Origin of the sequence: Aestuariivirga litoralis (assembly GCF_015714715.1) — a bacterium.
Taxonomy (GTDB): Bacteria; Pseudomonadota; Alphaproteobacteria; order Rhizobiales; family Aestuariivirgaceae; genus Aestuariivirga; species Aestuariivirga litoralis_A.
In genome coordinates this window covers 334878-391895 of record NZ_WAHS01000001.1, presented here as the reverse complement: position 1 = coordinate 391895, position 57018 = coordinate 334878, and the positions used below count along the sequence as shown (strand labels likewise).

Below are 57018 nucleotides of genomic sequence, written 5' to 3'. Positions count from 1 at the left end.
CGGAAAGGTGGGCATCATTCATGCGGGTTCAATAGTTTGCCTGAACGCACAAAACAAGCAAACAGGATTGGTTGACGAAGGGGGCCTCCCAGCTTATAGGACCGCCACTCTGCAAGTGGGGGCATAGCTCAGCGGTAGAGCACACCGTTCACATCGGTGTGGCCACAGGTTCGATCCCTGTTGCCCCCACCATTTCCTTCCGCGAATTGCCAGGCCCATGAACCAACTTTCCGCCTGCATCTATGAAGCCAGCCTGCGCTCCACCAACGCATTTCCTGCCCCCGACAAAATCATCAAGCTGCCCCCACCGCCGGTGCAGGGGCCGATGGTCTCCTGCCTGATGGTGACGCGTGGGGATGTGTCGCGCGTGGCAGCTTCCATCGCCTGCTTCCGCAGCCAAATTTATGCCGACAAGGAACTGGTGATCGTCTGCGATGCGGTCACCAAGCCGCTCACATCACTTTGCGCCAGAAGCGGCACAAATGTCCGCCTCGTCCAAGTGAAGGGGAAGCGCGTGCTGGGCGCGCTGCGCAATATCAGCATCGATCAGGCGCGCGGCGATTATGTCTGCCAGTGGGATGATGATGATCTTTACAGCCCAACCCGCCTGCAGCAGGGCATGAATGCGCTGTTGCAGACAGGTACCGACGCAATGTTCCTGCGCCAGGTCCTGTTGTGGAGCCCGGGCCAAAAACGCCTCTGCCTGTCGCATGATCGCAGCTGGGAAGCCAGCATGATCGTGCGCAAAAGTGCCCTCACCCGTTATCCGGAAATCGCCCGTGGCGAGGACACGCCGGTGGCCGAGGGATTGCTGCGCCGATCCAGAGTCGCCATCCTCGATGACCCTACTGCCTTTTGCTATTGTATCCACGCCAGCAACACTTGGGACGACGCGCATTTTACGGCGATCCTCAATGCCGCCACCCTCACTTTCGACTATGAGGCCGCCCTCAGTGAATTCTCCGTCATCCTGCCCTTTGCATCCCATCCCGCTTATCAGCCTGTAGAGTCCGCGCCACCCGCCGGCACCGACCAGACCCAGAAACTGAGCCGCATCTTGCAAGGCCGGGCCCGACGGCGGATGCTGCATCATCGCCTACGAAGGATCTTGCCGTGGAACTGAAGCCTGAAATGATCTGCGTGACCGAGACCATGCTGGAAAAAACCCAGACGCCGGACGGCCTGATTCTCTTCCAGCCAGAGAGCGAAAAAATCCACCACCTCAACGCCACGGCTTCCATGGTGTTCAACCTCTCGGATGGCACGCGCAGCCTGGGCGCAATCGCCTCCGCGATGCAGGAAGCCTATGCTTTGCCGCAGGCCCCGATGGCCGAAACGCTAGCTTGCGCCGAGAACCTCGTCAGCCTAGGCCTGCTTCAGTGCAAGCTGTAGAAACCCAAATAAATCCGTTTGCAATTTATCGCCCGCCGCCTAATCTCAGCGCATCGAAATTCTCAATAAGGCTAATGACATGTTGAATTCTTCCATTGCACCAAACACTTTTGTGGCACCCAGCGTGGTGACCTTCATGTTGGACGGCATGGTCAACGCCGCCCAGGGTGTTAATTGCCTGAATGTGGCCAGTGTCACCCAAGGCGTGAATTGCCTGAATGTGGCCAGTGTCACCCAGGGCGTGAATTGCCTCAATGTGGCCAGTGTCACTGTCGTGCCACACACCGTCCTCACGAATGGCATGGACGTTACGGTCAATATCGTTGACCCGGCCATCAGACTCAACGCGAACTGAGACCCGTCTGGCAAGCAGCGCGAATGGAGACGGTTTCCGCTGCGCTGATTGTCAAGAATGAAAAGACATTCCTTCCGGGGTGCCTGGCATCGCTTGAGGGCCATGTTGACGAAATCGTCATTGTGGATACTGGCTCTAGCGACGGAACGCGAGAGATCGCCATGAATGCTGGCGCCAGAGTGATTGATTTCGCCTGGCGCCAGGATTTTGCCGCTGCCCGCAACACCGGGCTGGATGCCATCAGAACCTCCTGGATTCTTTATATCGATGCTGATGAGCGGCTGATTTTGCCCGATGGCTTGCGCTTGGCAACCCTGCTCGAAAATCCTGTGGCAGTCGGCGCGCGCGTCAAATTCAAATCCACTCTTCGAGGCACGGCAGCCCGCGAATACCGGGTATTTAGGAACCGCGCTGATATTCGCTTCGTCGGCGCCATACACGAAACCATGGTACCCGATCTGATGCGCCTGCGCGCCTTAGAAAACGCCGAGATCATCGACATCGAAGCCGGAATTGATCATTTGGGTTATGAGGGTGACATCACCCATAAACACCGCCGCAACCTCCCCATGCTGCGCCGCATGGTGCAGGAATGGCCAGACCGGCTTTACTACTGGCTGGACTTGGCCAGGGCCTTGGTTGCATTGGGCGAGATTGAAGAGGCCCGCGCCGTTTCCATCGAAGGCCTGGCCCGCGCCGAGGGGAAAAGAGATGCCGCCACCGAATCCATCGCGGCTTTAATCGCTCTCAACTATTCTGCACTGCTGTTGGCGCAGAATGAAGATGCAGGCGCCATCATAGCCCAGGGCTTGGCCTTCCAACCCGGCGCCCCGCCGCTGCTGTTCCTACGGGCACGCCACCAGATCAATGCAGGTGATTTCACGTCTGCCATAGTGACCTTGGACCAATTGATGGCCACTGACCCCGCCACCTATCTCGATTCGATTGTATCATTTGATGAGCGCCTGCTCGGTGCCTACGCGCTGGAGCTCAAATCCGTGGCGCTGCTTCGCCTAGGCGATAGGCCAGAAGCAGCCGCCTGCCTGCGCCGCGCCAGTGAACTGGAACCAGCGGAAATATCCTATCGTGTGAAGGCGATAGCATTGGGTGGCCCGTTTTAACCCGGTAGCCGGTGGAACAAACCCAAAAATAAAAGCTTCAGTTGTAGTGATTGATCGGTACTCGCTGGAATTTGTGCTATTCTGGCGCTAGTTGCTGATCCAAGTTAGATTCCTTTCATCTATGGCACGCTTGGGTGGCAAACCGCCCGCCGGAGACGTTTGATGAACGAGCACGTTCCAAGCACTAAATTTTCACCAGCCGTGTCTGACAACATCGACAGCGTGCTGTCCGCAATCCGCACATATCTGGGAATGGATGTCGCCTTCCTCTCTGAATTCCGTGGCGAACTGAGAGTCTTCCGCAGCGTCAGCGCCGCAGCTGGGGATGGCGCCGTCAAGGTCGGCAGCACCACGCCCCTGGCTGAAGGTTATTGCAAGCACGTCGTGGAAGGAACACTTCCGCAACTCATTCCCAACACCGCCGATGTACCTGCCGCCATGGCCCTGCCGGAAACCCTCAAAGTTCCAATCGGTTCGCATTTGAGTGTGCCTATCCGTCTCTCAAACGGTGCCGTCTTCGGCACCTTCTGCAGCTTCTCCTACGAAGCCAAACCCGGTCTGAGCCAACGCGATCTTGATCTGCTGCAAACCTTTGCAGAGGTGGTTGGCCGGCAGATCGACGAAGAAATCGGCGCCAATGACGAGACGGAGACCCGCCGCGCTCGCATCCGCGCTGATCTTCGCAAGGCCCTGGTTTCAGGAGATCCACGCATTGTCTATCAGCCCATTTGCAATCTGGCCGACGGCAAGGTGAATAGTGTCGAAGCGCTGGCACGCTTCAGCAGCAAAACATTGCAGGCGCCTGGTGTTTGGTACGCTGAGGCGACAGAAGTGGGTGCAGTCGAAACCCTTGAACTGCTCGCGGTAAAGCGCGCCATCAAGGGTGCGAAAGATCTACCAGGCAATTTGGCCATCGGCATCAACGCCTCTGCTGCAACCATTCTCAGTGCAGGCTTCGCTGACGCGCTGGACGATTTCAATAAATCGCGCATCATCCTCGAACTGACCGAGCGCGGTGGCATCGATGATTATCCGGGCCTGATGGCCGCTCTCGCACCATTGCGCGCCAAGGGCATGCGCATCGCGATTGACGATATTGGTTTGGGCTATTCCAGCCTGCAGCATTTGCTGGATGCACGGCCCGACATCATCAAATTCGACAACTCCATTACCCAGGACATCGAGAATGACCGCGCCCGCCAGGCGCTCGTCGCCGCGATGGTCACCTTCGCCCAGCACGCCAATGCCGCCATCGTGGCGGAAGGCATCGAAACCGCAGCCCAGCTTCAGGTGTTGCGCAAGCTGGGTGTGCAGCTGGGCCAAGGCTATTATTTCAGCGCGGCAGTTCCGGCGGAAGAGATCAGCAAGCTCACGTCCTTCTCATTCGCCACCTGATCCGTCGGCATAGACAATCCCCTGCCCCGGGCTGATGCCGAAAAGGCGCGGATGTTCACCGCCGGTAAAGCGCAGGCGCGTGATGAACGGCCAGGCCAGCCCGTCATTCTCCGGTGCCTTGGACCAGCTTGCCCCGCCATCGCGGCTGACAAAAGCGCCCATATTCTTGATCGCCGGGAGATAGCCCCCCGCGTATGATGCAATCGAAGTTCCCACCACAATCATCTTCGGGTTCTTCGGATTGATCGCCACGCTGCGCATGAAGTTACGTTCCAGATGCCCCTCGGCCAGGCCCTTTACTTGTGACCAGTTCACGCCACCATCGACGCTCTTCCACAGCCCGGCGATGTTGGAATCATTCGCCCAGTCTGGGATCATCACCGTCATGTAAATTTGCTCTGGCGCACCGGGCACAAAGGCAAAATCAGTCACACCTTGCGCGCTGGCACCAAACGCCGCCCACCAGCTGGCGCGGGGCTCACCCAGACTCATTGCATTTTTCCATGCTGCCCAACTGGCGCCAGCATCATGCGAATAACACACACCCTTGGCCCCACCAGCCAGCATCGCGCGGCCCTGCAGCGCCAGAACCTGCAAACCGCCATCGCAAGGCGTGGCCACGGCCTGCCAATCCTTCCCACCATCCTCCAGCTTGAACAGCCGGTTGCCCGCTGCGGCCCAAAGCCGCCGCTTGCCTACCGCCGGTTCATCCACTTTCAAATCGGTGATTGCAGCGCCTTTGGAGAGCGCCGTGAAATTACCGGTGATCTCTGTCCAGGTTTTGAATCCGTCATGGCTCACGGTGATCTTGGGGAAACCCGCCTGCTCATTTCCAAAGTCAAAACTATGCGCCGCATGCACCGCCCAAAAAGTCTGCGGATCTTTGGGATCAACCGCCAGCGCACTCGTGTTGCCGCCATAGCCGTTCCAGTTTCCATTGAGCGGTGAAGCCGCGAGCGGCACGCCGGGCACCGCTTGCGACTTTGGCCCATTGCAATCAGCCCATGCCAATTGATCATTGCCCGCCAGCGCCGCATGGGTGCTCCAGCAGCCCATGTCGAAATAGCCAGCATAAAGCAGATTGGGATCAGCCGGGCTCGGCACCAGAACGCCGGGCACCGCATTGTCGAGCTTGCGCGACACAAACCCGCTTGCCACCTTGTTGGTGAAACTCTGGTTCACTGTCTTGCCGCCATCGGTGGTCCTGTAGATGAACTGGTCATCCACCCACCAGGCATTCTGGTCGTCGGCAAAAAACACCGTCTGCAAATTGCCATTGAGCGAGGGTTGCGGATTATGCGCCAGCCCAGTCCAGCCCATGTCCCAGCGCGCATAATCCTGCGGTGAAGTCACATGCGTGGCGGTGCCATCAGCTTTCAAGGCCCAGAAGCCCGCTTCATCTTTGGTGGCAATCGGCGTGTTAAACCATGGCCGCACGCGGCGTAGATCGATGAGGCGGATAGACCCATCGCGCAGCGGCCAGATCTGGCCTGAATGTTCGGCGGAAATGCGCTTGAAATCCTGCCCCGGCCCCGCGGCACCATCACTCAGCCACACCTCGCCATCACCTTTTGATGCCGGTGATTCATTCTGCGCCGGCGCCACTGAAAGCCAAATGCGCTTCGGGTCTGCCAGATCAAAAGCCGCATCCGCTGTGAAGGCCGAAGCCTGCGACGCCTCCACGTCCAGCGCCGCAAAATGATCGCCCCCATCGGATGAGATATAGGCTTTCGCCGGAGCTGCATCGGGCCAACCAGCACCGCAAGCGCCAGGGCTCGCAAAGCGCCACGGAGATGAGAGTGCGATCACCATTTTCGGATTGCCCGGCTGCAGACGCAGCGCCATCACATTGGCATTGCGCGGCAGGCCTGCGGCTTGCGCCTTGTGCCAGCTCAGGCCACCATCAGCAGAGCGCGCCAGCAACGGGCCGGGCTGGCAGAAGCCGTTGAGCCCCGCAACATAGGCAACGTTATGATCGCCCACCGCAACCGCAGTCGCATACCCCGCCAACATCTTTTGAAAATTGCATTTGTCAGTTGCTGCCTTGCCGCAATCGGCACTGCGATAAAGCCCATCATCCGCCGCCAGCAGCACCACGCCTTCATGCGCGGGATCAAACGCCACACTGTCCACATGCGTGGTGCCCAAGCCATGATCAAGCCCCAGCGCTTGCCAATGCGCGCCTCCATCGATCGAACGGTAAGCCCCACTCAAATCCGACCCGACAATCACTGTGCCGGAAGCGCTCTGCGCCGGTGATTGGAAAGCCCCGCCGCCGCCCGGCCCAGTGGATTGCCATTTCAGTTCCGCCTGCGCCGCCCCGGCCCAGAACAGCGCCAGCGCGACCAGCAAAAACCGCATCATGAATTGCGCGCCAGAAACCGCGCCATGGCCTTCAGTGTTTCGGCACTCACATGATGTTCCATGCCCTCCGCATCTTCTTCTGCGGCACGCGCTGAGACCCCCAGCGCCAGCAGGAAATTCCGCACGATGGCATGCTTGCGCTTCACATCCTCGGCAATCTTCCAGCCTTCTGCAGTGAGGAAAATGGCGCGGTAAGGCTCCTGCTCCACCAACCCCTGCTCTGCCAGGCGCTTCATGGTTTTGGCAACTGTGGCATTGGCCACGCCCAGCCGCAGCGCAATGTCGGTGCCGCGCGCCTCGCCTTTCTCGTCGATCAATTCGGCAATCAGCTCGCAATAATCATGCGCCAGCTCGCTGGAATGATCAGCCCGCGTGCGGCTGAAGGCGGCAGACCGGAGAATATTGGAGGCAACTTTGCGCTTCATGCCCCTAGTTTAACACTGATTCTCGCAGCCGCGCCTCAAAAGCAAAAAGCCCGGAGCAAGTCCGGGCTTTCGCGCAAGATCGTGACGATTTTAGAAGTTGAACTTGTAGCCTACGGCCACGTTCCACTTGTCAGCCAGCAGGCCCTTGCCGTCGCCGGCGTCTTTCCAGGCATAGCCGACATTGGCGTAAATCGCGTTGGACTTGTCGATGTTGAAAGTCACGCCAGTCGAAATCTTCGGCGTGATCCAGGTGGTGTTGAAAGCGTTGCGATAGCGGGCGTTGATCACGTTCCAGGTGACGCTATCATTGATCTTCAGGTCGGCAGCGATGCTGACGGCGTAATAGAGATCAGACTCGCCAGCCACCAGATGGTTGATCTTCGGCGCATTGCCGAAGCCATAGCCCAGCAGCACGCCGGGTGTCAGGGTGAGCGCGCCGGACTTGAACTTGTAACCCAGATTGGTTTCGATCTGTTCGGCCGTCGTGCTGTCAGCGCGCCAGGTGTGCTGGAATGCGCCGCCCCAGACGACATTGTTGTCGAAAGTATGCGAAAGCCCGAACTTGACATAATCATCGGCCCAGGTGCCGTCCTTGGTCTTCCATTCCGGGCTGAATTCCGCTGAGAGCGTGTTGCCAGCATAGGCGGGAGCAGCAACAAAAGCGGCGATGATGAACGCCGCAGCGCCCAGCTTGAATTTCGACATCATATTAAACCCCATTAGTTCGTTTTTTTGACAGTTGCATCGACAGGCTTTTCGCCCGCTACCCAAACAACTAGTCCCCCAATGCAAAGCCCATATGACAGGTCTGCGACAACTGAGAATTTTTTGCGTTGCACCACAGGAATATTGCAACCCGCTCAGTACATTACAGGATGTTAATTTTGGCGGAACATTGCACCAAGTTAAGCCCTTGCGAGAAAGTTTAGCCTGTGCTAAATCTCAAACATGGATTCAGCCACCCACGAGGCAGCCTTGCCATCCCGCACGGGTTTCACCCACGCGCTGGATGAATCCTACCGCACGGTCAAAACCGATCACGCCACCGGCTGGCGCCGCCTGCTCGCATTCCTCGGCCCCGGCTTTCTCGTTGCTGTCGGCTACATGGATCCCGGCAATTGGGCCACCTCGATCGCCGGTGGCGCATCCGAGGGCTACACCCTGCTGAGTGTCGTGCTGGCGTCGAGCCTCATGGCGATGCTGCTGCAGGCGCTGACTGCACGCCTCGCCATCGCCACCGGTTTTGATCTCGCCCGCGCCTGCCGCGAATATTATCCGAGGCCCGTCGCCATGGTGCTCTGGGTGCTGGCCGAAGTGGCCATCATCGCCACCGACATCGCCGAAGTCGTCGGCACTGCGATTGGCCTGCAATTGCTGTTCGGCATCCCCATCACAATAGGCGTGCTGGTCACCGCGATTGACGTGCTGCTCATCCTCGCCTTGCAGCGCTTCGGCTTCCGCAAACTGGAAGCTTTCGTGATCGCTTTGCTGCTGGTCATCTTTATCAGCTTCATCATCCAGATGCTGCTGGCCCAGCCGGTCTGGAGCGAAGTGGCCGCTGGCCTCGTCCCTTCAACCCGCATCGCTGCCGAGCCGGCATTGCTCTACCTCGCACTGGGCATCATCGGCGCCACCGTCATGCCGCATAATCTCTATCTGCATTCCGGCATCGTGCAGACCCGCGCCTATGGCAGCAGCGAATCCGAAAAGCGCAGCGCCCTCAAATTCGCTGTGCTGGATTCAACGATTGCGCTGTCCTTTGCCTTCCTCGTCAACGCCGCCATTCTCATTCTCGCCGCCGCCACGTTCTTCAAGGCCGGCGCTGTCCACATCAAGGAGATCGGCGAAGCGCAAGCGATGCTCACCACCTTGCTCGGTGGCATGCTCGCACCGCAACTTTTCGCCATCGCACTCCTGTGCTGCGGCCTGAATTCCTCGGTCACCGGCACGCTCGCCGGCCAGATTGTGATGGAAGGCTTCCTCAATATCCGCCTGCCACCCTGGGCCCGCCGCATGATCACAAGGCTCATCGCCATCGTGCCGGCCATCCTGGTTACGCTTTATTATGGCGAAACCGGCACTGGCGCGCTGCTGATTTTCAGCCAGGTCGTGCTGGCCTTCCAGCTGCCCTTCGCCATCGTGCCGCTGCTGCATTTTACCGGCTCCAAGGCCAAAATGAAAACCCTGTCCACGCCACTGATCATGGCGGTCGCCGCCTGGGCCATCGCTGCTTTGATCATCGGCCTGAACATCAAGCTGATCGTGGACGTGATCAGCTCCTGACTTGCACCCACGGCGATTCTCCCTTAAGCGCCCGCCATGAGCACCCCCACCCATTCCACCGTCCTCATCATCGACTTCGGCAGCCAGGTCACGCAGCTGATTGCGCGCCGTGTGCGCGAGGCCGGGGTCTATTCCGAAGTCATCCCCTTCCAGAATGCCGAGGCCGCATTCCAGCGCCTGAAACCCAAAGCGGTGATCCTCTCCGGCGGGCCAGATAGCGTCACCCGCGAAGGCAGCCCGCGCGCCCCGCAAGTCATCTTCGATAGCGGCCTGCCCATCATGTCGATCTGCTACGGCCAGCAGACTACGGCGCTGCAATTGGGCGGTGTCGTCGAAGGCGGCCACGCCGCAGAATTCGGCCGCGCCGAAATCACCATCAAGGAAAAATCCGCCCTCTTTGAAGGCGTGTGGGACGTCGGCCAGAACTACCCCGTCTGGATGAGTCACGGCGACCGCGTCACCCAGCTGCCCGCAGGCTTCACCGTAAAAGCCACCTCCGAAAACGCCCCCTTCGCCATCGCGTCTGATGAAGCCCGCAAGATCTTCACCACCATGTTCCACCCCGAAGTGGTGCACACGCCGGATGGCGCCAAGCTCATCCGCAATTTCATTTTCAACGTTGCAGGCTGCAAGGCGGATTGGACGATGAAGGCCTTCCGCGAGGAAGCCATCGCCAAGATCCGCGCCCAAGTCGGCAAGGGCCGCGTGCTGTGCGGGCTTTCAGGTGGCGTGGACTCTTCCGTGGCTGCCGTGCTGATCCACGAAGCGGTCGGCGACCAGCTCACTTGCGTGCTGGTCGATCACGGCCTGATGCGCCAGAACGAAGCGGCCGACGTGGTCGAGATGTTCCGCAAGGCCTACAACATGCCGCTCGTCCATGTGGATGCGGCGGATGAATTCATCGGCGCACTCGAAGGCGAGCAAGACCCCGAGAAAAAGCGCAAAACCATCGGCCGCCTGTTCATCGATGTGTTCGAGCGTGAGGCCAGGAAAATCGGCGGTGCTGATTTCCTCGCGCAAGGCACGCTCTATCCGGATGTGATCGAAAGCGTCTCCTTCACCGGCGGCCCCTCGGTGACGATCAAGTCGCACCACAATGTGGGCGGCTTGCCCGACCGGATGAACATGAAACTGGTCGAGCCGCTGCGCGATCTCTTCAAGGATGAAGTGCGCGCACTGGGCAAAGAGCTGGGCCTGCCCGATCATTTCATCGGCCGGCACCCGTTCCCCGGCCCCGGCCTCGCCATCCGCCTGCCCGGCGGCGTGACGCGCGAAAAGCTCGACATCCTGCGCAAGGCCGACGCCATCTATATCGACGAAATCCGCAAGGCGGGCCTCTACGATAAAATCTGGCAGGCCTTCTCAGTGCTGCTGCCCGTCCACACCGTAGGCGTGATGGGCGACGGCCGGACCTATGACCGCGTGCTGGCTTTGCGCGCCGTCACATCCGTCGACGGCATGACCGCCGACTTCTACCCCTTCGATATGAACTTCCTGGGCAGAGCCGCCACCCGCATCATCAACGAAGTAAAAGGCGTGAGCCGCGTGGTCTATGATGTGACCAGCAAGCCACCGGGAACGATTGAGTGGGAGTGAGAGAGTTTAGCGCAGCTCGATCAGCGTTTCGCCGCTTTCCAGCGCACTGAGCACTTCCGGCAAAACAACTTCAAACCGCTGGAGCAAAACAGCGCGGCTGCAATTTCCCATCGTGACCCAAAGCAGTCTTGCGCGTGGCTCACGCAACTGCAAAAGCCGGAAGTCGTCGTCCTTGCTTACCAGCACCCGGTATTCATTTCAGGCGAAACGCCATATTGTGCCATCATCAGATGCCTAGATTACGGTCATTCACATGAAGTGCGTCGTGCCCCTGTTCCGCCAGCCATCTTGCAAGTGCGGGCGGCAACAGGGCATCAACGAGAAAGCGCATTATTCGGCGGCGATCACGCGGTGCACAGCAGCCGTGGCGGCATATTCAAGCGCCGCCGAAATATCGTCATCCTGGAGATAGGGATAGTCAGCCAAAATAGCCTCGCGGCTTTCGCCCGCCGCCAAAAGATCAAGCACATCCGAAACCCGCATCCGGGTATTGCGGATCACAGGCCTGCCGCCACAGACGGCGGGATTGATAGTAATGCGCTCAGCGTGCTTGCTCATGGAAGGCCCGATAGCACATTTTGCGATGAAAGACCATGTGCTATGGAACCAGCGTGGACGGCATGACCGCCGACTTCTACCCTTTCGACATGAACTTCCTGGGGAGAGCCGCCACCCGCATCATCAACGAGGTGAAAGGCGTGAGCCGCGTGGTCTATGACGTGACCAGCAAGCCGCCTGGGACGATTGAGTGGGAGTGAGTAATTAACGTCGGCGCAAAGTGAGAGTCACATGGGTGAATCTAAAAAACCATTTTTTGCATATGTCGATGAGACCGGTAATACCGGGCATAACATTTTTGATCCGGCTCAACCTGATTTCTTTTCAGGGGCACTTATTACCAAAGGAGATTTCGATCTCAACTTTGGAAAGCAGATATCTGCGATTTCGCAGCAACTTAATACCGAGGCACTTCACGCTCGTGTACTGGGGATCGGTAAAATTGAAACTGTTGCGTCTCAACTGCTGAGAATACTTGAGTCAGCCGAGGCTACTTTCTTTCTCTCGCGAGTTGAGAAAAAATATCTGCTCGCAAGCAAAATGTTTGATGTGCTTTTCGACTCTGGTGAAAATCCAGCGGTCCCCTGGCAATTCTACAATTTGCGAGGCCTAAGGTTAATTGGCGTTTTTAAACTCAGCGCGTTGATCGAGGAACAGACCGCAAAAAAGTTCTGGGCCAGCATTCTCGAGCCCGACACCAAGAAAGCCCATGGCATTTTATTTGAGGTTTGCGAAGAGCTGTTGGCGAATATCGGCAACCTTCCGGACGAGGGCTCACGTAAAGTTCTCAGCGAAGGATTGTCTTGGGCAAAAAGCCATCCTGAAGCAATACAAGTATACACCGAGCATGACCTTTCTAAGCACGGCCACTTTCCCAATTTGGTGGCGTTTTCAAATCTTCTTAGAGGTCTGCAGTCTCTCTCCGAGGAACGGAAGAAGCCTGTACACACGATCAAACACGACCAGCAAAGCGAGTTCGAAAAAACTCTGCAAATGTGGCACGGGTTATTCTCTAATGCGTCAGGCGATGAGATTAAATGGGCAGGAGAGACTTACAAAATGCAATCTGTGCCGGGCAGTGAATTCAAAGTTTTAGAAGATACCGCAAGCGCTGGAATACAAATTGTCGATGTGGTGCTCTGGCTATATTCGCAAACTCGCAAGGCGAAGAAACTCCCAAAGGATTGCGCACTTTTGGTGAAATATGCGTTGAACAATGGATGGCACAATGACTTCTCGTTTGAAGGCGTTGAAACCGCTTATATGGAAAAGTTCGGTTCAATAATTTCAACTCCGCTAACTGAAGAAAAAATGGAAAGTACCAAAAAAATGCTAGAGATGGCGGAAAAGAGCAGGCTGGAATCAATTGCCCAGTACGAGATTGACAAAATCCCTCCCTTTTTGCGGGACGTGACGCGCCTTCGCTCACAATAATTCTTGAATAATCTCTTGACAATAAATTCCTACTAGGACTATAAGCCTCCCGTCCTCTCCCGCCGGGGTCCGGTTCATGACGGTGAACCTGATGGGAGGAGATCGCAGGTCCTGCAGGCAGCACAACGTATGCTGCATTCGGGTGTGCAAGCTGGAGCCCCGGTCACTACGGGCTGGGCTCGTCGGCGAGACGTTTACGGTGGGTTTATTGGTTCGCCCATGGAGCCTTCACAGGCGGTCCACCGCCGCTGAATAATGTCACTCTGGTCCCTTAAGGTGGGATGTGTGACAGGCGGTAAAAACAACGTGTTTTCCAGCCAGCAGCTATCAAAACCTGTGCACGCGTGGGGCAACCCAACGCATATTTTCGCGGCTCTAAACTAAGCCGCAACCCGCGTGAAGTTACCCCACGCGTCTCCCTTCTTCTCTTTCGGTTTCGAACGACACGAAACCAACAAAGGCGGAATCATGCCTTGGCGTGACCTGTTCAGCCATCTTCAATTCAACCCGCCCCATGCGCATAAATCGACCCTCGCAACGGAACAGTATGGCCAAGTGGGGCGTTTAAGGATCGACAACACGTAATCCAGAAAAGGAGTCTTCCCATGAAGCTCAGAACCACAATTATTACAGCCATTTCCGCAATCGCCCTCGGCGGCCTTACCATGGCCACAGCGGCCCAGGCCTATCCTGCCCGCTCTGAAAGTGCGGTCAATGTGCGCAGCGGCCCCGGCACGCAATATGATGTTGTAGGCCAGCTCGACCCCGGCGAACGCGTCAACGTCACCGGCAGCAATGGCGGCTGGAGCCGTATCGGTGGAGGCTGGGTCAGCAGCAACTACCTCACGGCATCGAACGCCTATGCACCACGCGTCTATGACACCCCATCTTATTATGATGACAGTTATGCTGGCCCGCCGGTCTATTTCGGCCTGAACTTCGGCGGCGGAAATAACTGGCACAATGGCCATCGATTCAGGCATTTCCGCCACCACTAAATCGTATTCACCTGCGGGAAGATGACGTCGTGACGCATTTGTGTCACGCGCGTTGCCTTCCCGCAGGTCACCAACGCGCCCCTTCCCAAGTCCTTGGTGCTGCCGCATAAATGGTGCAAGCGATGAGAGCGAGGGAAGATGCCGCGTGCACTGAAAATCATTCTGGCATTTGTCGGCGCGCTGATCGTGGGCGAGGCGCTGCCCATCATCTGGTACATAATCGAAACCAATTATCTCGGCGTGTTCGACCGTGACGGCGGCGGCGCCATGGGCTCGATCTTCATCCTCGGCCCGCTCTGCGCCATCATCTGCGCGATGATCGCAACCCTCGTGGTGATTTCGAAAACCAAAAAGCCAAAGGCTTAAGCGCCACCGTCACTTCAACCCTGCCTCATAAGCGGCCACACGCTCGGCGATCAGCTCGCGCATCAGCGCAGTCTTATGCGTTGGATCGCGTTTTGTACGGAGCCAGAGACTGTCCGCCTGGCTCTCCTGATAGGGCTTGAGCCAGCCTTTCCGCCGCGCCACGCACCAAAGCGGCAGCTTTCGCAACTGCGCCTCAAGTGCAATCAGCGTGTCATCGGAAGTGAAATCTTTCCAAAGCCGCATATCGAAGTCCAGCACGTCACTGCGGAAGGCAATGGTTCCGGCACCCAATTCATCCACGCGGATCGTCTGTTCCAATTTCTTGCAGAAGTGAAACGAAACCCGGTCACTCACAAAATTGGTGTAAGGTGGTTTGAAATTGAGGCCATGCACGCCCACCACCGCCGGCCCGCCCGCCTCATCCAGCGCCGCAACCAGCCGTGCAACATAATCACGCGGGTAACGGATGTCGTCATCGAACGAGACAACGACGCTTGGCTCCGCCAAGTGCTGCAGGAACAGGAAGCGCCCCGAGACATGATAATCGCCGGCCTCTTGCGAACGGATGACCGTCACCTTCGGGATGCGTGTGAGGAAATCCGGAACCGCGTCAAACCCGTCGAGAAACACAAAGATCCTGTCCACCTGTGGCACGAACACCGGAAGCACCTTGCGGAAGGTCTCCAGCCGCGAAGGCATGGTGGCAATCGTCGCAATGCGCGGCAGGCGCGCCAGAGCCGATAAGGGCCTATTCCCTTTGCGCTTCCAAAAACGCAACCAGTCCCAACGCATTAAACCAAGTCTCCAATCAAACTGATGCCCTTTCGCGGTGCAGTGCTCCGCAACAAAGCACATTTATTCTCCTGCTCCGTATTCATGACAGAATTTTCATGCTAGACCCACATACTCTAGGGGGCTTCTGTCCAAAAAAGGACGAGTGCCATGGCACACACACCGAGACTTCCGGCAATCTTGCGTGCCTGTGCTTTGCTGTTCCTATTCGCGGTGTTATCCCTTGGCAGCCAAGGCAGTTTCACGACATCCGCCCAGGCCCAATCAGTCGAGCAGCAATGCACGGTGCCGCAATCATCCTGCGGCTGCGCCTCCTGTGGCTGCAGCACAGATGTCGGCATTCCGCATTGCCCCGATGGCTATTCGCCTTTTGATGATGTCTGCCTGCCCGATTGCCCGGCTGGCTTTATCCGTTATCCCGGTATGCCGGGCCTTTGTCTCCCGCCCTGCCATCATGGCTGCGGCGATGGCTATGACCAAGTACCCCTGCCCTCATGCCCGCAAGGCTTCGTGCGCGATCTGCGTGATCCTGGCCTTTGCATTCCGGATGTGGACCGGACCAATCACCAGGGCATGTGCCCCGATGGCATGAACTGGTCGTACAACACTGGCCGCTGCGAAGCGACCTGCCCGAGCGGCTTCTATCCAGATGAGCGCGGCCTGTGCCAAAGCTATTTCGCGCGTGAATGCCCGAAGGATTACACCCGTGATCTGGCCACCGGCAAATGCGTGCCGCCGGGCGTCTGGCCGCCGGATTATGATTGGGTTTGCCTGCCCACCTGCCCGCCGGGCACGTTGCGCGATATCCAGCACCCGACAATGTGCGTGCCTCCGCCGCCCACTTGCCCGCAAGGCTTCGAGAACCGCGAAGGCCGTTGCCTGCCGGTGTGCGAGCCAGGCCTGCAGCGCGACAGATATGGCTATTGCGTGCCGCCCGGCTGCCCGCAAGGCACCTATCCAAACCTGCGCGGCAAATGTGTGCCGGTTCAATGCCCGGAAGGCATGCGACCCACGGAAAGTGGCCAGTGCCTGCCACCCCCGCCACCGCCCAGCACCTGCGATCAGGGTTCGGAGCGCTTCAATGGCCAATGCATGCCGATCTGCGATCAAGGCACCTCGCGCAATGCCGATGGCCGCTGCGTGCCGGATCGTCCCACCTGCCCGCAAGGACAGAGGTTGAACCCCGACACCAATCAATGCGAACGCCCGCCCGGCAACAACATCCCCAATTGCCGGCAAGGCCAAGCTTACTCGCCGCGCCTGAAAGCCTGCGTGGATATTCCGAAGGTGGTCCATTGCGACAAGGGCCAATACAAGAATGGTGATGGCCGTTGTGTGGATATTCCGCAGCAACCACCGCCGCCCAAGCAGCGCGATTGCCCGCAAGGCATGAAGTCTGACGGCCAGGGTGGCTGCATCCGGATCATCGTTCCGCGCAGCTGCCCGGATGGCACCTTCATGAACCCGCGCACCCATCGTTGCCAGCCGATCCGTATCCCCGGAAACAACGACCAGCCCGATGATAACGACGAGCAGCAACCGCCGATCCGGATCAATCCGAACATCCTGCAGCAACTGGCACCACAAAGGCCGCAGTTCAAATTCCAACCGCAACAACAACAGCAAGCCTGCCCCGATGGGATGAAAATGGACCAGAATGGCAGGTGCCGCGGATAGGATGTCCAGCGGCCCTGTCACATGAGCGTCATTTGAATGGTACATTGGCGCGCCCATGCAGGACACCAAACCGCGCCAACTCGGCTTGGTCGATCACGAATTCCAAGGTCTGGTGTTTGCTTGGCAATTCTCCAGTGAAGGCTCCGCAGAAAAACTGAAAACCACGCCCGCCATTTTGCCCGCAGCGGGTGAACCGTGGCTCTGGGCGCATCTAGACCTGGTGGACCGCCGCGCGCTCCGCTGGATCAATGGTCTCGGCCTGCCTGCACAAGCCACCCAGCTTTTTGCCAGCGATGACATCAGGCCCCGCCTCGATCATCTGCCTGGCCTGATCTTTGGCTCCTTCGCGGAAATGCATGACGAGCCGTCTCGCCGCACCGGCCGCGAACGTGTGCTGCGCTTTGTGATCGGCGCTGGATGGATCATCACCGGCCGCTACCATCCGCTCGCCGATGTTGATCTGCTGCGCGAGAACCTGGTGCGCGGCATGGCCCTGCATCACCCCGCTGAAGTGCTGGACCGCCTGATCAACATGTCCGTCGAGCGCATCCAGGATGACGTGGATGAGATGCTGATGACGATCAACCGGATCGAAGATGTCGTCATCGAACAGGGTGGCACAGATGCAAGCAGTGAAATTGCGGTGCTGCGCCGCCGGGCCGCTACCATCCACCGCGACATTTCAGTCAACAAATCAGTGATCCGGCATTTCGCGGAACAGAATGCCGCGAACCATCACCCTGCTCCGATAGCCAAATCTTCCGAGGCCAATTTTCACCACGCCGAAGCCCTGCACGCCGAAGTTCATGCCCTGCAGGAACGTGCTCGCCTGCTCAAGGATGAAATCGCCGCCAACCTGGCCAGCGACATGAACCACAGCCTTTATATCATCTCGATCATTTCGGCGTTGCTGCTGCCGCCCAGCGTTGTCTTCGGCCTTTTCGGCATCAATGTCGGCGGTTTGCCTTTGCTCAACAGCGGTTGGGGCTTTGCCATCGTTGTCTTACTTGGCATCAGCACCTCGGCATTTGTCTCGATGCTCCTGCGACGGCCAAAATAATCTGGAACCAAACCCGTCGTTGGGCGTTGCCCCAGAGTATTTCAGGAGGAGAGAACATGAAACGCTTAGGTATTCTCTTTGGACTCGCCGTCTTGGCGGGCATTGCAGGTGCTTCCACAGCGGAAGCCCGAACCGCAACCCCCACCACCAACGTCAATGTAAGATCTGGCCCTGGGACAGATTATGCCGTTTTGGGTGTTCTTCCCGCAGGCAGTCGCGTGTTTGTGGGAACATGTTCTGGAAGCTGGTGCAGCGTAAAGCTTGGCGGACTTTCGGGCTGGGCCAGTGCATCCTACCTTGCAGCCACATACCGCCCGCCAGTAGTGATCGTCCGGCCGCCGATCCTGATTCCACGCCCGCCACATCATCGTCCACCGGGCTGGCGGCCAGGCCATGGCCATCACAAGCCACCATTTCCAGGTCCAAAGCCTCCGATGTGCAAAATTGCACCGGGTCATCCGTGTCCATAAACGTTAACGTCTGAGGCTTAACCTCTGAATCCCATGGCCAGAACGAAAAGCTCAGCCGAGTCATCGCGGCTGGCCATGGGCTTCACATGCCGAACTGACGTGAAGTCCTTCTTCATCATCGTTAGCAATTGCCCTTCAGTACCACCGCGCAAAACCTTGGCCAGATAGGTTCCGCCGGGTTTCAGCACTTCACGTGCAAATTCATATCCCGTCTCTGCGAGCGCAATGATATTGATATGATCGGTCTGACGGTGCCCCGTTGCATGCGAGGCCATGTCTGACAGAACGCAATCCGCCTTCTCGCCGCCAAGCGCGTCGATCAGCACCCGAGGCGCATCCTCGTCGTAGAAATCTTTCTTGAAAATCGTCACGGCGGGAAGGGGATCCATGCCATGCATGTCAATCGCCACCACCCGGCCCTTACCGTCTTCGGCCTTCACGCGCTTCGCCGCCACTTGGCTCCAGCCGCCAGGTGCCGCCCCCAGATCCACAATGCGCCCGCCCACTTTCAGAAACTTGTACTTGTCATCAATCTCGATGAGCTTGAACGCCGCCCGGCTGCGATAGCCCAGCTTCTTGGCTTCTATGACGTAAGGGTCATTGAGCTGCCGCTCCAGCCAGATTTTCTGCGCAACCGTGCGGCCCTTGCCTGTCTTGACGCGCACCTTGAGCTGATTGCCCTGCGGTTTACTACCTTGGCCCGGACGTGCCATCAGTGCGCCCCCCACACATTATCTGCCTGCATCATCTGAATCAGGATGCCTTCACGTAAGCCTCTGTCCGCCACGCGAATGCGCGGGCTTGGAAAGGCCGTGCGGATTTCATCAAGGATGGCGCAGCCGGCCAGCACGAGATCAGCGCGCTCTTTACCGATGCAGCCATTTTGCACACGCTCAGCATAGCTCATGGCCAGCAGCCGGCGCGTCACTTCACCTGCCCCGTCATTGGTGAGCCACGATCCATCGACACGCGCGCGGTCATAATGCCGAAGGCCCAAATGCACGCCAGCAATCGTGGTCACCGTGCCGCTGGTGCCCAGCAAATGTGTCGGCGCCGCACCTGCGCCGGCAAAGCCAGCGACTTCTGCAATAAAAGGGGCCAGCAGCCGCCGCACTTCCAGGCGCATGGCTTCAAAGGTTTCAGGCGAAACTTCACTTCCGGCATTGAGGCGTTCAGACAGCGTGACCACTCCGGCAGCGAGCGAAATCCAGGCCTTGATCTGGTGCTTGCCCTCATGGGCTTCCATCCACATCACTTCCGTCGAGCCGCCGCCGATGTCAAAGATCACCGCACTGGGCGCCTTGTCTTCAATGAGCGGCGATGCGCCTGAAGCGGCAAGGCCAGCTTCCGTCTGCCGGTCGATGATTTCAAGCTGGAGGCCGACTTCGTCTGTCACCCGGGCAATGAACTCAGCACCATTTTCCGCCTGGCGGCAGGCTTCGGTTGCAATCAACCGCCGCGGCCCCACTCCGTGCCAGATCAGCTTGTTGGAACAGACGCGCAGGGCCTCAATAGTCCGGTCCATCGCGGGTTCACTCAAACGGCCGAACTTGCCCAACCCTTCGCCCAGGCGCACGATGCGCGAATAAGCGTCCACCACCTGCAATCCATGCAGTGATGGCCGCGCAATCAGCAGCCGGCAATTATTTGTGCCCAAATCCAGCGCACCATAGGGCTGCCCGCCTCCCGTGGAGGCATTGGGGCCAGCGCCCTGGGGTGCATCGCCATTTGGAGCAGGACGTCTGGCGGGTTTTTCCCGCCGGGTCACAGCATCCACGTGTAATAACTTTCCGGGCGTGGCCAGCCATCAAAACCGGCCTGCCCATAAACTTTTGCGTTGGTCTGACCTTATCACATTGGGGCCGCAGGTAAACCCGGGACGAAAGACCTTCCAAACCAAGCATTAACCTAGAATTGATGTGTTTCTCCCATACCAAACCGCACAAGAGGTTTGGATGCGTACTTTTGGTAAGTCCTGGTTCCGCGAAGGCTCGCTGAATCCGAATTCATCGCCAATATGAGCCACGAGCTCAGGACGCCCCTGAACGCCATTATCGGCTTCTCCGACATGCTGGCCAGCAACCGGGTGACCGAAATGGAAAAGGTCACCCAATATGCAGGTTTCATCCAGCAGGCTGCCGAGCATCTGCTTTCCCTGATCAATTCCATCCTGGACGTCTCCAAAATCCAAGCCGGCAAACTTACCGTCGATAGCGAACCTTGTGAACTGCACGGCATCCTTACTCCATGCCTGATGATCGCTGACGGCAAAGCCAAGGAAAAGAGTATCACGATCGAACAGAAGATTGAACCGGGCCTGCCTTTGCTGATGGCCGATCCCCTCCGCTTGCGCCAGATCCTGATCAACCTCATCGGCAACGCCGTGAAGTTCACCCCGGAAAACGGCAACATAACCATCAGTGCTTGGCGCGTCGAAAACAACTTCGTCGATATAAGTATCACTGATGATGGCCCCGGCATGACCCCTTCTGAACTTGCAACCGCCCTGCGCCCCTTTGGCCAGGTTGATAGCGGTTACAACAAGAAGCAGGAAGGCACCGGCCTCGGCCTTCCAATCGCCCAAGCACTGACCCGCCTTCACGGAGGCGATCTGGTTGTGAAATCAGAAAAAGGCCGCGGCACGCAAGTGTCAGCCTTAATCCCCCTCGTCCAACCCGGCACCGATAATGCGGTTGCCACCCCTCTTGCCCATTGAACAGGCCAGCCAGATGAATTTTTCCAGCCAGAACCGCAATGAGTTTGAATCCGGTGTGAGTTACTCTGCGGATTCAACCGAACGCATGGGCCGCATCGTGGCCGTCACTGGGTCCAAGGCAGTGATTCTTCTCGACGCCAGGGACAGTGTGTTCGAGGACCAGAAGCAGATTGCCGAGATTGGCACACTCTTGAAAGTCGAAGCGTCCAACTCCATCACGCTTGCTTTAATCTCGGCCTTGAGTTCGCCGATGCCCACAACCCAGTCGGGCGAAGGCGAAACCCGCATCATCGAAGTCGAATTCATCGGTGAAATGATGCGCCAGCAGGATGGTTCCTTCTCAGGATTCCGCCGCGGCGTTTCCACCTACCCGTCTCTGGGTGATACGGTTTTCCGCGCCACGCGCCGCGAATTGTCACTGGCTTACGCCTGCGATTCAACGAGCGCAGTGAGAGTCGGCCACATTCAGCAAGACCCGTCGATTCCCGCCATGGTCAAGATCGACGAAATGCTGGGCAAGCACTTTGCCATCCTCGGCACTACCGGCACTGGCAAGTCTTGCGCGGTAGCATTGGTGCTGCGCCGGATTCTAGAGCGCAGCCCGCAGGCTCATATATTGCTGCTCGATGTGCACCGCGAATACGCCCAGGCCTTCAATGGAATGTGTGAGATCATCACACCGGAAAACATGGCGCTGCCCTTCTGGCTTTTGAATTTCGATGAAGCCGTGGAAATTCTCGTCGGCCAGCAAAGCAGCCGCGAAGCTGACGTGGAAGTGCTGCGCGAAATCATCCCGATGGCCAAAGCGCGCTACATGGGCAACCAGAAGCGCGACAAAACCGGCGGTTTGCGCGCACGTGACGTACTGGTCGAAAACAACATCGGTGTTGACACACCCATTCCCTACCGTACCTCTGATTTGATCGGCGTGCTGGAAGAATTCATCGGCAAGCTGGACCTGCGCGGCGAACTCGCACCCTACAAGCGCCTGAAGGCCAAGCTGGAAGCCGTCAGCCGCGATCCGCGTTATGCCTTCATGTTCGGCAGCCTGACGGTGCAAGACAACATGACCCAAGTTCTGGCCCGCCTGTTCCGCATCCCGGTGAATGGCAAGCCCGTCGCCATTTTGGAATTGGGCGGCCTGCCGTCTGAAATCATCAACGTGGTTGTATCAGTGCTGGCCCGCCTCGCCTTCGATTTCGGCGTCTGGAGTCAAGGCCGCGTGCCGATCACTTTCGTCTGCGAGGAAGCCCATCGCTATGTGCCGCTCGACAAGACCACGGGTTTTGAGCCCACCAAGCGGGCGATCTCGCGCATTGCCAAGGAAGGCCGCAAATATGGTGTGTCGCTCTGCATCGTAAGTCAGCGCCCGGCGGAGCTTGATCCCACCATTCTGTCCCAGTGCAACACCATCTTCTCAATGCGCCTCACCAATGAGCGTGACCAAGACATTCTGCGCGCCGGCATTTCGGATGCCGCAGCCAGTCTTCTCGATTTCATGCCCACAATGGCCGCCGGCGAAGCCATTACCTTCGGTGAAGGCGTGGCACTGCCGACCCGCATCAAATTCGATCTGTTGCCAGTCAACGAATTGCCCCGCTCTACCACAGCGTCCTTCACCACCAATTGGGCCCGCGATCTGCCGGATGATAGCTTCCTCACTGAAGTTGTCAGCCGCTGGCGCGCCCAGACCTACAATCCTGAATCCTTGTCGATGCCGCATGAGGCGCCTGCCATCCCCCTCGCAGGAGCAACGGGCGCTGCAGCCCAGACGCCAGCCGGGCTCAACCCGGCCCATTTGGCGCCCGGCCCCCGCACCGGCATGCGCCGCGAAGGCTTCACTCCATCGGGCTCCCAAATGCCGAGCCCAGCCCCGGCCCAACCTGGAAGCCCAGCTGCCGGCACCGGCCAGCCCAGCCTGGCCAGCTTGATCCGCCAATTCCGTAATTGATTTTAGGGTTGCGCAGCAAGAGCCCTATGGGTATTCAGCGCCAATCCTGTTGGGAGATCGTCTAACGGTAGGACCGCGGATTCTGACTCCGCTAGTCTAGGTTCGAATCCTAGTCTCCCAGCCAACATGTCCTAAGCTCTTGAAAAGCTTAGGACCCCTTGTAAATCAAAGCCTTTCTCCTAAATATCTGATACGATTTGATGCTACGAAAGCGATCGGTCGATCGGAGTTTCCTCTTGGCAAAATACCTCGTCCGGCGCGGTGCGAATTATTCGACGCGCGTCTTCATTCCGAAGGACTTACAGCAGCACTACCTCGGCAGAAACGGTCAGCCCAGGAAAGAGCTGCTGGTTGCGCTGAAGACCGCTCGGCCCGACGAAGCAAAGAGGCTGCGCAATTCTGTTCAGGCAAAATACGACAGGGAGTTCGCGCAGAAGCGTGCTGAGGTGGGCCGCAAATCAACTGCACTCCCCTTCAGTGACACCGTGGTCGAACACGCCATGTGGCAGCGCTACACGGATATCCTTTCCCTTGGCGACAAGCAGCGGCTGACCAACGCGACTGAGGACGACCTCGACGAGGTTTGGAAGGCCTTGGAAGGAGAGTTCGGCGAAGAGAGCATCGCCGCCTTCCGCATCTACGAGAGCATCAAAGACAAGCCCGAGGTCGAGGCGGCGGAGCGGGCTGCGCGAAAATCTCTCCTAGAGGCACATGTTGGCAAAGGTGAAACAAAGTCGATCCAGGAAGCCTTAGCAAAGGTCGTGGCAGCTTATCGCCTGGCAATCGCGCCAAAGTCGAAGGAAGAACGCCGATTGGCTGAAGCGCTACAAGTTGCGGAGATCGAAGCGCTCGACGAGTCAGTTCGGCGCGCCGCTGGAAATTTCAAAGGTGGTGGTAGCCATCCCCTTGTGAAGCCTCCCACCGGGGCGTTGCCGCTCGTTGCTGCCCCAGGTGAGAGCCTTATGGAGTTATTTGACCGATATGCGACGGAAAACCCGAACCGTGCCAGGTCGGCGACCCTTGACGCTGCGCGGTTGAAAGTTGGACTTTTCTCCGATCACATCGGAACCTTCTTTCCGCCGAACGGCATCGTCAAAAAGCACGTGCGAGACTGGAAAAACCTCCTGAAGCTTTGGCCACGTAAAGCAACTGAGACGAAGGCCTTTCGGGGGATGACCCTCACGGAAACCATCGAAGCTAACAGGGTCGTGGGAAAGCCAGTGATCACGCCGAAGACAATCAACCAATACCTGACGGCGCTCGGCGCTTTTTGCCGGTGGCTCGTTGCCGAGGGTTTCCTTGATGCTAACCCCGTCGCCGACATGCTGCTGAAAATCGACGAAGAAGATAGCGACGTCCTCCCCTACACGATCGACCAACTCAACCAGCTGTTTCGATCGCCACTATTTGTAGGCTGCGTAGCTTTTACGCCGACGAAGGCTGCGAAATCTGGTGACCTCAAAGTGCGAGACCACCACTACTGGCTTCCACTGATCGCGCTCTTCACTGGCGCCCGCTCAAATGAGCTCTGCCAGCTGCTCACTACTGATATTTTTCAGATAGAGGATCAATGGGTCTTCGACATCACCAACGAAGGCGACGATGATCAGCAGCTCAAAAACGATAACAGCAAGCGCGTTGTGCCTATCCACCCTACCCTGATCGAGCTTGGATTCTTGACCTATCACCAGACTCGCATGAAGTCTGGCGACAAGTGGCTTTTCCCTGCTGCCCTACCAGACAGCCGTGGAAAGCGAAACGCGGCCTTCGGTAAGTTCTATGGAACGTATTCGAAAAAGATCGGCATCAAAGTCGCAGAGGAGGTGAACTTCCACAGCTTCAGGCACACGTTAACGGACGCGCTCCGCGCTGCCGATTTCTTGGACGACGAAATTGCCGTCATCATCGGCCATAAGAAACAGACCACCACCAGCCGATACGGGAAGGTCAAGCCAGGCAGTATCGAGCGCCGCGTGAAAATCATCCATGCTCTCAAATATCCTGGCCTTGAACTTTCTCATCTGATGCCATCGCGGGGCCAGTGAGGACAGACAATGCGCTGCAGTCTATCTTGATCGTAACTTTTGGCTGCTGCTCTCAACTACCAGGAGAGCTGTCACTACAGTGTTCAATTCGTCGCCCGCAACGAAGGGATAGATGGCGACGGAAATTCCATTCACCGCAGCGGCCCCGACATTAGCGGAAAGGAAGAATCGAGCATACAGGCGGCTTGATCCATTTCGGTCGAAATAGCTAGACTTTTCAGTGATTTCGGTATATTGTCACGAAGATTCAAAGATTCTTTCTATTGATTTATAAAGGAAATTTTGAACGGTTTTGAGCGTGACCGCCTATTGTTTTGGACGCTTCGTCGGTGGGCAACTTTCGCTATCAACTAGTTTTTCTCTTCGAATCCCCCGTTGCATAGTGAGCGTTTCGTCTCTGAGGAACGCCGTGAGCCACCTGACATCGATGTGGACTTCGAGCACGAGCGCCGTGAGATCGTGATGCAATGGGTGTTTGACACCTACGGGCGCGACCATGCCGCGCTCTGCTCCACGGTGATCCGTTATCGCACCAAAGGCGCGTTGCGCGATGTAGGAAAGGCGCTCGGCATTCCCGAGGACGTGATCACCACGCTCTCTTCGCAGGTCTGGCGATGGTCGGAAGGCGTAGAGACCGAGCACCTCGCCGAGGTGAACCTGAACCTCACAGATCGCCGTCTAAGACTGGCGCTGGACCTGGCCCAGCAGCTTCAAGGAACTCCGCGCCATCTCAGCCAGCATCCTGGCGGCTTCGTCCTCACCAATGACCGGCTGGATGACCTTGTGCCGATCGAGCCCGCAGCGATGGAGAAACGCCAAGTCATCGAATGGGACAAGGATGACATAGACTCGCTGAAGTTCATGAAGGTCGATGTCCTCGCGCTCGGCATGCTGACTTGCATGAAGAAGAGCCTGGATCTTCTGGCCTCACACAAAGGCGTGGAGCTGGACCTCGCCACTATCCCGGCCGAGGACCCTCGCACCTACGCCATGATCCGCAAAGCGGACACATTGGGCACGTTCCAGATCGAGAGCCGCGCGCAGATGTCCATGTTGCCTCGCCTGAAGCCAAGGACTTTCTACGACCTAGTCGTCCAAGTCGCCATCGTCCGGCCGGGACCAATCCAAGGTGATATGGTGCATCCATACCTTCGGCGCCGGGAGGGTATCGAGCCGGTGTATTTCCCGAAGCCCGAGCTTGAGAAGGTGCTGGGCAAGACGCTTGGTGTTCCACTTTTTCAAGAACAAGCGATGAGAGTAGCCATCGAATGCGCCGGCTTCACGCCCGGCGAGGCAGACATGCTCCGCAAATCCATGGCGACCTTCAAATTCACGGGCGGCGTATCCCGGTTCAAGGACAAGCTCGTCGCCGGAATGGTTGCCAATGGCTACGAGGAGGAATTCGCCGAGCGGACCTTCAAACAGCTCGAAGGGTTTGGCTCATACGGTTTTCCCGAAAGCCACGCCGCATCCTTCGCGTTGATTGCCTATGCGTCCGCCTGGCTGAAGTGCTGGCACCCGGACGTGTTCTGTGCGGCATTGCTCAACAGTCAGCCCATGGGATTTTATGCGCCCGCTCAGATTGCCCGGGATGCGCGCGAACATGGTGTTGAAATCCGCCCGATCTGCATCAACGCCTCACGTTGGGACTGCACCCTGGAGCCTATCCACGATGAAGGCCACCTTGCGGTCCGCCTCGGATATCGCCTTATCAAGGGTCTGCCCAATGCCCATGCGGCGACACTGGTTGCAGCGCGAGCCGACAGGAACTTCGCCTCCGTGGATGATCTCTGGCGCCGAGCCGGTATTCCCAGCGCCTCACTGACGCGACTGGCACATGCCGACGCTTTCCGAGAAAGCTTCGGCTTGGCGCGGCGCGAGGCGCTGTGGGCCATCAAGGCACTCCGCGATGAGCCTTTGCCGTTGTTCGCGGGCGCAGCCGCCCCTGAGGAAGGAGCCTTTGGAGAGTTCAACGAACCAGGCGTTACCCTCCGGCCAATGAAGGCTGGTGGCGAAGTGGTCGAAGATTATCGCCATGCTACTCTTTCGCTGCGGAGTCATCCGATCTCATTCCTACGTGACGATCTCAAAAAGCGTAGGATCGTGACCTGTGCCGAAGCCATGAATGCGAGTGATGGAAAATGGCTTGAGACGGCCGGCATCGTCTTGGTTCGTCAGCGCCCAGGCAGCGCCAAGGGCGTGATGTTCATCACCCTGGAGGACGAGAGCGGCGTAGCCAACCTCGTGGTCTGGCCCCAGGTCTTCGAAAAGAACCGCCGCATCATCCTCTCAGCCAGCATGATCGGCGTTCGAGGACGGGTGCAGCGTGAAGGCGACGTGGTTCATCTGGTCGCCTACGGGCTCACCGATCTTTCGTCAGAGCTGGCCAGCGTAGGCGAACGAGAAGGCGCCTTCCCCCTGCCCCATGGTCGAGGCGATGAATTCCATCATGGCTCGCCGACACCAGACCCACGAGGCATCCTCAGGGCCCGGGATATTTACGTTCCCGATCTCCATATCGACACGATCAAGGTGAAGGCGCGAGATTTTAGATAGTGCTGGTATCTTTACTTGGATCGTCTGCCCAGCAACTAGTCAAAATCTATAAATGCTCGCTCAGCAGACGCCAGACACTCATCCCAAAAATCGATCGCTTCCTTGATCTGAGGCAATACGTGACTTCCAGAAGGGTCACGCAACTCCTCGGCGCGGAAGCTTACTTGAAGCTCAGCCATGTCATCATCGTTGAGTGCCATAGCTGGGTTAACAACGACCGCAACGGTATCAAATCCGCTCCTGACGTCGACTCCACCTTTGAACTCCTTGAGCAATTCGTTCCGCGTGGGTTCAATGAAGTTCGTAAAGACCGGCACCGTCTGCCAGTCCTTCCAAGCGGTTTTCGCCCACCTAGATCGAGACGCATTGCCACGACAATCAACTTTTTCAAACACGTGGCCGATCGACCGAAGCATAGTAATGATGGCAATATACTGAACCTGATAATACGCGGCTGTTTGGAGGATGTTGTTGTGCTCCTCAAAACGCCGGACAAGCTTACGAACGAATTGTAGCTGAGCGCGCGAAACCAGTTCCACTGACCTTAGTCACTCCTAGGTGGAAAAACCGCGAAGCGAAATTTCAGAAATAATTGATCGCGGAATGTGAGGTGCAATAAACACCATTCGGTCCGGTAGGCAATAGTTTGCCAAAATTGTGCGGCAACCCGAGCCACCCCGCTCGATATGGCGCGGGAGTCCTAAGACTTCGGGTCCCCGCACGAGCACATCCAATTTGTGGGATCCACGGCTCCCCAGCAAACGCCGAAGCTGGCCATTCCCATTTGCCGTCGAACACTCACACGAATTGCGGCAGCAAGAATTGCTCTTGGAGAAAGCTATCACCCCCGAACCCTAAGCCAACTTATTGCTCCCATGTCCTTAGCCGAAGGAAATCAATCAGGTCCCGGCGCTTCTCTGGATCAGTCGGGGGAGCGGGCATATTCACTTCCTCGAAGATCTTTACCCAGGATTTCTCAGCGTCGGTGAGGATACCGCCGAAGACCTGGTAGACAGCCATATCCCAAGGTGGAAATGTCTCCCTGATGCAAGTCCGCATCAGGAGCACAGGGTCAATCTCGAGCACTTTTGCGATCACAGGAACGCGCGCGATGGGCACCGGCGCTTCGCCGAGCTTGATCATTGAAAGCATATTGCTGTGTTTGAAACCGATGCGTTTCGACAATTCCTTTTGACTATAGAGCGGCTCGAGGCGTTTGATGGCTGCTGCAATAAGGCCCGCTTGGAGCATGAACTGATAGTTGGACATATTAGGCACTCTGTCTCTCGCTTCGTCGTTGTTGATCGTGACAAAGTTATAGCGAGCAAAGAACGGGACGTGCTGAGAGCTGCAAGGGACTTGCGCAGCTCATCATGTGGTGAAGTCGGCATCGGTAGGGCAAAGATGACACAGCAAGGCAACACAGGCGGACCACGCGCTTCTCGCAACTATCGCGCCGCCTGCCGAACTATCCGCTAGACCACAAGGAATTGAGGAACCTAGCAACACACGTCGCCTCAGAGCCGAAGAAAGAACAATCTTTATGTCATCCCCGGCCTGAAAACCAGAAACTTCCCTGAACCGCGCAGCAACACACCCAGCAAAACCAAGAACAAAAGGGATGGCGCTGCCGACAACCTATTCAACGATAGTTTTGGCTACTATTTGATGGAATTGGCCCGCTATCTTGGGGATGAGGTAAGCTTCACTGCGGGCCTAGCGTCCAGATCTTGAAAAACCGGACCAACATAAGATTTTGTGAACTTAGTGCACACTTAGTGACAAGATATTAGGATAAAAAACATATTTCCAAGCATTTTTGTAAACATTCTGTTTTGCGCTTCAGGCTGATTTTCGCGCGAATGTTCACAAGTCAGGCCGAACAATGGCCGGGATGTTTACAAATGTTTACATGACGCGGCCGGGTGTTAACGTGCACGGATGCCCGTGCATCAGATCAAAAGAGATACTTGCAGAAATCACCCACCCAAGTGGCGATAGATTTGACCGGTATTCCGCCCTGCCGATATCCATTGGCCAGACGACAGGCTGCTAATCATGCGCCACCGGGCTCGGCGTCGACAACCGCCATGCTTGAGATGCGATGTCGATCTTGGCGTCCATTGACGCGCCCCTCAATCTCAGTGAATTGGTTGCGGCACGCTCCGCTTATTGAGCGACAGCTGATGTGGGGCACCCAAGCGATGCTCCGAAAAAGCCTGTTTCAAAGAAGTCAGCGTTGGCTAACGCCCCTCATACATGCGGATAGTTCTATCCCCCTTGTATGATCCTGAAGAGAAAAGTGGCGTTAAGCCACGAACGGACCATACAAGGGAGATTATCATGCGTCTAAGTCGGAGTTTAAGTCAGGAGCTAATATAAGCGGATCGGCGGGTAGCATTTACCGTCCATCGCTCCCGTAATCCTGCCACGTTAAGGGCACTACCGGTGTTGCCACCTGGAAATGCGGACTTCCGCAACAAGACCAGGTGTGAAGGTTGTGCTTGCACAGAGCCTTCATCTTACTCGGCCATCCCGTGAGCCCGCATTGATGCGCCACACGTCTTGGCCTGAAGAACCTTTTATTTATCGCGGCTGGGATTCAATCCGCTCGATCTGGCATCTCATTCGCCCCGTCTGAGTCCGGGATACTGTATCGTCAATTTCCAGTATGGGAGAGAACGTGTGCATCGGACATCGGCGTTTACATATCTCGCCAGTCCTTCTCCGAAGGAGCATGCAAAGCCGCTCCCGATATAGAAATAATAGGAGGCCCGGCTCCGCACTGCAAGTTCAATAATCTGTTTTAGTGCAAATTTCTCGTGGAGCGCGAAGAAAAGCGCCGACTAAGACAGCTGTTACCAACCCACGTAACGTAACGCGTAACCTCTACCGTAACAGCCACCAAATTTTGTATGAGTCACGTTACCAACCAGGGACACGATTATGAACGACAAGATCGCAAATAAGAATGCCTTGAAGCAAAGGCGCTACCGTCAACGGAAAAAATTCAAGGAAGCTGGACTGGTAAGTGGTGGGCCTTTGGAAGCGCTAATGTTGCCTAAGACGGGTCTCTCTCAGTGGCTCAACCGCAACAAGAACAATGATGAGGAGCAGCATGACGAAGATCTTTACGCGGTTAGGTATGTTGGCCAAGAACTCGGCAATCTGACCGATCCCGACCTAATATTTCTTGAGACAGGAAGCACGCCAGAAACGGAAATCAAACGTCTCGAACACATTGTTCGAACGCTGGTCTTCAGCGCGGAAGTGTTGGCAGAGACGCTCTGCGAGTTTCGGAAGCACCAGATCGACACCGAGATCAAGGCTTTGATGGAGGGGAAGATCAAATGCGAAAGCACGCAAGACGCCGCACTGGCCCGCATCATAGAACTGAAAGCAGGAAGAAAATTCTTGGACAAAAAGATTGGTCTGTCAATCTCTCAGCACGTGGCGTGACGAGCCCAACTAGGCCGCAAACCTAGAAATCAAATCTCAACCGATGTTTGCAACGGGCGCCCAATCATGGACGTGCGATGGCGATCGGCTGTCAAATCCAACATCAAGAAAGGAAGCATTACATGTCAGAACCCTATATCGCTTACGCCCCCGAGAATATTTCGATGGCGTTAACGGAGCAAGACGGCATGAAAGCCATCATACTTCGGATGACCGGTAACGTTGGCATCGACACTTACACAATGGTCGACGCCAAGCGCCTCAGTGACAGGTTGGAAGCGTTGGTCAACGGAACAAGGCCCGACCAGGCGCTGTTATTCGGCGAACATATTTGGATGATCGGAGAGGCCGACCCAAGGCTGATCGCGATCACTACGGAACGGTGCCGCACGCTCGTAGATGATCTGCGCCGATCGATTCAGTTGGAGAGTGATTCAAGCAACGTCATTGAACTGAAGACCGTCGGTTGACACCGTCTCGTAGTCAACTGTCCGCCTCGTCGTGAATTGGCCGCACTGCCTAGGCCGCAGACCTAGATAACCCGACAGCCGATGTTTGCAATGGGCGCCCAGTGATGGACGCACAGCGGCAATCGGCTGCTCATTTGAGAAAGCGAACTGGAATGAACATGAACAATCAAAATGCATCTGAGCCGGCCAGCGTTGCCGTGTCACCACCCGGCATGCGATGGGCACAAGGCCTTTCGGCCGACCGCTACGAACGGCTGATCAAAACCTTGAAAGAGAGGTCTCGGCGATCCGCTGACTTGGAACAGACATTCAGGGTCATCATGGCTCTCGAACTGCAAGTCTTCCCAGAGCATCTGCGTCAGGAATTCCTGAATGATGTTCAGGGACCCGGCACATCGACATTTATGGAGGCTTTGCTGCGCTACAAGCACCCCCGAGATTGATTTAGACTATATTTCACATCAACTTACCTAATTTCATTTTTGGAGAATTCACTTGCACAAATTTCTTATGGCTCAACCGGTCGGCGTAATCCAACTCGGACTCTACGATGAGGGCGATGCCAAGTTCGTTACAATCCAGATGCAGCACGAGACTGATCCCGAAGCATGCACGCTTGATGAAGCAATAGAACTTGGTGATGCGCTCGAAGAGATTGTCAGCGGTCGCAAACCCGGAACAGGTGTAATGTTCGGTGATCGACGAATGGTCGTTGTGTCGGACGATCAGCCGCAAGCGATCGCTATAGGCATCAGTCAATGCAAACATCTAATTGCTGCGCTGCGCGAAACCGTCGACTGTGCAGTAAAAATGCACCCCGTGGTCGATATATCTTGCCCGTCGACCTAAAAGTAACTCGACAAACGAGGGTGGGATTGATCTCACCCTCGTTTTGCCCTCAGACATTAATATTGGATGGATGCAACTAAGCTCCACCATCAAAATCACGAAACACTCACCGGCTGACCTGTCTGCCAGCTCTGTCTGGCCGCTTCGGCAAGCTTCTGCGCCTGCAAGCCGTCAAAGCCATTCGGCTTCGGATCACGGTTGCCGGATTCCACCGCGGCGATGAACGTGTTCAGCTCATTGGTGTAGGCCGGCAGATAGCGCTCAAGGAAGAAGTTCATGATCGGATCGGCGCGGTAACCTTCTGCGGTCTGCAGCTCCACCGTCGTCTCATGCATGTTCTTGGCATGGATCATGCCTTTCGAACCATGCACTTCCAGGCGCTGGTCATAGCCGTAAGTGGCGCGGCGGGAATTGGTGATCACCGCGATGCGGCCCGACTTCGTCTGCATCTGCACGGCGGCGGTGTCGACATCGCCCGCTTCCCCAATGGCCTTGTCGACCAAAGCCGCCCCCAACGCACTCACGGTGACGAATTCCTCGCCCATTAGGAAGCGCGCGAGGTCGAAGTCATGGATCATCATGTCGGCGAAAATGCCGCCTGAGCCCTTCACATATTCCGCCGGCGGCGGCGCAGGGTCGCGGCTGATCACCGTAATGAGTTCAATGTCACCCACCGCGCCGGCGCGGATGCGCTTCTCGGCGGCAGCAAAGCTCGGATCGAAGCGGCGATTGAAGCCGATCATCAGGACCGACTTGTTCTTATCGACGACCTTAAGCGTCTCTTCGATCTTGGCGACACTCAGCGAGACCGGCTTTTCACACATGATCGCCTTGCCGGCGTTCGAGGCGGCCTGGATCTGCTCGGCATGAAAGCCGGTGGGCGAGCCGATCAGCACGGCGTCTACATCCTTGGCCTTCATGATGTCATCGACGCTGGCTACTTTGGCGCCATATTGCTCGGCCAGGCCCTGCGCCGCCTGCGGCATTGCATCGGCAATGTAAGCCAGTTCAGCCTTGGCATGGCTGGCAATGGTGCGGGCGTGAACCTTGCCGATGCGGCCAGCGCCGATAACTCCGAATCTGATCATCTTTTTTATGACTTTCCTGACATCATTTTTTTGAACGCTTCCATTTCTGCCCGAGGAGCAGACACGATATTTGCGGCCGATGGGTAACCTCCCATCTGGACTTCGGAGACAAACTCTTTGAACGCGCTCACTCTGATTTCCTGAACACGCGCATGCTCAGCCGCGAGGTCGGCATATTTTTTGGCATGGCGCGGAACATGGCCGGCGTTGTAGCCGAGGACATCACACGCAAAGAGATACTGACAGTCACCACCTGCACCGCCACCCATCGACACCAAAAATAAATCGGTGTGTTTCGATATTTCGGCCGTCACTTCCGGTGGGACAACTTCAATTTCGACGCCGAAGGCACCAACTTCTTCATACCTTTTACACCGGTCATAAACCTGCATTGCACTCGCGGCGGTTTTACCGACGGCCTTGAACCCACCGGTCCAGGTGCAGAAATGAGGGACCAGACCGACATGACCAATCACGGGGATGTTGTCTTTCGCCATTCGTTCAACTGTATCGAAGGCAGCTGCACAGTAGACAGCGTCCGCCCCAGCATTCATCATTTCGAATGCCCATCTCAGATAGTCATCAGTAACACCGGGCGACGCATAGAGCGGTAAACCAGGGACGGCGAACAGCGAGGGCGCCACTTCCCGGAATTGCTTCTGCATCAGCAGTTCAGGGGGCACCGATACCATGTCGATGCCGGAGATTTCAGCGGCAGCAAGTTCTTCCCAGCTCTCCACTCGCATCATGGTGTATTGATGCTTGCCCTTGTTAGCCCGTATCTCGGCTACGGTAGGCCGGATTCTTCTAGCCATGTCCCTGCTCTCCTACTGACTGTTAGTTGATGGCGATGAAAACCCGGCCACCTTCGACTTTGGCCGGATAGGTCTTCAGATTGATTACGCAAGGCGCTCCCTTGGCTTGGCCGGTCGTATAGTCAAAGCGGCCATTGTGCTTGGGGCATTCAATAATGTGGTCCATCACCAATCCCTCAAACAGACGGACTTTTTCATGCGTGCAAAGGCCGTCGGTTGCGTAGTAGCGGTCTTCTGGTGATCGATAGACCGCGTAGGTTTTGCCTGCGTGATCGAATTTCATCACGTCTTCGCTGGCAATATCATTTGCACCACAAACTTCGATCCACTGTGCCATGAATTTATTCGATACCTTTAGCTTGGAGAAAAAGCTGATTTGAATGCCTGCAATGCCACTTCGGAATCGCCAGACGCATGGGCTTCCATGCAGACCGGGCCGTTGTAACCCATGGCTACGAGGGCTTTGGCCACGCCAGCATAGTTGATCTCGCCAGTGCCGGGTTCCTTGCGGCCGGGCACATCTGCAACCTGGATCTCGCCGATCCAGGGCTGCGACTTGCGGCACCATTCGATCAAGTTCCCCTCACCGATCTGCACATGATAGAGATCGAGGTTCAACCTCACGCGCGGATGGTTGACGGCAGAGATCAGTGCCAGCGTGTCTTCAATGGTAGCGAAGGGCACGCCGGGATGATCGACCGGGAGATTGAGGTTTTCCAGCATGAAGGTAACGTCATGCTTGTCCGCCAGATCAGCAATGCGGCGCAGCGTATCTTCGGCTTTGAGCCACATGCCGCCGGTGACAATTTCCACAGGCGTAACAGGCAGGCCGCGATCGCCTAGGCCCGTGCCATGCAGATTAAGGCGAGCGACGTTGAGGCGCTTGCCGATCTTGATGGCTTCGACCGCCGTGCGCAGCAGATCATCAGCGCCTTCTGTATCTGACAGACGGCCAGTGACATAGCCCGTCATCGAAGAGAACTTCGCGCCGGATTTTTCCAGCTGGGCCACATCGTGATTGGCCCAGTTCCAGATGCCGCATTCATAACCCAGTTCAGTGAGGCGCTGCAGGCGCCAAAGCATGGGCTTGTCTGGCCAGAGCATTTCGGCGCAGGCCGACAGGGTGAAGGGAGAAGTCATGATTTCCGATCCCTCAAGCCGTAGCCTGTGCTGAGTAAGCCTCAATCTCTTTTTCCAGCTCGGCCATCTGTTCGCCGCCTGCCATAAGATCGGTAATTTCTTCTCGGGTCTTTTCACCCTTCTTGAAATCGGCGGCGATGGCACCGCGGATCAGAACAGCGAAGTGATCGCCCACCGCCATGGCATGCGTGACCTGGTGAGTAATGAAGATGACCGCAAGACCACGCTTCTTGGCCTGATTGACAATGCGAAGCACATGCGAAGCCTGCTTCACACCGAGAGCTGCCGTCGGCTCATCAAGGATCAATACGCGCGCACCGAAATAGACTGCGCGCGCAATGGCCAGCGACTGGCGCTCGCCACCAGAAAGCCCTCCAACCAGGCGGTCGCCATCGTCTATACGTGTGATGCCGAAATCCTGAACCGATTTGACCGCGATCTCGTTAGCGCGTTTCCGGTCGAATATTTTGAATGGACCCCACCCCTTGGTCGGCTCGGCTCCCACGAAAAAGCTGCGCCCGATGCTCATGAGTGGAAATGTCCCGCCAAATTGATGCACAGTAGCGATGCCTTTTTCGCTGGCCTGGCGCGGTGTCTCGAAAGCAACCGGCGCGCCATCCATGAGTATTTGACCTGAGCTCGGGATAAACACCCCGGACATCAGCTTGATCAAAGTCGACTTGCCAGCGCCATTATCGCCCAGAAGGCAAATGACTTCACCCGGCCGGACCTGCAATGAAATGTCGTGCAAAACGTCAATTGGCCCGAATGACTTGTTTATGTTTATCAACTCAAGAATTGGAGTGTTCATGGCCGTTCTCACTTTTTCTTGGGCGCATATGAAAGCGCAGCATTGCGGAACGTGTTGTTCATGAGGACGGCTGCCAACAACAAGACACCAATGATGAGGCTCGACCAGTTCCGATCAAAGTTAGTGTAGTAAATGCCCTGGCTCACGATTGCGAAAGTGATGGTCCCAAAAAAGATTCCGATCACCGAGCCAAAGCCGCCTGTGAGAAGCACTCCGCCAATGACTACAGCAATGATGGAATTGAAGATGAATGATTGCCCTCCGCCGACTTGCGCAGAATTGAAGAGAATGGCCTGGCACATTCCCACAAACGAAGCAGACACGGCCGAGAAAACAAAGAGCGCTATGGTCAACTTAGACGTGGGAATGCCAGCGTTTCGGGCGCTAACCTTGTCGCCACCCATCGCCAAAATCCAGTTTCCCAACGGAGAATAGTGCAAGAGATAGATGTAGCCAGCCGTGAACAAAAACCACCACAAGACCGAGACTTGAAGTTGGCCGGGGGGAAACAGTCCACCGAGCTCCACAAAATCCCCAAACATCGGCTTGGCGATGCCTTCAGTCGTCAGGGCCACGTTGGTAGATTTGGTGATCAGCACCGTCAATCCTAGCAGAATTCCCTGCACTGAGAAAAGCGAACCCAACGTAACAATCAGTGACGGCACTGCAGTGCGAACGATGAGGATGCCATTGACGAGGCCAACGACCACACCAAAACTGAGGGTGGCAACGATGCCAAGCCAAATTGGGAGATGATAATGCCCGGCAATTACCGCAGTGATCATTGCGCCCGCGGGGACCATCGCCCCTACTGAGATGTCCAGCTCACCTGCGATCATCAAAAGTCCCAGGGGGATGGAGATAATCCCAAGATTGGCAGCGACGTTGAGCCAGCTCGAAAGGCCGCCGTTGATGTCGAGAAAGTTCAACCCACCAAAAATGGTGAAGAAGCAGAGAACGGCGAGGAGTCCAAAGAATGCCCCCGTTTCTGGCCTTCTGAACAGACCACCGAATGATGGACGTGTATTCGCACTGGCAGTCAAGTTCGCCTCCCTGGATATTGTCAGAATTCTAGCTGACACGTTTCTTGAGATTGAAAAAGGGCCCGGGATAACCACCCGGGCCACAAGTATCAGCGTGCGCCTTTTGCGACACCGGCCAGCGTGGCATCGATATTCGATGCGTCGACAATGCCAGGGCCTGTCAGGACCGGATTTGTTGGCAAGTCGGTGCCGAAATCGATTGCAGATGCGAGAATGCTCGTTGCCAGGTAGCCTTGCAGATACGGTTGCTGGTCGATGGCGAAGGCCTGCTTGCCGCTCTTAATGCGGTCGAGACCGGCTTTATTGAGATCGAACGTGCCCAACTTGGTTTTTTCCGTCAGGCCCGCCTGCTGAATGCCGATAGCAGCAGAGTCTGCGTCACCAGCAGCAATCGTGATCACACCGTCAATTGTCTTGTCCTTGATCAGTTCTGCCTTGATGGCCTCGGCAACTGCCGTAGCATTGCCAAAGCTTGATGTCGGCAAGGGCAATTGCGCACCTTTGCCACCCGCCTTCGTTACGCCTTCGATCACGCCTTTGCAGCGTGACTCGGTGTTCGCAGCGCCCGGCAGAGTGTTAACGCAAATGACATTCTTCGAGCCATGCGCGCCGAAGTAGTCGCCACCTGCAACACCGGCAACATATTCGTCAGAACCAACATAGTTGATCGCGCCAAGCTCCTTGGCTTTTTCTGCACCACCGGCATTCATCAAGATGACCTTGATACCGGCCTTGATTGCGTCCTTGATCGCAGGGTCTTCCGATTCAGGAACCCAATTTGGGATAACCAGACCGTCAACCTTCTGGCTGATGGCGGTGCGGATCAGTTGAACAACGTCAGGCGCAAAGTTGTCGTAATTTTGCAGACGAAGATAGTTCACCGAGCCGCCGTTGGCTTTGATTGCAGGCGTGGCATCGTCCAGGCCCTTCTTGATCAAGTTCCAAAAAGCGTCGTCGTTCGAACCACCAACCACGGCAATGTTGGCGCTATGCGCTGCCGTTGCCCCGAGGGCGATGGTCGCGGTGGTCGCCAGAGCGACCAATAGAGCGTTCAATTTCTTCATTTCAGTTCCCTCCTGTTTACCGTCTCACGACGGATTCATGTTCTCATGAATTCTGTTTTTGGCGCGCATTCATGCGTGCAATCTTTTTCTCGTAACGCGCATCCATGAGCGCTTGCGCTTCTTTGGTGCCGTCGTGCCAAGTGCCGAACCACTTATCGAGCGGTATCAATCCGTCGCCGCCGTAGTTCACTTCGAAATGCTTGTGATGCAGGTAATGCAGGTAGGCATGGCTATCGAGCGAGGCACCTTCCGTGAGCTCAAGCTTGTCGAAGCCAATGTGCCCGTTCACTGCGCCGTATCCCGCCATGTGGAGTTGGAAAAGCGCGATGAGAGGATTGGACGGCAGGATCAGATGCCACCAAACCACTCCATGATACAGGAAGGTCTCGATGGGATGCATCGAAAGGGATGACCAGGGCGAAGGGTTCACCGAATTGTGGTGCACCGAATGAATCCACTTATAGAAAAACGGAATGTGAATGGCGCGGTGGATGACGAAGAAGTTGACCTCGTGGATCATCGGCGTCGCCAGGAGCAATACCGTGAGCCAAACGGGATGATCGGACCAATTGAGCCAATAGACGTAGTGGTTGGCGTAGCACCACAGCATGATCACTTCGACCAGCGTCCACATCGTTATGCCCGAAACGTATGTGCGCAAGAAGTTGTCGATGTTCTGGCTTTTGAACCAGAACACGTCCGACGGTTGCTCGGAAGGGAACTTGCCGTTGTATTTAAAGCGGGTGCCTTGCTTGCGCTTTCGGTAAAAGAAAAGCTCGATGGAACCATACATCAGGAAAATGCCGGCGCCGTTCACAGCATAAAGCCAGAGAGCCCAACTCCAGCTCAGCGTCTTCATCACTTCCCAATCCGGAAGAATGTAACGCCAGTAGAGGAGCGTGATGGCCATATGAAAGACATTCCAAGGCCAGATGTAGCCGATTATGAAACCTACCCACTTCTTGAGGTCGAAGGGTTTGGTCCAAAAGAATGCGATCTGCGGATGAGCATTCGGTGCCCAATCGCCACGCTTGTTCCTTGTCCCAAATTGCAGGTCGTCCATTTCTTCTTCCCTGAAAGCGCACTCGACTTCGGCGGAATATTTGTGCCGTGTCAGATTTTGTTGGAATGAACGTTGCATTTCGAATTCAACGGATGCAATGATGGTGAGTGGAATCTGCTCATTTCGTATCAAAGAAATTCAAGTTAGAAATCGAGCTGCTGAGATGTTTTGAAGCGAGGACGGACAATGGCACGCGCCACAATTCCCCATGTTGCAAAAGCCGCGAAACTCTCTGTTTCGACCGTGAACAGGGCTCTCCATGAGCCTCACAAGTTGCGCGAAGAAACCCTAAAGCAGGTTCTGCAAGCTGCTGAATCTGTAGGTTTTTATGGCACAGCTACGTTGAAGCAAGGATTGCGTTTAGGCCGTCCGAAAGTCAGGGTGGGGATATTGCTCCTCCAACGCCATCGCACACTCTATCGCGACCTTGCAAAGGCCATTGAAGCGGCCGCGTTGGCGTCACGCGATCACGAGGTGATGACACGAATTGAGTTCCTCGATGAACTTTCGGCGCAGAATGTTGCTGCAGGAATTCATAAACTCGCGGAGCAATGCGATGTGATTGGAGTCGTTTCTACTGAGCATCCCATCGTGTCAGCAGCAATAGAGGAGCTGTCTGCTAGAGGCATCAAGGTGTTCGCAATCATCTCCCAGCTCACGGCCAGGTGCAATGTTGGCTACGTTGGTCTGGATGCCTGGAAAGTGGGGCGCGTTGCGGGTTGGGCCATCGACAATATTTGCAAGCGACCAGGGAAAATCGGCATTCTGGTCGGCAACCACCGCTATCGCTGCCAAGAGACCAACGAAAGCGGGTTTCGGTCATACTTTCGCGAGCACGCGAACGGCTTCGAACTCCTGGAGGCCCAGTCAACTTTTGAAACAGCAAGTATCGCGCAAGAAGTCACCGAAGATATCCTGGCCAAGCATCCGGATCTGTTGGGGCTCCTCATTTCAGGAGGTGGTGTTTCTGGAGCGCTGAATGCATTGCGCAGCAGTGGGCGTTCGAAAGATATCGTTGCTGTCGGCTACGATTTGACCGAGGTCACCCGTGCAGGCCTGTTGGACGGAACACTAAACTTTCTTGTATCGCATCCCCTGCCCCAGTTGGCCTCGGAAATGGTCAGCGCGATGATCAGAACATTTGATAACGGTGCTGAGTATCCGCCACAGTCGATTTCCCTGCCATTCGAAATATACACTCCGGAAAACATATACTGATGGCACCAGCAACTGTTCCGAATTTTTGCGAAGCGCAGTTTAAGAACCAAAAGAGCTACACATCACGCCCCAGCAGGAGCCATCTACCTGCTGCGAAGCAGCGTCCCTACGAAAAATTGATACGATTTGCAGAGATGGTCTCGCCAAGAACATAAGTTAAGGTATTGAAATATATGATACTATTGGATTAAGCTCCAGATCCTAGACTCCCAGCTAATCTTAATCCTCGAATGCTGTAAAATGTTACCTCACAAAGATACATTGAGTTCTAGTTGGCGATATCGACAAAAGAAGAAAAATCGTTCGGCCTTGTATTGCGATCGATGGTCTTCAGGATCTAATCTGCTTTTGCTCTCCAAAGGCGATGTTTTGAGGTCTTCTCGTAACCCAAGCTTTCAAAACTCGCTATCTCCAACGACTGCCCCCAAGGCGTGTTGAAATAGACCCAATGAAAGCCTGCGAGCGGCCCGTCTTCAACCAAGTTTGGGCCGTCCAACATCTCAATACCTTGCGCCCGCAACCTTGCGGCTGAAGCGACAACATCCTCGACTTCGAAGCAGAGATGCGTGCCACCAATCTCCGAGTTGCGCTTGGGCCTCGCCTTGCTGTCTTCGCCGCTGTATTCGAACAGTTCCAAATTTGTGCCCGCCCCGCACTTCAGAAAGACCAGATCGCGGATCTTGGTGCCAGGGCCGGCTCCCAGCCTGCGTTGCATGAAAGTCTCATCAACATCAAATGGGCCGGTGCGAAACACCTCGACTGTTCCGAAGACTGCTTTGAAGAAAGAGATCCCTTCATCAATGTTGGGCACCGTGATGCCAATGTGATGCATGCCGTAAATGTGTTCTGCCATTTCATTTCCTCCAGATCGTTTTCTTTTGGATCAGAGAATAATCAGGTCGGACATGCCAAGCGTTCACCTATTTTCTCAATTTGAGAAATTCTTAAATTCCGGATAGATTGGTGCCGTATCAGAAAGCGGGCGTCATGACCGAATACGAGCTTTTGCGCATCATCACGTTTCTGGAACGCATGCGCTCGCCCTATGACAAGCTGCTGAAGCCAGCCGAGCCCGACGCCAACTGGAACATGATCCTCTATCTGATGAAAGTTCATCTGCGCGGCGAGAATGTCACCATGTCTTCGCTAGCGTCAGCCGCAGGTGTGCCCTTCGCCAGTGCCATGCGCCGCATCCACAAACTGATTGAAACTGGCGACATCCAACTAAGGAAGCGCGGCGACGCCGGCAAGTCGCACTATGTGGAGCCCAGTCGCAAGCTGGCGATCAGCTTCACGGATTATGCCACACGGGTGAAGGCACTGCTGGCCGACACGTTCGGGCTGAAAAGCGGAAGTTCGGACTCGGAGGACTATTATTTTGGCGGATCCTATTTCGCTGGCCAGATCATCCCGCCGTTAGAAATCATGGAGAAGAAAAAGGACGCGGGACCCGATCTGCGCTTCCTTCTGCACGACGATAACTATTTCGCCTCGATGCGCGATATGTGGTCGGATTTCCGTTCCAAGCTGATCGCCCGCAAGAATTTCAAACTGCTGAATCTGCCCGAATTGCGCGAGGAAGTGTTCGCCAATGCCCGGCGCAAGGAAAGCCAGTATGACGTCATTGCCATCAACATGCCGTGGCTCGGAGAAGCTGTTGCGGGCGGTGTGGCGCAACCACTCACCGAGTTCCTAAAAAGCAGCAGCATCAACCCGCTCGATTTCCATCCGAACATCTGGGCCACCGGGAATTGGAGCCAAACACAATTCGGCATTCCCATCTACTGCACCATTGAAGCTCTCTCCATCCGTAAGGACCTGTTTGAGGAGCGCGGACTCACGCACCCCACTACTTTCGACAAGGTGATTGATGCCGCGCGCGCACTGCACAACCCTAAGCGCGGCATGCAAGGCGTGGTATGGAACGCGGCCAAAGGCATGCCAGTCTCGCACTCCTTCATGTTCTTTATGGGATGTTGCGGAGGACCGGTCATCGACATTCCCTCGCCGCGTCTGCATGTTGACTACAGCAAGTTAAAGGGTGAGGCGATGCGGCCTCGAATCTTGAGCGAGTCGGGCCGGCAGACCCTGAAATACATGCATGAGCTGCTAGCCTTCTCGCCGCCGGACATACTGTCGATCGACTGGAACAAAGCGCTCAACTACTTCCTCGGTGGGCAAGCGGCGATGATCTATTGCTGGACCATGCGCGCCGCGCGCTTTGAATACGACATTCACTCGCTGGTAAAACGCAAGGTCGCGTATTTCCCGCATCCGCATGGCCCAGGCGGCACCACCGTTTCGCCGATCGGCGGTTTTCTGTTGATGGTGCCGGAATCGTTGCCACCCGAGCGCGCCCGCCTCGCCTTTGAGGCCATCTCCTGGATGGCTTCGCCCTCAGCCATGAAGGAATACGTGAAGAACGGCTTCCCGGTCGCGCCGCGCTTCAGTGTGAGCGCCGATCCTGAAGCAGCGGCATCCACGCCCATTGTGAGTTTCGTGGACAGGCTGGCCAAACAGAACAAGATCCAGAACTGGCAGCGGCCGCCGATCCCTGAATATCACTTGATTGAGGAAATATTGGGCGAAGAAATTTTCGCCGCCCTCAACGGCGATTGCTCGGACGAAGTGGCGCTGGCCCGAAGCCAGAACCGCATCGACGCTGCGATGCGCGAGGCCGGCTACTACTAGGTGCTGGCGCGTCGGCGCACGGTTGAATAGATCAGTGCCGCGACCACCACCAATGCACCTTGGAAAATATATTGATACATCTGGGTCAGGCCGAGGAAGGACACGGCATTGAGCACTTCAGTGAGGAGCACCGCACCCAGCACCGTGCCAATAAATGTGCCACGACCGCCGCGCAAACTGGTCCCTCCCAGGACCACCGCCGTGATGCTCGACAGGGTGTAGTTGATGCCTTGCCGCGGGTCGCCTACTCCGATCTGCGTCATCAACATCACAGCGCCCAAGGCAGTCAAAAGCGAACAGGCAATGAAGCCGGCGACGTAAGTGCCGTCAACCCATACGCCGATGCGCCTTGCAGACTCTTCATCTGATCCGGTGGCGCGGAGGCGCCAGCCTGGGCCAGATTTACGCAGAATGTATTCGCCCACTAGTGCTACGGCCACCAGCGCGAGGAACGCCGCGGGCATCGGCCCCAATTGCCAGGTCACGATCTCCATGACCTTGTTGTTGATATAGCCATCCGGATTGTCGCGCAGCACGAAGCTCAATCCCTGCAAGCCGATATACATGGCAAGCGTGGCAGCAATCGCTGTGAAATTCGCAAAGCGAATGAGAATGCCGTTGACCGCCCCCACGATGAATGCGCCCGCAAACATCAGCACAAAACCCAGCGTCATCATGCCAATGGATTTGTAATCATTGATGAAGAAGGACGCAACTACGACCAGGAACCCGGCAAGTGGTCCCACAGACAAATCGATCGCACCCATCAATAATGCAATTGTTTGCCCCAAGGCAATGAAGCCGAGCGCAGTAGCCAGCATGAGAATGTTGTAGATATTGAAGGACGAAAGGAAGTTTGAGTTCTGCCCAAAGACATAAAGCCCGAGCAGCACGATCACCATCGCCAAGGGTGCAGCGGTCGCATTGTCGGATTGCAGGAAATGCCGCCAGCCATTGGCCGCCGTGCGACCTGCCCGCGCCAAAGCACTTTCGCCGACATGGGTGCTGGCATTGACCGCTGCGGCCACAATGCGCGCTTCAGAGACATCTTCGCCCGTAAGGGTTTCCACCACACGACCGCGCGACAGCACAACCACTGTGTCGCAAAGGCCCTCCAGTTCCGCTGCGTCCGACGAGTTCACAATGACGGGGGTGCCGGAATTCGAAACCTCGCGCAGGATGCGGTAAATTTCAGCGCGGGCCCCGACGTCAACACCCTGCGTTGGTTCATCGGCAATGATCAAACCCGGCTCAGAAAGCAGTGCGCGTGACATCACGACCTTCTGCTGGTTGCCGCCGGAAAGCGACAGGATGGGCGCTTCAATACTGGGCGCTTTCACAGCCAGCGCACCGAAGGTCTCGCTGACATGCGCCAGCTCCTTTCTCCAGCTCATGATGCGGAAGGAGGAAAACCTGTCGAGGGCAGCAAAGGATGCATTTTCGCGCACTGTGAGGCCCGAGGCCAGACCTTCGCCGTGTCGGTCAGACGGCATGAAGGCTGCTTCTTGCAGCAGCTCCCGGCTTTGCAGTTTGCGTCCGCTCAGCGAGATCGTGCCCTCGGAGGTGAGCAGGCCTGCAAGGGCACGCATTAACTCGGATTGGCCATTGCCCGCCACACCCGCCACACCCACAATGTGGCCGCGCGCAACGTCAAAGGACACGTCCTTGAAATCCTTGGCGCTGAGCGCTTTGACAGCGAGGATCACATCCTGCGCGTTGCCGCTGGCCTTCGGCGGAAAGGCCGAGCCCAGGGTGCGGCCCACGATCATGGCCAGGATCTCGGCATCACCGAAATCTTTGACCAATCCGCCGCCTCGCACGCGTCCGTCACGCAACACAGTGACACGCTGGGCAATCTGGCGCACTTCGGCCAGACGGTGGGTGATGTAAATCACCGAAGTGCCCCCCTTCACAACCTCGCGGATGCGCGCGAACAGCATGTCGGTCGCATCCTGGTCGAGGGACGCCGTGGGCTCATCAAGGATCAGAACCTTCGGCTTGATGGCCAGGGCCTTCGCAATTTCGAGAAGATGTTTCTGCGCCACCGACAATTCATCGGCGCGCATACGTAGAGGCACATTCAAGCCCACCGTGTCCAGCAGCGCCTGAGCTACGCCCTGCTCCGATCCCTCGGAAAAGAGCGCACGTGGCAAGGCGACCAGCAGGTTTTCCAGAACGGACAGATCATCCAGAACGGCAGGGTGCTGGAAGGAAATGGCGATGCCGAGTGATGTGGCGATTTCCGGCGACATTTGTGAAATCCGTCTACCGTCAACCCAGATTTCACCCAGTTCGGGATAGCCTGCGCCGGATATGATATTCATCAAAGTCGATTTGCCGGCGCCATTCTCGCCAAGGATGGCATGAACTTCGCCAGCGTAGAATTCCACGCTGACATCACGCAAGGCTGGCACACCGGAATAAAATTTCGAGATATTGGACAGCCGTATGGCCAGCTCGCCATGCGGTGGCGCAGCATCAATTTTCAGTTTTTCGCTTTTCGCGGCCACTTAACGCATTCCGTTTAGAAATGCACCCCGGAGGAAGGGAGTCGACCTCCGGGGCGCTTACTCACTTACTTGCCGACAGCCTTGGCCTGGTCATCAGCCGGGAGTTCCGATGACAGGTAGATCGCGCCCGGCAGGTCCTTGCGGCACTGCACTTTGCTCGGAGTTCCGGAGACTGAATCTTCAAACACGGGAGCCTTGAAGATGTTCTCTTCCGGGTCCTTGCCGCCGGTAGCCTTGGCTACGGCCCATTGCACGGCGAGGCGCACATTGTCGTTGCCGGTTGCCACCGTCATCAGCTTGAAGTCAGGATTGGCAGCGCCCTGGCTATCCGTCCAGAAGCAGCCCAACGAATTGCCGTCAGAGGTGGCAAGAGCGGGGATCGATCTGTTGGACTTGTTGAACAGCGGCAATGCGCCCACCAGAGACGGGCCGAAGTCCGACACGATCACGTCAATCTTGTCATTCTTGGCAATTTCCGCCGTCAGCACTTTCTGCGTCAGAGCTGGATCCCAGTTGGTCACATCGAAGGGTTCCGGGTTGATGAACTTGTATTCCGCACCGAGAACCGATTTCAGGCCCTTGAGTTCATCAAGTCCCTGGCTGTTGCCGGCAGGTCCGGAGAGGAACAGAACGTTGCCACCCTTCGGCAGCACGCCCTTGATCCACTTGCCCCAGTTGGCACCATCGTTCTCAAAAGACGAGCCGATGAACTTCGTGTAGTTCTCTCCTTCCTTGCCGCCGACATTGACGCGGTAAGGCACGATCACCTTGCCAGCCTTAAAGACGGAGGTGATGGCAGGCAGCACGGCAGGCCCCGCATCCCCGAACACCACGAGAGCGTCCACGCCTTTTGCAGCAATGCCCTTGATATCCGAAATGGCTTTCTGAGTATCGCCCTGGCCGTCAGCATATTCATAGCTGGTGATGCTGGGGCAAAGCGAAACGGTCTGCTTGCCCGAGGCCGTCGTGACCTGGCGCCAGCTGTTGCCGCCATAGCCGTCGAGCAAAGCAAGTGTCGCCTTCTTTGGACCGCACCATGATGGCACATCAGCCTGCGCCACCGATGCGCTGCCGAGAGCCAGAACCGTCGTCGCTGCTGCGAGCGCCAGTTTCTGCTTGAAAGATTTAAACTTCATTTTGTCTTCCTCCATTTTTTATAGTCATTGTGTTGGCTTCTTCTGGTTAAACGTCCACCGCACCGAGTAGACGCCGATCCCAAAACCCAGGGCCAAGGCCTGGATGATGGTTTGAGCCGAGTAAGGCACGCCAACGGCGAGCGCGAACTGACTCAATTGGTTTAAAAAGAAAGCGGCGAGCACCGTCGAAATCGGAAAGCCGCGGCCGCCCAGCAATGATGTGCCACCCAACACCACCACCGCCACGGAGGGCAGCAAAAGTGAATCGCCCTGAAACGCGGTGGGCTCGCGCGTGATGCCGGCAATCAGAATCCCCGCCATGCAATAGAGTAACTGCGCATAGACATAAGCCATCAGCTGGTGAAGCTTCACCGGGAGGCCCACCGCGCGGGCGGCCAGCGGGTTGGCTCCGATAGCCTCGAAGCGCCGGCCGATTGCAGTTTTCTTCAGAACAAGGGACGCAACCAGAAGCGCTACCAGCGCGAAATAAACTGAATTGGGTATTCCCAGAATCTCACCATTGGCAATGTCGGCCAGCAACTCGGTGGTGATGCTCGGCGTGCCTCCAGAAACCGCAAACACCCCGCCATAGAGTAACGCATTGACACCGATGGTTGCGATGATGGCATTCAGCCTGAACAGGGAAACCAGGATGCCATTGAGAAGGCCGGCGGCAATCGCAAAGCTCAAGCCAATGAGAATGGCAGGCAACAGCAGCGCATTATCCTGCTGCGGATAATGCGTGGCCTGCACAACAGCGAGGGACACAGCACCGGGCAACGAAAGGTCAAAACCACCTTGCTGCACCACCAGCAATTGGCCAAGACCAACAATCGCAATAATCGCGGCAAAGGGCAGGCTACCCGAGAGCGCGCCGAGCGAAATGCTCGAAGGCGCAAAAATCGCACAGATGACGAGCAGGACCAAAGTGGACCCAATCACCGTCATAAAGCTGCGGTTGAGTGGCGAGGACAAGACGTTGCGCAGCGGCATCATGGTCACTTGCGTGTCAGCAGTTTGGTTCATCTTTTCCCTCCTTCCTCTCATTTTCTCTCGTGGCAACCATTTTCGGGCTGGCCGTTACGGCAGAACCTTTTCGGCGCGGAATTTGTCGAATGCGTCGGTGAATGAGCGCACCGAGTTCTGATAGGCGGTGAACCCCATATCGCGGCTCTTGGTCATGTCATTGAATGTTTCGATCGTGCGGCCGAGATCGGCATCGCTGTGCCACCAGGAGGCCACAGTGGAGAGCGGGTTCTTCTGCAATCCATGCTCGGCGACAATCCTGTCCCAGACCGGCTCCATGCCTTTCATCTGCTCTTCGAGCGGCTGGGCGTGGCCCGGATATTCCGCGTGGGGCAATCCGAAATAGGCCGCGAGTTTCGGCCACAGCCAGTTCCAGCGAAACACTTCGCCATTGGCGATGTTGAAAGCCTGGTTGCGCGCGACAGGCTTGGTTGCCGCCCAGAGCAATTGCTTAGCGATGATGCGGCCGTCGGTGATGTCGATGCAGGATTCAAATTGCTGCGGTGACCCCGGAAACACGAAAGGCTTTCCAGTTTCCTTGCAGATAGCCGCGTAGGCGCCCAGCGTGGCCGCCATGTTCATCTGGTTGCCGACGGTGTAGCCGATCAGCGTATGTGGGCGGTGCACCGACCAGCTGAAGCCCTGTTTTTCGGCAGCGGCAAACAGCTCGTCTTCCTGATCGTAATAGAAGTTCTGATAAGGCAGTCGCGGCATCTCCTCGCGGAACGGGGTTTGCGGTTTGCTCTTCGCATAGGCTTCGAAAGGGCCCATGTAATGCTTGCCACCAGTAACCAGCGCAGCATGCTTGATCTTCTTGCCTTCCAACGCGGTGAGGAGATTGCGCACCATGCCGGCATTGACGCGGCAATTTTCTGCCTCGGTGGCTTGCCGCATCCAGGTGGTGATGAATACGTCGGTGGGCTTCACCTTTTTCAGAGCGACGACCACCGCTTCTTCATCCGTCAGGTCCACCGCGATATGCCGCACGCCCTTGGGCAGGTCATGCTTGTGACGCGAAATGCCGGTTACTTTCCAGCCATTGGTGGCGGCCAGATGCTCCGCCAGATGGCGGCCAATGATACCTGAGACACCGGCTATCAGCGCGTGGCGTTCCATCAGTTCAATCCTTTTGTAGAGAGAGTCACTTTGATGCACGCCTGCGGGTCCTGCCCCAGCTTGAATGCTTCGACCGCATCGGTGAGCGCAAATTTGTGGGTCTGGATCGGTGAGAGATCAATACCAGTGCGTTCCAGGAAGCGAATGGCGGCGGGCCATACACCAGGTGAGCCGATGCAGCCGCGGATCGTCAAATTCTTCAACTGCATCAGACCTAATTGCGCCGAAATCTTACGGCCAATGTTAATACCCACCATCGACATGCGGCCATCCTGCGCAACGTAATCAAACACGGCGGCGAGCGAGGCATCATGACCGGCGCATTCCACCACAAGGTCAGCACCCTTGCCGTCCGTCATTTCCTTGATCTGGTCCGCACCGCGATCCGTGGGATCAACGGCCTCGGCGCCAAGCTTGATCGCAATGTCGCGGCGACGCTTGATGGGATCGGCCACGATCACGCGGGCACCCATGCCAAGTGCGGCTGCAGCGGTAACAAGGCCGATGGTGCCGCCGCCTGAAACCACCACCGTTTCCGACGCATTGGTGCCGCCGGAGCGCATCACGGCATAGTAGCCGCAGGTAAACGGCTCAATCAGTGATCCACGCATGTCATCAACCGAGTCCGGCAGCTTGTGCAGCCAGTCGGGATTGACGTTGAAATATTCACGGTCCGCACCGTCCATCGAGAAGCCGAAGTGATGCAGGCGTTCTGGCGTGCGCACCACACATTCGCCAACCACCCGGTCACCCTTCTTGAAGCCTTTGACGGACTTGCCGACTTCAACAATCTCGCCGCACCATTCATGGCCTGGCGTGACAGGATACGAAATCGGGACGATGTAGCGGCCTCCCAGCAGTTCATAGTCTGAATGGCAGATGCCGATGGTGTTGGACTTGATAAGAACTTCCGTGTCCTTGATGCCGGGCACCGGCACATCGACGATGACTGGCTTTTCTGGGGTTTCGAAAACGAGCGCTTTCATGCTGCGGGCTCCCTACACATTCACGATCGCGCCATCTTGCGCCGCTGAGGCGATGATGGCTTCGAGGATGGAAATATTGTTGATCAGTTCTTCGCCTGTGATCTGGTATGCCGCCTTGCCGCGAATAGCGTGAGCGAAGGCCACCAGATTGTCTTTCACCGGCTCAGCCGGCGGAATTTCCTTCACCGAGATTTCAGATCCAGTATTCGCCGAGGTGACTACCCAACCCGCTGGAGATTCCACATGTGCCTTGTCGCGGATGTCGATCCAGCCCTTGGTGCCGAACAGCGCGAAGCGCGAGATGAAGGGAGTGGCCAGGGTGGCAGAAATATACGCCGTGCCGCCGTTCTTGAACCGAATATGCGCACTCATTGTGTCGCCTTGCGGAATATTCGAGGCCAGCTTCTCACAGGAAACGCGCACATCGCGGGCCGGACCAAGCAGAAGCGTGGAAAGATCCGTCAAGTGAATGCCGGTCGCGGTCATGCCACCGACCGGCGCTTCCGCCGGATTGAGCCGCCAATTGCTGGCATCCAGGCTCACAAACTTATCATGGCTGAAATTGGCCTCGATTTGCAACAGGCGGCCCAAAGCGCCACTCTGCGCAGCGGCGATCATGGCGGCCACGGGCGGTTCGAAGCGACGCTCGTGGCCCATGCCCAGAACGAGCTTCTTGGCGGCGCAGGCATTGACAGCCTTTTCCGCGCCCGCGCGCGTGAGTGCCAAAGGTTTCTCACAGAAGATATGCTTGCGAGCCGCAACGGCACGTTCGATTTGTTCGGCATGCAGTGAATGCGGCGTGGCCAGAATTACCGCCTCAACGCCCGAATGCTTTAGAGCCGCGGCATCATCCGGATAGCAGGGAAACCCATGCTCCTTGGCAAACGCGGCGCCTGCGGGATTTGGTTCAGCGGCGCAGACGATCTCAATGTCCTGCCGGGCTTTCTGGAGGACCACCGTCATTTTCCTGCCCCACCAACCGAGGCCGATGAGGGCGACTTTCACGGGCACATTGTTCTGTGTCATCGCGCTCATACCGTGACCAGAATTTTCATATGATTGACCGACTTGTCGAGCAGTGCATCAAAGCCCTGCTTCACCACGTGTTCGGAATCGATGTTGGCAGTCACGATTTTCTCAATCGGAAAATTTCCCGACTCCACCATGCGGATAATGCGTGGCCAACATTGCACCGGATAACACCACGTCGCCTCCACCGTGATGTCCTTCAATGCCCACAGCATCGCATCAATGCTCGCAGGTTTCATATGAAGGCCCGTCTGCACCACCCGGCCCTGCCGTCTCACCGACGCCGCGCAGGTATTGAGGCTTTTCTCCAGGCCGACGCATTCAATAGCCGCATCGACGCCCACGCCTTCTTCAGTGTGTTCCTTGATATATTGCACAACATCGGTTTCGGCTGGATCCAGGATAATGGCGCTGGGCACCAGTTCCTTGGCCAGTTTCCGGCGGAATGCGTTGGGCTCAGAGACAAAAATCTGTGAGGCCCCTGCAGCCTTGACGGCCAGCAAAGTGAGTGCGCCGATTGGTCCAAGGCCTGAAACAAGCACGGTTGAACCGGATGCAACGTGACCGCGATCCACCGCGTAGACAGCCACGGCCGCAGGCTCGATCATCGCACCTTGAATGTCACTCACACCCTTGGGGAGAACGGCAACGTTGTAGTCATTCACGACAGCGAGTTCACCCATGCCGCCCCAAGGCCAGCTAAGGCCCACGCACCCCATTTTCTCGCTGAGGTGATACAAGCCGCGGCGGCCGTAATAGTCATCGCGCGGTGAAATCAGTGGCTGGACCGAGATACGATCACCCGCTCTTACATGCGTAACCGCCGACCCCTTGTCGACCACAATCGCGCTGGTTTCATGTCCCAGAATCTGCGGATTAGTGGCGCCCGTATAAACATGAGGGGTCTGCGGCGTGACTATGGGTCCTGCAATATATTCATGCAAGTCCGTGCCACAGATGCCGGTCACCATGGGCTTGATCAGAACGTCATTCGGCCCCAGCTTGCTGGAAGGCGCGGCAACATCCTCAACCCTGATATCTTTAGCGGCGTGAAACCTCACTGCCTTCATAGAACGTTCTCCCAAAGTTTCTTTTTTTCATGTCAGCACCATCCCGCCGTCCACCATATAGGTCTGGCCCGTGACATAGTCAGAGGCCGCGGAAGCAAGAAATGACGTGACGCCGGTTATATCTTCCGGCTTTGAATAGCGGCCCAACAAAATCGACTGGCTGAATTCGTTGATGGCCTGATCAGGCTTCTGCGTCAGGCCGAGATCCATGAATTCGCGGTCGAGCTGTTCCCATAACTCGGTCCGCACAACGCCAGGCGCAAAGGCGTTGACGGTGATCTTGTCAGATGCAAGCGCACGCGCTGCGGCCTGCGTAAGCGCCACCACAGCGAATTTCGAAGCGCAATAATGCGCGAAGAGCGGATAGCCCTGCTTGCCGGCGATCGATGCGGTGTTGATGATCTTGCCGCCGGTGCCCTGCGCCTTCATTTGGCGTGCGGCCTCTTGTATGCCGAGCAGAACACCCAGTCCATTCACATCCATGATGCGCTGCCAGTCTTTCTCGGTCACATCCATGAAATTGACGGTCTGGCTGATGCCGGCATTGTTGAACATCACATCGAGCTTGCCGAATCTCTTTACAGTTTCAGCAATCAAAGCTTTGACGCTTTCGCGTTTTGAAACATCTACTTTCACCGCGATGGCGCCTTGACCAATCAATTTTGCGGTGGCCTTTGCTGCATCTTCATTCACGTCAGCGATGCAAAGCTTGGCGCCTTCTCCTGCAAGGGCACGCGCAATTTCGGCGCCGATGCCGCGGGCGGCACCCGTCACGATAATTGCTTTTCCTTGCACAGAACCCATGCGGTCATCCTAACCAAACGGGTCTGGATGAAATTATCGAAAATTCCCAAAGTGAGAAACTTTCAAAATCTTCGCTCAAGAAATTCCGGCACAGTGGATGAAAGTCAAAAACAAAAGACTGCCCGGGAGAAGACGTTGCACCTCGCTCATGGAATGGGAAATACCGCCTGTCCAATATGCATTTGCGCCGATATTCGTCGCCGGTCTGAAGATTGAGCATGGCAAAGACCGCAAAGACAACAGCACTCGCCAATGACGATATCGGGCCAGAGACACGGCTTGAACTCTATCGCCTGCAGGTGGAAATCCGCGACTGTGAAAAACGGGCGCACGACCTGTTCCTGCAGAACATGATTAAGGGCACCAGCCACTTGTCGCTTGGCCAGGAAGCGATCGCAGCCGGCTTCGGCGTGGCAATGAAGAAGGGTGACAAGAGCTTCTGCACCTATCGCGGCCACGCCCATACGCTGGCGCGCGGTGTGCCGATGGAAGCGATGCTGGGCGAGTTGATGCTGCGTGATATTGGTTTAATGCGCGGCAAGGGCGGCTCCATGCACCTCACTTCGGTGGAACATGGCGTGATGGGTTCCTACGCCATCATCGGCGCACATCTGCCGATCGCCTGCGGCTCCGCATGGCGCGCACAATATCTAGGCGACAAGGATGTCTCTGTCTGTTTTTTTGGTGACGGCACCACGAATATTGGCGCTTTCCATGAAGCCTTGAACTTCGCCGTGATCTGGAAATTGCCGGTGGTCTTCGTGTGCGAGAACAACCTTTATATGGAATATACACCAATTCACGAAGTCACTGCGGTGCACAATCCCGCTGGCGACCGTGCTGGCGCATATGGTCTCGAAAAAATCGTGGTCGATGGCAATGATGCTGATGTGGTTTACCGCACGGCCACCGCCGCGATCGAAAAGGCACGCAATGGTGATGGCCCTTCCCTTATCGAGTGCCTGACCTACCGGCATTCGGGCCACTCCCGCGCCGATCCCGGCAAATACCGCCCAGCGGGAGAATTAGAAAAGTGGATGGAACATGATCCACTCAAGATCTACAAGCAGCGTCTCTCCGATTTTGGAATCGCGGAAAGGGACGCGCTGGCGATTGAAACCGAGAGCAAGCGCAAGGTCGAGGTAGCAACCGAGCTGTGCAAGGCTTCGCCTTCAGCACCTGAAGAACTGCTGACCACCGATGTCTACGCTGACGGAGGCTGGGCATGGCGGAACTGAGTTACCGTGATGCCGTGATCCGGGGCATCTCCCAGGAAATGGAGCGCGACAAGAACGTCGTGTTCCTGGGAGAGGACGTTGCCAAGGCTGGCGGCGTGTTCAAGGCCACGGTCGGCCTCTATGAAAAGTTCGGACCTTTGCGCGTGCGTGACACGCCGATTTCTGAGCAAGCCATTCTGGGTGCCGCCATGGGTGCCGCGATGACAGGCCTGCGGCCCATCGCTGAAATCATGTTCTCCGATTTCATTGCGGTTTGCTTCGATTACATCGCAAATGAAATGCCGAAGATTTCCTACATGACCAATGGGCAGATCAGATGCCCCCTGGTCATCCGGACCGGCAATGGCGCTGGCGTGCGCTTTGGTGCGCAACATTCACAGTCGGTTGAAAACTGGACGATGATGATACCCGGCCTCAAGGTCGTGGCGCCATCATCACCGGTTGATGTGATCGGCCTGATGGCGGCGGCGATTCGAGACGACAATCCGGTGATGTTCCATGAGCACAAAGCACTCTATGCCACGAAGGGAGAAGTGCCCGATGGCGAGATCATCGATACCCTCGGCACGGCGAAGATTTTGCGCGCTGGGTCTGATTGCACCATTCTCGCCCTAGCCTTGATGGTGCCGCGCGCCCTGGAGGCCGCGGAAATTCTGGCGCGTGAGCATGGCATCAACGCCGAAGTTGTCGACGTGCGTTCACTTGTGCCGCTAGACACCCAAACCATTCTGGGCTCCGTTGCCAAGACGGGCCGCTTGTTCACGGTCGAGGAGAATCCGCGACTGCTGGGTTGGGGGGCCGAAATTGCTTCCATCGTGGCCGATGAGGCTTTCTGGGATTTAGATGGACCTATTGTGCGCATTACCACGCCGCATATCCCTTTGCCCGCTGCCGATCACCTCGAAGACCTGGCGCTGCCCAACGCGGCACGCATCGTCGACAAGATCAAGCGTGTGATGAACGGCTAAGACATGGCGACCACGATCATCATGCCGCAATTGGGCGAAACCGTCGCTGAGGGTAAGATACTCACCTGGTTCAAGGCCGTGGGCGATGATGTGAAGATCGGCGACAAGCTCTTCGAAGTCGAGACCGACAAGGTCACCGTCGAAGTTGAGGCTATTGCGGCCGGAAAGCTCAACGAAATCATGGTCGCCGAAGGCACCACGGTTAAGGTTGGTTCGGTCGTTGCATCGCTCGGTGGCACCGCCGCTGCCGCATCCGCCAGTGCTACGCCAAAGCCCGTGACCGCACTATCCACTTTCGATGAAGTCAAAACGCCGCTGACAGGTTTCGGCAAAGCAAAAGCCACCAACGGTATCGCCGTTTCCCCGCTCGCTCGCCGGCTGATCGCGCAAAACAATCTCGATCTTGAACGTCTGGCGAGCGATGCCGCCGCCAAGAATTTGAGACGCATCCGCGAGGCAGATGTTCAGTCCGCGCTAGCCACGATGACAGCGCGAATTCCTCCGTTGAGCCCGCCGAAAACGCAAGCCTCGCCTCTTTCTTCCATTCGCCAAAAGACCGGTGATCGGCTCGCTGAAAATTGGCGCACGATCCCACATGTCTTCCAGGGCATCGAAGTCGATTTCACTAGTGTGGACCGCGCGCGCCAAGCGGCGAAGCAAGTATTCCAGTCCGCGCATGGTGCTTCGCTCACTTTCCTGCCCTTTATCGCGCGTGCCACGTGCATTGCATTGCGTGATTTTCCGAACATCAATGCCACATTCGACGGCACTGCGTTACATCTCAGCCAAGAAATCCACCTCGGCATCGCCATCGATCTGTCCCACAGAGGCCTCGTGGTGCCAGTTGTTAAAAATGCTGGCGATCTCAACGTTGAAGGCCTGGCTAAGGCGATCATTCGCCTGAGTGAAAAGGCCCACGCCAGTAAGCTCACGGCCGACGATCTCACGGGCGGCACCTATTCCATCACAAATAATGGTGCCTTTGGCACGATGTTTACGTCGCCCATCATCAACGCGCCGCAGGTCGCTATCCTTTCAAGCGATGCAATCCGCAAACGGCCCGCCGTGATCTCCACTAAAGACGGCGATTTCATCGCCGCTCGCCTACTCGGCATCATCGGTCAGAGCTTTGATCACCGTGCCTTCGATGGCGCCTATGCTGCGTCGTTCCTCTCGCGCCTCAAGCAGGTAATCGAGGGCCATGACTGGTCCGCCGAAATTCCACGAACATAAGTGCCGGAGATTAACCCATGAAATACAACAGCCCATATGCGACAGCCTCTTGGGGCCAGATGGCCAAGGACTGGGAAGAAGGCATCGACTACAGCCGGATGTCGAAAGAACGCTTGGCAAAGGCGCAGGCGGCTGTCCGCAATGCCGGGCTGGGCGGCGTGCTTTGTTTCAACTTCGATAATATCCGCTACGTGACGGCAACGCATATCGGCGAATGGGCGCGCGACAAGTTCTTCCGTTATGCACTTTGCCCGGCTGAAGGCAGCCCCTTTCTCTGGGACCCAGCGCCTCCGGCCAAGCGTATTTCTTCTCCCTGGATCAAGGACAATGTGGCGGCCCCGCTTACGACGATGCAAGGCGCCATACCGCCTACTCTGGGGATTCAGAAGGATTTTGCGAAGCAAATCAAGAAGGCACTAGTGCATTACGGCATCGCCAATCAGCCCTTGGGCATTGACCTCATGGAAATTGGCATGCTGCGGGCGTTGGAGGCAGAGGGAATTGAAGTCGTCGATGGCCAGCAGGCCATGCTCGACGCGCGCGAGGTCAAGACCCCTGACGAGATTGAACTTCTCAAGATGGCGGCCGGAATGGTCGATGCCACCTATGTTGACATAGCCCGCGCCATTCGTCCGGG

At 56.6% G+C, this 57018-nt stretch carries 56 protein-coding genes, 2 tRNA genes and 2 pseudogenes (2 of these 60 running past the window's edge); 31 read left to right on the top strand and 29 right to left on the bottom strand.

The genetic code is table 11. From position 1 onward, the window contains the following. Nucleotides 1–22, bottom strand: partial view of an alanine racemase gene (gene alr, locus F8B91_RS02055; protein WP_196502056.1) — the 5' end (the start) only. The gene continues 1052 nt to the left of window position 1, outside the view; only the first 22 of its 1074 coding nucleotides appear in the window; the start codon lies at nt 20–22; the stop codon falls past the left edge of the window. Between the two features lie 95 nt (nt 23–117). On the opposite strand from alr, the gene F8B91_RS02050 reads away from it, so the two are divergent. The 6 genes from F8B91_RS02050 (at nt 118) to F8B91_RS02025 (ending at nt 4263) form a co-directional block, all read left to right on the top strand. Beyond that, nucleotides 118–192 (top strand) — tRNA-Val (locus tag F8B91_RS02050). Nucleotides 193–217: 25 nt separating this feature from the next. Next, entirely contained in the window at nt 218–1123 is a 906-nt protein-coding gene (locus F8B91_RS02045) for a glycosyltransferase family 2 protein (protein ID WP_196502055.1), read from the top strand. Then, nucleotides 1114–1392, top strand: a complete 279-nt coding sequence (locus F8B91_RS02040; protein WP_196502054.1) for a PqqD family peptide modification chaperone — start codon at nt 1114–1116, stop codon at nt 1390–1392. Before F8B91_RS02045 ends, F8B91_RS02040 begins: the two co-directional genes overlap by 10 nt. A gap of 79 nt (nt 1393–1471) precedes the next feature. Continuing rightward, nucleotides 1472–1747 (top strand): hypothetical protein, encoded by a 276-nt coding sequence (locus F8B91_RS02035; protein ID WP_196502053.1) that lies wholly within the window; start codon nt 1472–1474, stop codon nt 1745–1747. 23 nt (nt 1748–1770) lie between these two features. After that, the gene (locus tag F8B91_RS02030; protein ID WP_196502052.1) at nt 1771–2868 is read left to right on the top strand and encodes a glycosyltransferase family 2 protein; all 1098 of its coding nucleotides are present in this window, start codon (nt 1771–1773) and stop codon (nt 2866–2868) included. A 162-nt stretch (nt 2869–3030) separates the two neighbouring features. Beyond that, nucleotides 3031–4263 carry a sensor domain-containing phosphodiesterase gene (locus F8B91_RS02025; protein ID WP_196502051.1) on the top strand — a complete coding sequence of 411 codons (1233 nt, stop codon included), beginning with the start codon at nt 3031–3033 and terminating at the stop codon, nt 4261–4263. Here F8B91_RS02025 and F8B91_RS02020 read toward each other — a convergent pair. From F8B91_RS02020 to F8B91_RS02010, 3 genes are all read right to left on the bottom strand, one after another. Continuing rightward, the gene (locus tag F8B91_RS02020) at nt 4249–6627 is read right to left on the bottom strand and encodes a WD40/YVTN/BNR-like repeat-containing protein (RefSeq protein ID WP_196502050.1); all 2379 of its coding nucleotides are present in this window, start codon (nt 6625–6627) and stop codon (nt 4249–4251) included. The two genes, F8B91_RS02025 and F8B91_RS02020, sit on opposite strands and share 15 nt — an antisense overlap. Continuing rightward, nucleotides 6624–7052, bottom strand: a complete 429-nt coding sequence (gene mntR / locus F8B91_RS02015; protein WP_196502049.1) for a manganese-binding transcriptional regulator MntR — start codon at nt 7050–7052, stop codon at nt 6624–6626. The genes F8B91_RS02020 and mntR overlap by 4 nt, the downstream gene beginning before the upstream one ends. A 90-nt stretch (nt 7053–7142) precedes the next feature. Further along, on the bottom strand, nt 7143–7760 hold the full coding sequence (locus tag F8B91_RS02010) for a hypothetical protein (RefSeq protein WP_196502048.1): 618 nt from the start codon (nt 7758–7760) through the stop codon (nt 7143–7145). 240 nt (nt 7761–8000) lie between these two features. Between F8B91_RS02010 and F8B91_RS02005 the strand changes: the two genes are divergently transcribed. Both F8B91_RS02005 and guaA read left to right on the top strand, forming a co-directional pair. Then, a complete protein-coding gene (locus F8B91_RS02005; protein ID WP_196502047.1) occupies nt 8001–9335 on the top strand; it encodes an Nramp family divalent metal transporter in 1335 nt (444 codons plus the stop codon). Nucleotides 9336–9371: 36 nt separating this feature from the next. Beyond that, nucleotides 9372–10931: a glutamine-hydrolyzing GMP synthase gene (guaA, locus tag F8B91_RS02000; protein WP_196502046.1), complete on the top strand. Its 1560-nt coding sequence runs from the start codon at nt 9372–9374 to the stop codon at nt 10929–10931. Between the two features lie 6 nt (nt 10932–10937). Here guaA and F8B91_RS01995 read toward each other — a convergent pair whose 3' ends face one another. The 3 genes from F8B91_RS01995 to F8B91_RS01985 are packed head-to-tail and all read right to left on the bottom strand — an operon-like array spanning nt 10938 to nt 11489. Further along, complete coding sequence (locus F8B91_RS01995) at nt 10938–11117, bottom strand: hypothetical protein (protein WP_196502045.1); 180 nt, start codon at nt 11115–11117, stop codon at nt 10938–10940. Nucleotides 11118–11157: 40 nt separating this feature from the next. Continuing rightward, entirely contained in the window at nt 11158–11262 is a 105-nt protein-coding gene (locus F8B91_RS17135; RefSeq protein WP_196502044.1) for a DUF5615 family PIN-like protein, read from the bottom strand. Then, complete coding sequence (locus F8B91_RS01985) at nt 11262–11489, bottom strand: DUF433 domain-containing protein (protein WP_196502043.1); 228 nt, start codon at nt 11487–11489, stop codon at nt 11262–11264. The genes F8B91_RS17135 and F8B91_RS01985 overlap by 1 nt, the downstream gene beginning before the upstream one ends. Nucleotides 11490–11536: 47 nt before the next feature. On the opposite strand from F8B91_RS01985, the pseudogene F8B91_RS01980 reads away from it, so the two are divergent. From F8B91_RS01980 to F8B91_RS01965, 4 genes and pseudogenes are all read left to right on the top strand, one after another. Then, a pseudogene (locus F8B91_RS01980) lies at nt 11537–11689 on the top strand (hypothetical protein); the annotation flags it as partial. A 31-nt stretch (nt 11690–11720) separates the two neighbouring features. Then, on the top strand, nt 11721–12923 hold the full coding sequence (locus F8B91_RS01975; protein ID WP_196502042.1) for a DUF3800 domain-containing protein: 1203 nt from the start codon (nt 11721–11723) through the stop codon (nt 12921–12923). A 605-nt stretch (nt 12924–13528) separates the two neighbouring features. Further along, nucleotides 13529–13921 carry an SH3 domain-containing protein gene (locus F8B91_RS01970; RefSeq protein ID WP_196502041.1) on the top strand — a complete coding sequence of 131 codons (393 nt, stop codon included), beginning with the start codon at nt 13529–13531 and terminating at the stop codon, nt 13919–13921. Between the two features lie 138 nt (nt 13922–14059). Further along, nucleotides 14060–14287 carry a hypothetical protein gene (locus tag F8B91_RS01965; protein ID WP_196502040.1) on the top strand — a complete coding sequence of 76 codons (228 nt, stop codon included), beginning with the start codon at nt 14060–14062 and terminating at the stop codon, nt 14285–14287. Between the two features lie 9 nt (nt 14288–14296). Here the strand turns inward: F8B91_RS01965 and F8B91_RS01960 are convergent, their stop codons facing one another. After that, nucleotides 14297–14986: a hypothetical protein gene (locus tag F8B91_RS01960; RefSeq protein WP_196502039.1), complete on the bottom strand. Its 690-nt coding sequence runs from the start codon at nt 14984–14986 to the stop codon at nt 14297–14299. A gap of 243 nt (nt 14987–15229) precedes the next feature. On the opposite strand from F8B91_RS01960, the gene F8B91_RS01955 reads away from it, so the two are divergent. The 3 genes from F8B91_RS01955 to F8B91_RS01945 are packed head-to-tail and all read left to right on the top strand — an operon-like array spanning nt 15230 to nt 18286. Next, a complete protein-coding gene (locus F8B91_RS01955; protein ID WP_196502038.1) occupies nt 15230–16756 on the top strand; it encodes a hypothetical protein in 1527 nt (508 codons plus the stop codon). A gap of 55 nt (nt 16757–16811) precedes the next feature. After that, nucleotides 16812–17816 (top strand): CorA family divalent cation transporter, encoded by a 1005-nt coding sequence (locus tag F8B91_RS01950; protein ID WP_196502037.1) that lies wholly within the window; start codon nt 16812–16814, stop codon nt 17814–17816. A 56-nt stretch (nt 17817–17872) separates the two neighbouring features. Next, nucleotides 17873–18286: an SH3 domain-containing protein gene (locus tag F8B91_RS01945; protein ID WP_196502036.1), complete on the top strand. Its 414-nt coding sequence runs from the start codon at nt 17873–17875 to the stop codon at nt 18284–18286. 17 nt (nt 18287–18303) lie between these two features. On the opposite strand, the gene F8B91_RS01940 is transcribed toward F8B91_RS01945, so the two are convergent. Continuing rightward, nucleotides 18304–18999 carry an RlmE family RNA methyltransferase gene (locus tag F8B91_RS01940; protein WP_196502035.1) on the bottom strand — a complete coding sequence of 232 codons (696 nt, stop codon included), beginning with the start codon at nt 18997–18999 and terminating at the stop codon, nt 18304–18306. After that, nucleotides 18999–20063: a Ppx/GppA phosphatase family protein gene (locus F8B91_RS01935; protein ID WP_348641713.1), complete on the bottom strand. Its 1065-nt coding sequence runs from the start codon at nt 20061–20063 to the stop codon at nt 18999–19001. Before F8B91_RS01935 ends, F8B91_RS01940 begins: the two co-directional genes overlap by 1 nt. Nucleotides 20064–20261: 198 nt before the next feature. Here F8B91_RS01935 and F8B91_RS01930 point away from each other — a divergent pair, with 198 nt between their 5' ends. From F8B91_RS01930 to F8B91_RS01910, 5 genes and pseudogenes are all read left to right on the top strand, one after another. Further along, complete coding sequence (locus F8B91_RS01930) at nt 20262–21002, top strand: sensor histidine kinase (RefSeq protein WP_281432916.1); 741 nt, start codon at nt 20262–20264, stop codon at nt 21000–21002. A gap of 13 nt (nt 21003–21015) precedes the next feature. Then, nucleotides 21016–22953, top strand: a complete 1938-nt coding sequence (locus F8B91_RS01925; protein ID WP_246714937.1) for an ATP-binding protein — start codon at nt 21016–21018, stop codon at nt 22951–22953. A 50-nt stretch (nt 22954–23003) separates the two neighbouring features. Beyond that, nucleotides 23004–23077 (top strand) — tRNA-Gln (locus tag F8B91_RS01920). A 112-nt stretch (nt 23078–23189) separates the two neighbouring features. Next, a complete protein-coding gene (locus tag F8B91_RS01915) occupies nt 23190–24998 on the top strand; it encodes a site-specific integrase (RefSeq protein ID WP_196502033.1) in 1809 nt (602 codons plus the stop codon). A 384-nt stretch (nt 24999–25382) separates the two neighbouring features. Beyond that, nucleotides 25383–27554 (top strand): annotated as a pseudogene (locus F8B91_RS01910) (error-prone DNA polymerase); the annotation flags it as partial. Between the two features lie 35 nt (nt 27555–27589). On the opposite strand, the gene F8B91_RS01905 reads toward F8B91_RS01910, so the two are convergent. Continuing rightward, nucleotides 27590–28093, bottom strand: coding sequence for a hypothetical protein (locus tag F8B91_RS01905; protein ID WP_196502031.1), 504 nt, complete (start codon nt 28091–28093; stop codon nt 27590–27592). Nucleotides 28094–28418: 325 nt separating this feature from the next. Next, nucleotides 28419–28823 carry a helix-turn-helix domain-containing protein gene (locus F8B91_RS01900; protein WP_196502030.1) on the bottom strand — a complete coding sequence of 135 codons (405 nt, stop codon included), beginning with the start codon at nt 28821–28823 and terminating at the stop codon, nt 28419–28421. Nucleotides 28824–30500: 1677 nt separating this feature from the next. Here F8B91_RS01900 and F8B91_RS01895 point away from each other — a divergent pair. From F8B91_RS01895 to F8B91_RS01880, 4 genes are all read left to right on the top strand, one after another. After that, nucleotides 30501–31013 (top strand): hypothetical protein, encoded by a 513-nt coding sequence (locus tag F8B91_RS01895; protein ID WP_196502029.1) that lies wholly within the window; start codon nt 30501–30503, stop codon nt 31011–31013. 122 nt (nt 31014–31135) lie between these two features. Continuing rightward, a complete protein-coding gene (locus tag F8B91_RS01890; RefSeq protein WP_196502028.1) occupies nt 31136–31483 on the top strand; it encodes a hypothetical protein in 348 nt (115 codons plus the stop codon). Between the two features lie 152 nt (nt 31484–31635). Continuing rightward, nucleotides 31636–31926 carry a hypothetical protein gene (locus tag F8B91_RS01885; RefSeq protein ID WP_196502027.1) on the top strand — a complete coding sequence of 97 codons (291 nt, stop codon included), beginning with the start codon at nt 31636–31638 and terminating at the stop codon, nt 31924–31926. A gap of 52 nt (nt 31927–31978) precedes the next feature. Next, nucleotides 31979–32332, top strand: a complete 354-nt coding sequence (locus F8B91_RS01880; protein ID WP_196502026.1) for a hypothetical protein — start codon at nt 31979–31981, stop codon at nt 32330–32332. Nucleotides 32333–32427: 95 nt separating this feature from the next. Here F8B91_RS01880 and iolG read toward each other — a convergent pair whose 3' ends face one another. From iolG to F8B91_RS01840, 8 genes are all read right to left on the bottom strand, one after another. Then, on the bottom strand, nt 32428–33420 hold the full coding sequence (iolG, locus tag F8B91_RS01875; RefSeq protein WP_196502025.1) for an inositol 2-dehydrogenase: 993 nt from the start codon (nt 33418–33420) through the stop codon (nt 32428–32430). A gap of 5 nt (nt 33421–33425) precedes the next feature. Continuing rightward, nucleotides 33426–34235: a 3-methyl-2-oxobutanoate hydroxymethyltransferase gene (locus tag F8B91_RS01870; RefSeq protein WP_196502024.1), complete on the bottom strand. Its 810-nt coding sequence runs from the start codon at nt 34233–34235 to the stop codon at nt 33426–33428. A gap of 22 nt (nt 34236–34257) precedes the next feature. Further along, the gene (locus F8B91_RS01865) at nt 34258–34572 is read right to left on the bottom strand and encodes a MocE family 2Fe-2S type ferredoxin (RefSeq protein ID WP_196502023.1); all 315 of its coding nucleotides are present in this window, start codon (nt 34570–34572) and stop codon (nt 34258–34260) included. Between the two features lie 17 nt (nt 34573–34589). Further along, complete coding sequence (locus F8B91_RS01860) at nt 34590–35375, bottom strand: TIM barrel protein (RefSeq protein WP_196502022.1); 786 nt, start codon at nt 35373–35375, stop codon at nt 34590–34592. 13 nt (nt 35376–35388) lie between these two features. Next, complete coding sequence (locus F8B91_RS01855; protein WP_196502021.1) at nt 35389–36186, bottom strand: ATP-binding cassette domain-containing protein; 798 nt, start codon at nt 36184–36186, stop codon at nt 35389–35391. Nucleotides 36187–36194: 8 nt separating this feature from the next. Next, on the bottom strand, nt 36195–37229 hold the full coding sequence (locus tag F8B91_RS01850) for an ABC transporter permease (protein WP_196502020.1): 1035 nt from the start codon (nt 37227–37229) through the stop codon (nt 36195–36197). A gap of 89 nt (nt 37230–37318) precedes the next feature. Next, the gene (locus F8B91_RS01845) at nt 37319–38293 is read right to left on the bottom strand and encodes a sugar ABC transporter substrate-binding protein (RefSeq protein WP_196502019.1); all 975 of its coding nucleotides are present in this window, start codon (nt 38291–38293) and stop codon (nt 37319–37321) included. Between the two features lie 43 nt (nt 38294–38336). Further along, a complete protein-coding gene (locus F8B91_RS01840; protein WP_246714936.1) occupies nt 38337–39203 on the bottom strand; it encodes a sterol desaturase family protein in 867 nt (288 codons plus the stop codon). Between F8B91_RS01840 and F8B91_RS16885 the strand changes: the two genes are divergently transcribed. Beyond that, complete coding sequence (locus F8B91_RS16885) at nt 39204–39425, top strand: hypothetical protein (protein ID WP_246714935.1); 222 nt, start codon at nt 39204–39206, stop codon at nt 39423–39425. A gap of 117 nt (nt 39426–39542) precedes the next feature. Continuing rightward, nucleotides 39543–40574: a LacI family DNA-binding transcriptional regulator gene (locus F8B91_RS01835; RefSeq protein ID WP_196502017.1), complete on the top strand. Its 1032-nt coding sequence runs from the start codon at nt 39543–39545 to the stop codon at nt 40572–40574. A gap of 337 nt (nt 40575–40911) precedes the next feature. On the opposite strand, the gene F8B91_RS01830 is transcribed toward F8B91_RS01835, so the two are convergent. Then, complete coding sequence (locus F8B91_RS01830; protein ID WP_196502016.1) at nt 40912–41427, bottom strand: VOC family protein; 516 nt, start codon at nt 41425–41427, stop codon at nt 40912–40914. 134 nt (nt 41428–41561) lie between these two features. Between F8B91_RS01830 and F8B91_RS01825 the strand changes: the two genes are divergently transcribed. After that, on the top strand, nt 41562–43265 hold the full coding sequence (locus tag F8B91_RS01825) for an extracellular solute-binding protein (protein WP_196502015.1): 1704 nt from the start codon (nt 41562–41564) through the stop codon (nt 43263–43265). Here F8B91_RS01825 and F8B91_RS01820 read toward each other — a convergent pair. The 8 genes from F8B91_RS01820 to F8B91_RS01785 form a co-directional block, all read right to left on the bottom strand. Next, entirely contained in the window at nt 43262–45775 is a 2514-nt protein-coding gene (locus tag F8B91_RS01820; RefSeq protein WP_196502014.1) for an ATP-binding cassette domain-containing protein, read from the bottom strand. The genes F8B91_RS01825 and F8B91_RS01820 overlap by 4 nt on opposite strands. 65 nt (nt 45776–45840) lie before the next feature. Then, nucleotides 45841–46911: a substrate-binding domain-containing protein gene (locus tag F8B91_RS01815; protein WP_196502013.1), complete on the bottom strand. Its 1071-nt coding sequence runs from the start codon at nt 46909–46911 to the stop codon at nt 45841–45843. Nucleotides 46912–46935: 24 nt separating this feature from the next. Beyond that, nucleotides 46936–47937 (bottom strand): ABC transporter permease, encoded by a 1002-nt coding sequence (locus F8B91_RS01810; protein WP_196502012.1) that lies wholly within the window; start codon nt 47935–47937, stop codon nt 46936–46938. A gap of 54 nt (nt 47938–47991) precedes the next feature. Beyond that, nucleotides 47992–49053 carry an SDR family oxidoreductase gene (locus F8B91_RS01805; RefSeq protein WP_196502011.1) on the bottom strand — a complete coding sequence of 354 codons (1062 nt, stop codon included), beginning with the start codon at nt 49051–49053 and terminating at the stop codon, nt 47992–47994. Further along, nucleotides 49053–50039, bottom strand: coding sequence for a zinc-dependent alcohol dehydrogenase (locus F8B91_RS01800; RefSeq protein WP_196502010.1), 987 nt, complete (start codon nt 50037–50039; stop codon nt 49053–49055). Before F8B91_RS01800 ends, F8B91_RS01805 begins: the two co-directional genes overlap by 1 nt. Nucleotides 50040–50051: 12 nt before the next feature. After that, nucleotides 50052–51065, bottom strand: a complete 1014-nt coding sequence (locus F8B91_RS01795) for a Gfo/Idh/MocA family protein (RefSeq protein ID WP_196503858.1) — start codon at nt 51063–51065, stop codon at nt 50052–50054. A 5-nt stretch (nt 51066–51070) separates the two neighbouring features. Then, complete coding sequence (locus tag F8B91_RS01790) at nt 51071–52138, bottom strand: 2,3-butanediol dehydrogenase (protein WP_196502009.1); 1068 nt, start codon at nt 52136–52138, stop codon at nt 51071–51073. Nucleotides 52139–52165: 27 nt separating this feature from the next. Next, the gene (locus tag F8B91_RS01785) at nt 52166–52942 is read right to left on the bottom strand and encodes a glucose 1-dehydrogenase (protein WP_196502008.1); all 777 of its coding nucleotides are present in this window, start codon (nt 52940–52942) and stop codon (nt 52166–52168) included. Nucleotides 52943–53160: 218 nt separating this feature from the next. Here F8B91_RS01785 and F8B91_RS01780 point away from each other — a divergent pair, with 218 nt between their 5' ends. The 4 genes in view from F8B91_RS01780 to F8B91_RS01765 are tightly spaced (at most 21 nt apart) and all read left to right on the top strand, a layout consistent with a single transcriptional unit that may run on beyond the window. Next, the gene (locus tag F8B91_RS01780; protein WP_196502007.1) at nt 53161–54180 is read left to right on the top strand and encodes a thiamine pyrophosphate-dependent dehydrogenase E1 component subunit alpha; all 1020 of its coding nucleotides are present in this window, start codon (nt 53161–53163) and stop codon (nt 54178–54180) included. Continuing rightward, on the top strand, nt 54168–55148 hold the full coding sequence (locus F8B91_RS01775; RefSeq protein WP_196502006.1) for an alpha-ketoacid dehydrogenase subunit beta: 981 nt from the start codon (nt 54168–54170) through the stop codon (nt 55146–55148). The genes F8B91_RS01780 and F8B91_RS01775 overlap by 13 nt, the downstream gene beginning before the upstream one ends. Nucleotides 55149–55169: 21 nt before the next feature. Continuing rightward, the gene (locus tag F8B91_RS01770) at nt 55170–56381 is read left to right on the top strand and encodes a dihydrolipoamide acetyltransferase family protein (RefSeq protein ID WP_196502005.1); all 1212 of its coding nucleotides are present in this window, start codon (nt 55170–55172) and stop codon (nt 56379–56381) included. 17 nt (nt 56382–56398) lie between these two features. Further along, nucleotides 56399–57018, top strand: partial view of a M24 family metallopeptidase gene (locus F8B91_RS01765; RefSeq protein WP_196502004.1) — the beginning only. 637 nt of this gene lie beyond the right edge of the window; only the first 620 of its 1257 coding nucleotides appear in the window; the start codon lies at nt 56399–56401; its stop codon lies off the right edge, out of view.

Coding starts and splice junctions, on each gene's coding strand:
- F8B91_RS02045 (WP_196502055.1), top strand. CDS start 218: ATGAACCAACTTTCCGCCTGCATCTATGAAGCCAGCCTGCGCTCCACC.
- F8B91_RS02035 (WP_196502053.1), top strand. CDS start 1,472: ATGTTGAATTCTTCCATTGCACCAAACACTTTTGTGGCACCCAGCGTG.
- F8B91_RS02030 (WP_196502052.1), top strand. CDS start 1,771: ATGGAGACGGTTTCCGCTGCGCTGATTGTCAAGAATGAAAAGACATTC.
- F8B91_RS02025 (WP_196502051.1), top strand. CDS start 3,031: ATGAACGAGCACGTTCCAAGCACTAAATTTTCACCAGCCGTGTCTGAC.
- F8B91_RS02020 (WP_196502050.1), bottom strand. CDS start 6,627: ATGATGCGGTTTTTGCTGGTCGCGCTGGCGCTGTTCTGGGCCGGGGCG.
- mntR (WP_196502049.1), bottom strand. CDS start 7,052: ATGAAGCGCAAAGTTGCCTCCAATATTCTCCGGTCTGCCGCCTTCAGC.
- F8B91_RS02010 (WP_196502048.1), bottom strand. CDS start 7,760: ATGATGTCGAAATTCAAGCTGGGCGCTGCGGCGTTCATCATCGCCGCT.
- F8B91_RS02005 (WP_196502047.1), top strand. CDS start 8,001: ATGGATTCAGCCACCCACGAGGCAGCCTTGCCATCCCGCACGGGTTTC.
- guaA (WP_196502046.1), top strand. CDS start 9,372: ATGAGCACCCCCACCCATTCCACCGTCCTCATCATCGACTTCGGCAGC.
- F8B91_RS17135 (WP_196502044.1), bottom strand. CDS start 11,262: ATGCGCTTTCTCGTTGATGCCCTGTTGCCGCCCGCACTTGCAAGATGG.
- F8B91_RS01985 (WP_196502043.1), bottom strand. CDS start 11,489: ATGAGCAAGCACGCTGAGCGCATTACTATCAATCCCGCCGTCTGTGGC.
- F8B91_RS01975 (WP_196502042.1), top strand. CDS start 11,721: ATGGGTGAATCTAAAAAACCATTTTTTGCATATGTCGATGAGACCGGT.
- F8B91_RS01970 (WP_196502041.1), top strand. CDS start 13,529: ATGAAGCTCAGAACCACAATTATTACAGCCATTTCCGCAATCGCCCTC.
- F8B91_RS01965 (WP_196502040.1), top strand. CDS start 14,060: ATGCCGCGTGCACTGAAAATCATTCTGGCATTTGTCGGCGCGCTGATC.
- F8B91_RS01960 (WP_196502039.1), bottom strand. CDS start 14,986: ATGCCTTCGCGGCTGGAGACCTTCCGCAAGGTGCTTCCGGTGTTCGTG.
- F8B91_RS01955 (WP_196502038.1), top strand. CDS start 15,230: ATGGCACACACACCGAGACTTCCGGCAATCTTGCGTGCCTGTGCTTTG.
- F8B91_RS01950 (WP_196502037.1), top strand. CDS start 16,812: ATGCAGGACACCAAACCGCGCCAACTCGGCTTGGTCGATCACGAATTC.
- F8B91_RS01945 (WP_196502036.1), top strand. CDS start 17,873: ATGAAACGCTTAGGTATTCTCTTTGGACTCGCCGTCTTGGCGGGCATT.
- F8B91_RS01940 (WP_196502035.1), bottom strand. CDS start 18,999: ATGGCACGTCCGGGCCAAGGTAGTAAACCGCAGGGCAATCAGCTCAAG.
- F8B91_RS01925 (WP_246714937.1), top strand. CDS start 21,016: ATGAATTTTTCCAGCCAGAACCGCAATGAGTTTGAATCCGGTGTGAGT.
- F8B91_RS01900 (WP_196502030.1), bottom strand. CDS start 28,823: ATGTCCAACTATCAGTTCATGCTCCAAGCGGGCCTTATTGCAGCAGCC.
- F8B91_RS01895 (WP_196502029.1), top strand. CDS start 30,501: ATGAACGACAAGATCGCAAATAAGAATGCCTTGAAGCAAAGGCGCTAC.
- F8B91_RS01890 (WP_196502028.1), top strand. CDS start 31,136: ATGTCAGAACCCTATATCGCTTACGCCCCCGAGAATATTTCGATGGCG.
- F8B91_RS01885 (WP_196502027.1), top strand. CDS start 31,636: ATGAACATGAACAATCAAAATGCATCTGAGCCGGCCAGCGTTGCCGTG.
- iolG (WP_196502025.1), bottom strand. CDS start 33,420: ATGATCAGATTCGGAGTTATCGGCGCTGGCCGCATCGGCAAGGTTCAC.
- F8B91_RS01870 (WP_196502024.1), bottom strand. CDS start 34,235: ATGGCTAGAAGAATCCGGCCTACCGTAGCCGAGATACGGGCTAACAAG.
- F8B91_RS01865 (WP_196502023.1), bottom strand. CDS start 34,572: ATGGCACAGTGGATCGAAGTTTGTGGTGCAAATGATATTGCCAGCGAA.
- F8B91_RS01860 (WP_196502022.1), bottom strand. CDS start 35,375: ATGACTTCTCCCTTCACCCTGTCGGCCTGCGCCGAAATGCTCTGGCCA.
- F8B91_RS01855 (WP_196502021.1), bottom strand. CDS start 36,186: ATGAACACTCCAATTCTTGAGTTGATAAACATAAACAAGTCATTCGGG.
- F8B91_RS01845 (WP_196502019.1), bottom strand. CDS start 38,293: ATGAAGAAATTGAACGCTCTATTGGTCGCTCTGGCGACCACCGCGACC.
- F8B91_RS01840 (WP_246714936.1), bottom strand. CDS start 39,203: ATGGCCATCACGCTCCTCTACTGGCGTTACATTCTTCCGGATTGGGAA.
- F8B91_RS16885 (WP_246714935.1), top strand. CDS start 39,204: ATGAAAGACATTCCAAGGCCAGATGTAGCCGATTATGAAACCTACCCA.
- F8B91_RS01835 (WP_196502017.1), top strand. CDS start 39,543: ATGGCACGCGCCACAATTCCCCATGTTGCAAAAGCCGCGAAACTCTCT.
- F8B91_RS01830 (WP_196502016.1), bottom strand. CDS start 41,427: ATGGCAGAACACATTTACGGCATGCATCACATTGGCATCACGGTGCCC.
- F8B91_RS01825 (WP_196502015.1), top strand. CDS start 41,562: ATGACCGAATACGAGCTTTTGCGCATCATCACGTTTCTGGAACGCATG.
- F8B91_RS01815 (WP_196502013.1), bottom strand. CDS start 46,911: ATGAAGTTTAAATCTTTCAAGCAGAAACTGGCGCTCGCAGCAGCGACG.
- F8B91_RS01810 (WP_196502012.1), bottom strand. CDS start 47,937: ATGAACCAAACTGCTGACACGCAAGTGACCATGATGCCGCTGCGCAAC.
- F8B91_RS01805 (WP_196502011.1), bottom strand. CDS start 49,053: ATGGAACGCCACGCGCTGATAGCCGGTGTCTCAGGTATCATTGGCCGC.
- F8B91_RS01800 (WP_196502010.1), bottom strand. CDS start 50,039: ATGAAAGCGCTCGTTTTCGAAACCCCAGAAAAGCCAGTCATCGTCGAT.
- F8B91_RS01795 (WP_196503858.1), bottom strand. CDS start 51,065: ATGACACAGAACAATGTGCCCGTGAAAGTCGCCCTCATCGGCCTCGGT.
- F8B91_RS01790 (WP_196502009.1), bottom strand. CDS start 52,138: ATGAAGGCAGTGAGGTTTCACGCCGCTAAAGATATCAGGGTTGAGGAT.
- F8B91_RS01785 (WP_196502008.1), bottom strand. CDS start 52,942: ATGGGTTCTGTGCAAGGAAAAGCAATTATCGTGACGGGTGCCGCCCGC.
- F8B91_RS01780 (WP_196502007.1), top strand. CDS start 53,161: ATGGCAAAGACCGCAAAGACAACAGCACTCGCCAATGACGATATCGGG.
- F8B91_RS01775 (WP_196502006.1), top strand. CDS start 54,168: ATGGCGGAACTGAGTTACCGTGATGCCGTGATCCGGGGCATCTCCCAG.
- F8B91_RS01770 (WP_196502005.1), top strand. CDS start 55,170: ATGCCGCAATTGGGCGAAACCGTCGCTGAGGGTAAGATACTCACCTGG.